Below are 56,743 nucleotides of genomic sequence, written 5' to 3'. Positions count from 1 at the left end.
AGATCGCACAGAGCAAGTGCGCCCACCCGCACGGTGAGTTCGCGCGGGTCTGGCTGCATAACGAGATGTTGCAGGTCGAAGGCAAGAAGATGTCCAAATCTCTGGGCAACTTCTTTACGGTGCACGATCTGCTGGAGCAGGGCGTGCCGGGCGAGGTGATCCGGTTTGTTTTCCTGCAGACCCACTACCGCAAGCCGATGGACTGGACCGAGAAGAAGGCGCGCGAGGCCGAAGCGACGCTACGCAAATGGCGGGCGCTGACAGCGGGCATCGAGCCCGCCGCCAGCGCGGCACCCGCGGTCGTCGCTGCGTTGGGGGACGACCTGAACACAGCGGGCGCCATTGCCGAACTGCACCGTCTGGAGCGACAGATCAGTCGCCAAAAGAACGCATCAAATGAGCCGGTGGATTTGCACGGAGGCTTGCTGTCTAACTTTTTGGCATCGGCACAATTGTTGGGTCTTTTGACGCCTGAAATGGGTGCATGGTCGGACCAAAAGGGAACGATAGATAAATCCTACTTTGCGAAAGAGATTGAGAGTTGGGCCCATCTGCGTTCTCAATTTAAAACGAAAGCTAGAGAGTGGATGAAAAGCGGCGACAAAGAGAAGGGTGGCTTACTGTTTCAGTGGGCAGACAAGATGAGGGACGAAGACTTACCTTACTTTGGGTTCACGTTAAAAGACACAAAGGATGGCTTTGAGTGGGAACTCAGGCCAATGCTGTCGCGAGTTAACGTTATCAGATCCGTTACAGGCGATCTCTCGAATGTGGACGCTGCTAAAGTTCGAAACGATCATTGGGCTGAAACGCTGGAACGCATGAAAAAGCATCGTGAAGGCTATGAAGTTCACTATAAACAGTTGCTTGCGGAAACCTGAACGAGTTTTGCGGATCGCGCCTCATCCTAAGTAAAATTGCCAACAGCCGAATAGCCATAGAGCCAAAACGATGACCAAAGAACGTCTCTACCTCTACGACACCACCCTGCGCGACGGGCAGCAGACGCAGGGGGTGCAGTTTTCGACCTCTGAGAAAGTGCAGATCGCGCAGGCGCTGGACGAGCTGGGCGTGGACTATATCGAAGGCGGCTGGCCCGGTGCAAATCCAACGGACAGTGCATTTTTTGATGCTGCACCAAAAACAAAGGCCCGTCTGACCGCCTTTGGGATGACCAAACGGTCGGGCCGGTCGGCTGAGAATGACGATGTTCTGGCGGCAGTGATGAACGCGGGCACGCAGGCGGTGTGTTTGGTGGGCAAATCGCATGATTATCACGTCACCCATGCGCTTGGCATCCCGCTGGAGGAGAATGTCGAGAACGTGCGCGCCTCGGTCGCGCATATCGTGGCACAGGGGCGCGAGGCGCTGTTTGATGCCGAACATTTCTTTGACGGTTACAAGGACAATCCTGCCTATGCGCTTGAGGTTTGTCGCGCCGCGCTGGATGCCGGCGCACGCTGGGTTGTTTTGTGTGACACCAATGGCGGGGCCTTGCCTGCGGAAGTGTCGCGGATTGTGTCCGAACTAATCGCGGCGGGTATGCCGGGGGACCGACTGGGTATCCATACGCATAACGATACGGAAAATGCGGTGGCCTGTTCTTTGGCTGCTGTCGATGCGGGCGCGCGGCAGGTTCAGGGGACTCTCAACGGGTTGGGTGAGCGGTGCGGTAATGCAAACCTGACCTCGTTGATACCGACTTTGTTGCTGAAAGAACCTTATGCGTCCACATTCGACATTGGGGTCAGTGTCGAGGCCTTGGCCGGGCTGACCCGTGTCAGCCGGATGCTGGATGACATTCTGAATCGGGTGCCCAGCAAGCAGTCGGCCTATGTTGGTGCGTCGGCCTTTGCGCATAAATCAGGTCTGCATGCCAGCGCGATCCTAAAGGATCCGACGACCTATGAACATGTCGAGCCCGAATCGGTTGGGAACACGCGGATCATTCCGATGTCGAACCAGGCGGGGCAGTCGAACCTGCGCAAGCGCCTGACTGAGGCTGGTTTGTCGGTCGAGGTCGGTGATCCGGCCCTTGGTCGTATTCTCGAGCGGATCAAGCTGCGCGAGGCAGAAGGGTACTCCTACGACACGGCGCAGGCCAGTTTTGAGTTGCTGGCGCGGGATGAGCTGGGGCAACTGCCACAGTTCTTTGAGGTCAAGCGATACAAAGTCACCGTCGAGCGGCGCAAGAACAAGTACAACAAGATGGTCAGCCTGTCCGAGGCTGTCGTTGTGGTGAAGGTCGATGGCGAAAAGAAGTTGTCGGTCAGCGAGTCGTTGGACGGATCCGGCGGTGACCGCGGTCCGGTGAACGCGCTGGCCAAGGCGCTTGCCAAGGATCTTGGTCAGTATTCGCGCATTCTGGATGATATGCACCTTGTCGACTTCAAGGTGCGCATCACGCAGGGCGGCACCGAGGCTGTGACCCGCGTCATCATCGATAGCGAAGACGGGCAGGGGCGGCGGTGGTCCACTGTTGGCGTCAGCGCGAACATAGTTGATGCCTCGTTCGAAGCGCTGCTGGACGCGATCCAATGGAAGTTGGTGCGTGATTGTGGTCCGCAAACTGCGGTGGCTGAGTGAGCGCGCCATTTGACGAAGACGTCAAGGCCTGTGCCGCACTATTGCATCGGGCGGATCCTGACCGCTTTATGGCGGCCATGGCGGCTCCGGTTCCGGCGCGGGCGGTGTTGTTTCCGATCTATGCGCTCAACATCGAAGTGGCACGCGCACCTTGGGTGACGCAGGAACCGATGATTGCCGAGATGCGCCTGCAATGGTGGCGTGATGCGTTGCAGGAGATTGCCGAAGGTCCAACCGTGCGTCGGCATGAGGTCGTCACACCGCTGTCGCGTGTCTTGTCTCCGCATCTTGCGTCGATGATGGATGAATATGTGGCCGTAAGGCGTTGGGATATATATCGCGACCCATTCGAGGACGAAGATCATTTCGACGCGTACATAAACCACAGCGCAGGTACACTTATGGTGGTCGCGGCACAGGCGCTGGGGTCGGCGGATGAAGAGGTCGTGCGGGACTTTGGCTATGCCGTTGGGGTCGCTAACTGGCTGCGCGCCATCCCGGACCTGGAAGCGCGCGGGCGAATTCCACTGCTGGATGGGACGCCTGCGGGTGTTCAACGATTGGCTGAAAAGGCATATGAGCGGTTGAAACGGGCGCGGACACGGCGGCGCTCGGTGTCGACTAAAGCAGCTGCTGCGCTGCATGCCGGGTGGCAAACCGAATTGGTTCTGAAGCAGGCTATTGTGCGCCCGAACCGGGTTGCTGCTGGAACACTTGGTCCGGGCGAAATCCGTCGCCGCCTGTCATTGATGGCGCAGGCGGCAACGGGACGCTGGTAGTTATTCCCAACCCCCGGCGCTCATTTCGGCAGAGATCTTCAGATCGACCATGTCTGATGTTCCAGGCGCGAACATTCCGACGCCATAGTCACTACGCTAAAGCTGGCCAGCGGCTTCAACGGCCACCCAGTCACCTTTGTAATAGTCAAAGAAACCGGCCAGAGGGTGTGCGCCCATAAAGGTCAGATCGATTTCAAGCGCTGCGGGCTTGGTTTGATCCTTGATCGTCAGGTCGCCGATCATTCGCAGCGTGTTTGCGCCGATTTGCACGGCTGAGGTTGATACGAAACAGATTTCCGGAAAGGTCTCGATGTCAAAGAAGTCACTGCTTTTGAGGTGGTCGTCAAGCGGCCCCCACCCAGTTCCGACATTTGAGGCGTCGATTGTGATATCCGCGCTGGTCGCTGTGCATTTTCCGGATCAAACTCGACAGTGCCGGAAACGCCGGTCCATTCGCCCGATTGTTCGGTGAGTCCCGCATGGTTTTAGTAAAACCGAACTTCCGTGTGGCCGGGATCAAAATGATAGGTTTCTGCAAATGCAGGCGTGGCAAGTGCCAAAGATAGTGCGGTTGCGTGAAGCAGTTTCATGGTGTTTTCCTGATTTGCCAGGTTGATAAATAAACATGCAAATGCATCTAAAGCGGTGAGAAAAGAAAAAGCACAATCCTCGTGGAGGCGTGATGAGCGGATTTGAAGAACGAGAGGCGGCCTGGATCACCCTGAACCAGACACGCACCCGGATCTTTTCCCGGGCAGAGCGTGCCCTGGTGGCTGCCGGATATCCCAGATTGCACTGGTACGATGTGCTGTGGGAGTTGGAGCGTGCCCCCGACGGATTGCGGCCCAAGCAGCTCGAGCAGCAGTTTCTGTTCGATCAGTCCAGCTTTTCCCGGCAAGTTGCGCGAATGGCGGAAGACGGTTTGCTTACGCGGCATTCGGCGGCAGGGGACGGGCGGGGGAAGACGCTGCGGATCACCGACAAAGGACGCAGTCTGAGACGACAAATGTGGGGCATTTATCGCAAGCACATCGACGAAGGTATTGCCGAGGCGCAAAAATCTGGTGCCTTTGCCCCGATAACGCGTCTCGACGACTAGGCGGTCCGGGGTCGCATCGTGAGCCACAAAAGCGCGCCACCTGCTAGTGTCAGCAGTGGCACCATTGCGACGTTTACCGCGGTCCAGCCCTCAACCGGGGAACCGCCCGAGCAGTTCATCAGCCCGCCCGAAGCCAGTGAGGCAAAGGTCACGCCGCCAAACACCAGCAGGTCGTTAAGCCCCTGCATACGTCCACGTTCGCTGACGTCGTGGGATTCAGCCAGCATGGTTGTCGCGCCAATGAAGCCAAAGTTCCAACCGATCCCCAACAAGATCAGCGCAACAAAGAAGTTGCCCAGTTCAACCCCCTGCAATGCGACCGTTCCGGCAGCGGCAAGAATAAGCAGGCCCAATGCCACGATCTTTTCGACGCCAAAGCGGGCGATCAGCTGACCGGTGAAAAAGCTGGGGATGTACATTGCCAACACGTGGCTGGTGACGACATCAGCGGCGTCATTGGCGCTGAACCCGCAACCCACGACGGCCAGTGGCGTCGAGGTCATGACAAGGTTCATCAGCGCATAGGATACCATGGCGCAGATGATCGCAACCGCTATGCGCGGCGTCTTCAACAACTCGATCCGGGACCGGCCCTTTGGCGCGTCAGCCGCGGGTTTGGGTGGGGTCGGGATGTCGAGGAAGAAGAACAGGGCCGAACCAATGATGTTCACCGCGATCACAGAAATGTATGTGCCGAGGAACGGGATGACATAAGCCGTAGACGTCAGCTTGACGATCTGCGGGCCGATAATGGCTGCTGCCAGCCCGCCTGCCATGACATAGGAAATCGCCTTGGGACGGAAGGCGTCAGAGGCGGTATCCGCGGCGGCAAAGCGGTAGAAACCATGCGCGCTCATGTAGATGCCAGTCAGTAGGCTGCCAGCCAGAAACACCGGGAATGACCCCAGAAACAAGCCGTATGCGCCGACAAGCCCACCGCAAGCCCCGGCGGTTGCCCCAACCAGAAACCCTGCGCGGCGTCCCCAGCGTTGCATGATGGCCGAGATCGGTGTGGCGGCCAGCATCGATCCAAGGACGATCAGGGATATGGGCAGCGTCGCGAGGCAGGCGTTGGTTGCCAGCGACTGCCCGGCCAGTCCCCCAACGATGAAAATCATCGGCATCTGTGCGCCAAGCAAGGCCTGCGCGGCCACCAAAACCGCGACATTGCGTTTGGCCTGACTGTTGTCCGGGGTTGTGGCGGTCATCGTCATGCGCACATGCGTATCGGCGAAAACGATTGTGCACAAGCGGGTTGCATCTGCGGCAAAGCGGCCTAACGTGCACTCGAACAGTGAGGCCGGAGGGCACATGTCCGTTGGACGGATCATCGAAACACCCGACTGCGTGACGGAAGGGGCAGCCTGGCTGGCCGAAAGCTGCCCGCGGATGGCTTATGCGATGGATCAGACCGGGCCGTTGCCTCTGCGCAGGCGTCCGGACGGGTTCGCCCAATTGCTGAGCGCGATTGTCAGCCAGCAGGTCAGCGTGGCTTCGGCCAATGCTATCTGGAAACGGCTGAAGGACGCGAAACTGACGGGTCCGCGTAAGATCATGTGGGCTACAGATGACGACTTGCGTGCGGTTGGGTTGAGCCGGCAGAAGATCCGATATGCGCAGGCTCTGGCCGAGGCGCGCATTGATTACAAAGCCTTGCGGGGTGCCTCCAACGACGAGGTGGTGGCGATCCTGACAGAGGTGCCGGGTATCGGTGTCTGGACAGCAGAGATCTATGCCATGTTCTCGCTAGGCCGCGCCGATGTGATCGCACCCGGCGATCTGGCGCTGCAAGAAGCGGCGCGAATCCTCTACGACCTGCCCAACCGACCAACCGATAAGGAATTGCGCCAGATGGCCGAAGCATGGTCGCCCTGGCGGTCGGTTGCGGCCCGCGTGTTGTGGGCCTATTACCGGGTGGCAAAAGAACGAGAGGGTATCAGATGACACGGGTTTTGAATGCGCTCCGGAAAGAGCCGGTTTCGGGCGACACACGCTCGGTCGTGGTGTTCGTGCATGGTTATGGCGCGAATGGGGCCGATTTGCTGGGGCTGGCCGATCCGCTGGGTGAACATCTGCCCGATACACTTTTCGTGGCGCCTGATGCGCCTGAGCAGATCCCTGGAATGCCCAACGGGTTCCAGTGGTTCCCGATCCCGTGGATTGACGGCTCTTCCGAGGAAGAAGCACGTCGCGGCATGGAAATGGCGGTCGAGGATTTCAATGCGTTCCTTGATGCCTTGATGGTGGATGAGGACGTGCTGCCCGAACAGGTGGTTCTGTTTGGCTTTAGCCAGGGCACGATGATGAGCTTGCACGTCGCTCCACGTCGCGAGGATCCGGTGGCCGGGATTGTTGCCTTCTCGGGTCGGTTGCTGGAGCCGGATCTGCTGCCCGACGAAACCGTTAGCCGCATGCCGGTTCTGCTGGTCCACGGAGATATGGACGATGTGGTGCCGCCGCAATCGCTGCCGGAAGCCGCCGAAGCGCTGCAGGCCGCAGATTTCAAAGAAGTTTATGCGCACGTAATGAAGGGCACCGGCCACGGGATCGCTCCCGACGGCCTGAGCGTGGCGCTGGCCTTCATGCGCGACAAACTGAGCCTGTAGAGATGATCGCGGTCCGCCCAATGATGCAAGAAGACGTGGCAGTTGCCTGCCAAATCCTCAATGACATCATCGCAATCGGAGGGACGACCGCGTTTGAAACCCCGTTCTCTGAGGCGTTGTTTGCCCAAGCCTACCTGACCGGCGCAGACCAGATCTGTTGCCACGTTGCCCTGGACGAACAGGGTGAGGTGGCAGGGTTTCAGTGGCTTGGCACCCATGAGGAATTGCCGGATGATTGCGCGGACATCGCCACCTTCTCGCGGCGAGAGCCCGCGCTGAAAGGGGCAGGGCGGGCATTATTCGCTGAAACCTCTACCCGTGCTACCGCACTTGGGTTTCACTCGATCAATGCAACCATACGGGCCGATAACCGCATGGGGTTGAGTTACTACGACAAGATGGGTTTCCGGGATTACTCGGTCGCCTATGGGGTTCCTTTGCGCGACGGCACTCCGGTCGACAGGATTTCCAAGCGGTATGAACTGAAAAAGGACACGGCATGCTGATAGTCACTGGAACGGTCGAAGTGTCGACGAATGGCACCCAGAAAGCCATTGAAGCAGCACAGAAAATGGTTGCTGAAACCGTGAAGGAATCCGGCTGCCTGGTCTACGAATTCAGCCAGATACTCGGACAGTCCAACCGGTTTCGCGTCTATGAAGAATGGCAGGACCAGGCGGCGTTGGAGGCGCATTTCGCAGCCCCGCACATGGCAGAGTTTCAAGCGGTTCTGGGCGAGGTGGGAGTTATCTCAAGCGATATCTACCGGGTCGTCGGTGGTGAGAAGCAGCCCCTGCGCTGAAGGGTCAGGTCCAAAGGTGGCTTTCGGCGAATTCGACGGAATTGCCCGCCGGGTCACGAAGATACAGTGATCGTGCGCCGTTTGGCCAATCAAACTCTGCCTCTATAGGGACGTTCCATTCCAGCAGATGCTTGCGCATTTCGTTGATCTGCACTCGGGTCAATGTCATGCATACGTGACCAGGTCCGCGGGCGCCATGTGGAGGGACGGGCAGGTCCGGATTACCCGGTGGTTTTTCTGTCTCATCTGCGTTGAATAACAGTAGAACCGATCCGCCCACGCGGAAAAACACGTGTCGGTTCGCGACGCGTTGAACGCGCTCCAACGCTAGAATTTCACCATAGAACCGTTCGGCCGCGTCCAGATCATCGACGTAAAGCGCGGCCTCAAGAATACCCTCTGGCGGCGGAGTGCTTCGGGTGACTTTCATGCCTTAAGCCTATCACAAAAGGACGTTTTTGTCACCTGCGCGGGCGGCGGTCCCGTTTGCGTTGTGGTGCAGTTTCCAAGGCAGGGGCCGGAAGGCTGTCCCAGTGGCCGGGCTCTAGCCCGTCCAGCGTCCAGTCCCCGATCCGGGCGCGGATCAGGCGTAAGGTGGGATAACCGATAGCTGCAGTCATGCGCCTGACCTGCCGGTTACGGCCTTCGCGCAGGGTCAATTCGATCCAGCAATCCGGGACGGTTTGACGGACCCGGATCGGAGGGTTTCGTGGCCACAGGCCCTCAGGCTCGTCCATCAACCGGGCCTTGGCCGGCCGTGTTTTCCCATCCTTCAGATCGACCCCGTCGCGCAGCGCTTTCAGGGCGGCCGCATCGGGCAGACCTTCGACCTGAACCCAATAGGTTTTGGGCATCTTGTGCTTTGGGTCTGATATTTGGGCCTGCAACCGGCCATTGTCGGTCAGCAACATCAGGCCTTCGCTGTCGCGATCCAATCGGCCCGCCGGATAGACACCGGGCAGATCAATGAAATCCGACAAAGTGCTGCGCGGCGAATCGGCGTTTGCACGGTCGGTAAACTGCGGCAACACGTCGAACGGCTTATTGAATCGTATGAACCAGCTCATGATCTCGCCATAGCCTGCCGGACACAGCGAACGCAACCTGTGGATAAGTGTCACGTCTCTGTTACTGACACGGCGTAACCAATCCCCGAGATATTGTGGAAACTCAGGGCTTGTCAGAGTTTTAACACGATATATAGTTAAGTTAAGGCCGGGGCGGGTGTTCCCCGCTCTGATGTCAAAAACGGGCAGAGCAGAGCGAGGAGCGATTCCGATATGGATGGAGATTTCAGGACCGACTTTGTCAGGGAACCCGGTGCGCTAAAGCATCATCCGGCATTGGTTTTGAACGCCGACTATCGCCCCTTGTCTTATTATCCGTTGTCCCTGTGGCCCTGGCAAGAAGCGATCAAGGCGGCTTGGCTGGACAGGGTGGACATCGTGGCCGAGTATGACGAGGTCGTCCGAAGCCCGAGTACCGAGATCCGAATACCGTCGGTCGTTGTCCTTAAAGACTATGTAAAACCTAGAAAGCGCGTGGCCTTCACGCGCTTTAATTTATTTCTGAGGGACGAATTCCGCTGCCAGTACTGCGGCAGTCGCGGCGAGCTGACCTTTGATCATGTTGTCCCACGCGCGGCAGGTGGTGTGACCAGTTGGCAGAACGTGGTGGCGGCCTGTAGCCCCTGCAATCTGCGCAAGGGATCGAAATCGTTGCGACAGGCAGGCATGACATTGCGCAAGCCACCGCGCCAGCCCGATGCCGAGGCTTTGCGGAACATCGGCCGTAAGTTTCCGCCAAACCACCTGCACGATAGCTGGATCGACTTTCTGTATTGGGATGCAGAACTGGACGAGCTGTAACGCTTATTTTGCACGAAACGCGGCCAGCCAGATCAGAACCAGTCCCGCCGAGAGCAGAGCGTTCCAGCCCGCCATCGACAGGCCGAACATTTCCCATGGAATGTCATCGCAGCGCACAAGAGGCGCGGACATGATCTGATCCATCAATTCCTGCGTCGAAAGCCCGCCTATGTCGCCAGACGTGCAACTGCTGGGACCTTCCCACCATGCCTGCTCGACACCTGCGTGATAAATGCCAATTCCCGCGGTCACCATTGCAGCAACCGCACCCAAAAGCGGAAAGGGTCGAATTCCAGGAAACGCGAAGGCCAAAACGCCAATCAAAATGGCTGCGCCATGTGGATAGCGTTGCCAGATGCACATCTTGCACGGGGCCATTCCGCCCAGATACTGAAACGCCCAAGCACCCAGCAAAAGTGCTGCAGAGCCGCCAGCGGCAACCAGGATCAATAGTCTTTTGCGCGTCATAGGTATCTCACCGCCAGAAAACCGCCGAACAGAAGGACAACGAACAGGGTGAACATAAGACCCAATCGCTTTTCGATGAAGTTGCGAATGGGTTCTCCGAACCCCCACAGCAGGCCAGCGACCACAAAGAACCTGAGCGCGCGTGCCAGTATCGACGTAGCGATGAATGTGCCCAGCGGCATGCCGGTCCAACCGGACATGATGGTGATGACCTTATAGGGAAAGGGCGTAATGCCTGCGCCCAACACGGCCCAGAATCCGAAGTCATTGAACCGGGTGTTGAACTCTTCCATCGCGTGCGCCTTGCCCATCGATTCAAGGATGGGTTGACCGATGCTTTCATAGAAGAACGCGCCGATGGCATATCCCAGCATGCCCCCCAGCACAGACGCCACCAGGGCGACCGTTGCGATCAACCATGCGCGTGACGGGCGCGCAAGGATCATGGGAATCATCAGCACATCCGGGGGAATCGGAAAGAATGAGCTTTCAACGAACGCCACAACAGCCAACGCCCAAAGGGCGTGCGGATGTTCGGCCAGACGAATGGTCCAGTCATAAAGCGATCGCAACATAAGGTACTAATATCCCGTTCTCTTGTTGGCCAAGCCAAACCATGCGCCTGATGGGGCGTCAACCGTACCCGGAGAAAACAAACTGAATATCGGTTGTTTTTTGCCTCTGGACCTTCCCGATTTTGAACGCTAATCCAGTGTTCGTGGCCCAAGTGGCGGAATGGTAGACGCAGGGGATTCAAAATCCCCCGGTAGTGATACCGTGCCGGTTCGAGTCCGGCCTTGGGTACCAAGGTAAAAACAGAGGGTTAGGGGAACCTGCTCTCTGTTTTTTCTTTTTGGGCGATTTGATTGCTTACAACTTTGTTGTGCAGGGCAGGAAACCGCGTGTTTGGAAAGCGGGACAGCTGATTTTTCGGTCGGCGGATGTCGATCTGGACAATTCCGCCCTGTTGAAGGGGGAAACTTTCGGAAATCTCCTCACATCTGCGGATCGGGGCCATCAGGCCCGTTGCAGGGGTTGACAAGCGGAGTGTCTGAATGAAACGTCGAACATGTTGGGAGACTTCTAAATTTCAGATGCTTGACCCGTTGCAAGACGGGTGCGCTTGCCGTACCGGCAAGGTCCCTGGATGGGACCGCTGATCTGTCTCTCATCCACAATAAGAGTTGGGAGTTCTCAAAAATGAAAAACAGCAGCAAGCTTAGCCTGGGCGCGGTCGTAACCGCTGCTCTTATGGCTCCGGCCGCTTATGCAGAAGAGTTTATCACCATCGGCACCGGCGGTGTGACCGGCGTGTACTATCCGACCGGTGGCGCAATCTGCCGTCTGGTGAACAAAGGCCGCAAAGAGCACGGCGTTCGTTGCTCGGTCGAGTCGACAGGTGGTTCGGTTTACAACATCAACACCATCCGCGAAGGCGAGCTGGAGTTCGGTGTCGCTCAGTCCGACTGGCAGTACCACGCGTTTAACGGCAGCTCGAAATTCGAAGAGGCCGGCCCCTTCGAAGGTCTGCGCGCTGTATTCTCTGTCCACCCCGAGCCGTTCACTGTTGTGGCCCGTGCCGATTCCGGCATCGCCAACTTCGAGGACCTGAAAGGTAAGCGTGTCAACATCGGCAACCCCGGTTCCGGTCAGCGCGGCACCATGGAAGTTCTGCTGGGCGAGATGGGCTGGACCACCGACGATTTCGAACTGGCGACTGAGCTGAAAGCGGCGGAACAGTCCGCAGCCCTGTGCGACAACCAGATCGACGCGATGGTTTACACCGTTGGTCACCCGTCGGGTTCGATCCAGGAAGCGACCACTGCATGTGACTCGGTTCTGGTGAATGTCAGTGGCGATGCGGTTGACAAGCTGGTTGGCGACAACTCGTTCTACCGTACCGCAACCATCCCCGGTGGCATGTACCGTGGTTCGGATGGCGACACCTCGACCTTTGGTGTTGGCGCGACCTTCGTGACCTCGGCGGACGTGTCGGAAGACGCGGTTTATGCGGTTGTAAGCTCGGTCTTCGAAAACTTCGATGACTTCAAAAAGCTGCACCCGGCATTTGCCAACCTCAAGCCCGAAGAGATGATCGCGGACGGCCTGTCGGCTCCTCTGCATCCGGGCGCAGAGAAGTACTACAAAGAAAAAGGCTGGATTCAGTAAACCAGACCTGATGCAGGGTGCCTAACGGCGCCCTGCAACCCAAACCCGAACAAATCGGGTGGTTCAGAAGGCCAAAAAGGCCGCGACGGGGAGACATATTTATGAGTTCCGACACACAATCCAATCGTCCGCTATCCGAAGAAGAGCTACAGGATCTTGTAGCCTCATCCGATGCGGGTGGGCGCAATCCGGTCGGTAATGTCGGAGTTTTTCTGGCCGTTGTGGCCGCGATCTGGTCGATCTTTCAGGTCGTACTGGCTTCGCCTCTGGCAAACTATGTGCTGCCAGGCAGCGTTGTGAACAACGCGCGGCAGTTTCATTTGGCCTTCGCGATGTTTCTGGCCTTCGCAGCCTATCCAGCGCTGAAATCCAGCCCGCGCGACTATATCCCGGTGCAGGATTGGATCATGGGACTGCTGGGCGCGTTTGTCGCGCTCTATGGCTATTTCTTTTACAACAAGATCGTCGATGCGGGCGGTCTTGCGGATGACACGGACAAATGGGTCGCTCTGGTTGGTTTGCTGCTGCTGTTTGAAGCCGCGCGCCGTGCGCTCGGCCCAGCAATGGCGATCATTGCGACGATCTTTTTGGCCTATGTCTTCTTCGGCTCGTCCGACTGGGTGCCAGAGGTTATCCGGTGGAAGGGCGCAAGCCTGAAGAAGGCGATGAGCCACATGTGGATCACCTCTGAGGGCGTGTTCGGCATCGCTTTGGGCGTTTCCACCAAATTCGTGTTCCTGTTCGTCCTGTTCGGCGCGTTGCTCGATAAGGCCGGGGCAGGGAACTACTTCATCAAGATGGCGTTTGGCGCCCTTGGTCATCTGCGTGGTGGACCGGCCAAAGCGGCCGTTGTTGGTTCAGCTGCCACCGGTCTGATCTCGGGCTCGTCCATCGCGAACGTGGTCACCACCGGCACATTCACCATCCCGCTGATGAAGCGTGTTGGGTTCAGCAGTGAACAGGCGGGCTCGGTCGAGGTTGCCTCATCGGTAAACGGCCAGATCATGCCGCCGGTGATGGGCGCTGCGGCCTTCCTGATGGTGGAATATGTGGGCATTTCTTACGTCGAAGTGATCACCCACGCCTTCCTGCCTGCGGCGATTTCTTACATCGCGCTGGTCTATATCGTGCACCTTGAAGCCGTGAAGCGGAACATGCCCACGCTGGGTGATCGCGACGTGCATCTGGCGCGGACCGTCATCGGGATGTTGTCCTTCTTCGTTATGTTTGCCGGGCTCTGCTATGGCTCGCAATTCCCGGTCGAAGCGGTGACAAATTGGGTGCCGTCGATGGCGGGTCTTGTCCTTAGCTTGATTGTCTGCGCGGTCTATGTGGTACTGCTGAAACTGGCGGCCACCGTGCCGGACCTTGAACCGGACGATCCGAACGCCAAAGAAGTCACTTTGCCGGTCATTGCGGACATCTACAAAGCCGGTCTGCACTATCTGTTGCCGATCATCGTTCTGGTCTACTTCCTGATGATCGAACAGAAGTCGCCCGGTCTGTCGGCTTTCTGGGCTACGGCGCTGCTGTTCGTGATCCTGCTGACGCAGAAACCGCTTAAGGCGATCTTCCGTGGGCAGAGCAATGTGTACAACACATTCATCGATGGTGTCGCTGATCTGTGGCAGGGCATGATCGACGGGGCGCGGAACATGATCGGTATCGCACTTGCCACGGCAACTGCAGGCGTGATCGTGGGCACCGTGACATTGACTGGTGTTGGACAGGTGATGGCCGATCTGGTCGAGTTCCTGTCGGGCGGCAACCTGATCCTGATGCTGGTTATGGTTGGCCTTCTCAGCCTGATACTGGGCATGGGCCTGCCGACGACGGCGAACTATATCGTCGTTAGCTCGCTGATGGCCGGTGTGGTTGTGGAACTGGGCGCGCAAAGCGGCCTGATCGTTCCGTTGATCGCGGTCCACCTGTTTGTGTTCTACTTCGGCATCATGGCGGACGTCACACCGCCTGTGGGTCTGGCGAGTTTTGCGGCGGCCGCTGTGTCGGGGGGCGACGCGATCAAGACGGGGTTCACAGCCTTCTTCTACTCGCTGCGCACCGTAGCGCTTCCTTTCGTGTTCATCTTCAACACCGACCTGCTGCTGATCGATGTTACGTGGATCGAGGGGATAACGGTGGCGATATTCGCAACGATAGCCATCCTTGTCTTCACCGCAGGTACTATGGGGTACTTCCTGACCCGCAGCCGCATCTATGAAAGCATTGCACTGATCCTGGTGGCCTTCGCGCTGTTCAGGCCTGACTTCTTCATGAACCGCATCTCTCCACCGTTTACCTCGGTCGAGCCGGCGGCGTTCGTGGAAACCATTGGAAACACCCCTCCGGGTACCGAAGTGCGGATGGTCATAAGCGGGCCGGACTTTGACACGCTTGAAATGACGGACACGACCGTTGTCGTACCCGTCGGCAGCGAAGAGGGTGGCGAGGCACGTGTAGACGCGATGGGCCTTCTGCTGATTGAAGAAGACGGTCTTGTAAAACTGGAAGAGCCATTGTTTGGGACACCGGTCGCGGATGACCTGGATATCTTCGACTACTACGGAGATGAGGCCGTGCGCCTGACTTCGGTCAGCTTGCCATCCAGCCAGCCGCCAAAACAGCTGATCTATATTCCGGCAATGCTCTTGCTGGGCCTGATCGCTTTCCTTCAGCGCGGCCGTGCCGCCAGACAAGAGGTGACCGCATGACAAACGCTGTTCTCTGTGCCGTCGATATCAGCAACGGCGATCTTGATACGCATGTCCTGAAGAAAGCGGCCGCTCTGGCCGATCAGGAAGGCGCGCAGCTGGATGTCGTCACCGTCCTGCCGGACTTCGGAGAAAGCTGGGTCTCTGGCTTTTTCGAAAGCGATTTTCACGACAAGGCATTGGAAAAAGCGCATTCTCAATTGGCCGAGATGTGCGTCTCGGCTCTTGGGGCGGATCGGAACGAAAAGATTCGTCATGTGGTTGCGACTGGCACGGCTTATCAAGAGATATTGAAAACCGCAGAAGGCGCCGACAGCGATCTGATTGTGATCGGCGCGCACAAACCGGACTTCAAAGACTATCTGCTGGGGCCGAATGCGGCACGGGTCGTGCGGCATTCGAACGTCTCTGTTTACGTGGTCCGCTAGGGCGAACGAACGGATCAGTACCCGGTCATTTCAAGATATCCCCGTCCGGAATGGCTGCCGCTGATCTGGACGGGACCTTCCCAGTATTCAAACCGGGTGGCCATCCAGGCGTCGGCTGTCAGCGCCGATACTTCGACGTCCAAATCCCGGTCGGGCAATGTGACGCGCCATCGGACAGGTACTTCACGGCCAGCGACGGGCGTGGTCGTCAGCGGCTCGAATGCTACAGAGCCGTCGGGGATTGCGGTTGTCGTACCGTCGGCGGCGATCCAGGTGGCAGCAGTGAAATCACTACGTTCACCGCGCAGGCGAAAGGCCATCATCTTGTCGCCATCGTTAAAGCTGAGTGAAAACCAGTCCCAGCCGCTTTGATCTGCGGCCAAGGGCTGGGACGACCATTCACGATCCAGCCACCCTTGTCCGGTGACGGCGACCTTTCCACCCGGCAGGCGCAAGTCGCCTTCGACTTCGTAAAATGGCTGGGAATAGTAGTAACTGGCCTGTCCGTCTGCGGATTTGACCGAATACCCGTTCTGGCCATGAAATACGAGCGGTCCCTTGGCCGTGAGTTTGAGGTCGTAGCCGAACTCCGCGCCGTTTGCTGAAAGGCTGACCGTGTTCAGGTCGGGGCCGCGTATGTGCCATTCGTCGATCCAGGCCTCGAATGGCTTAGCCGTAACCCCAGCCTGACCAATGCCACCGCGCGAAAGGCGTTCCGCGAAATAGTGTTTTTTGGGAGTGGTCACTGCAGCATGGCCCATCCAGATCTGCGGGCTTTGCCACCCTTCGGCCTCATGTGGTTTCAGCGCTGATCGGAACAGGGTCCACTGGATGCCATAGTCGCGCCCATCCTCACCTTTGAGGTTGGCCGTCAGATACCACCACTCGATTCGGTAGTCCGAGTGGGGGCCGTGATCCTGCGGGAATTGAAACGTGTAACCGGGCTGCGGCACAGTGAACCCTTCCGCCGAGCCGCCCAAGCCTGCGTAACCCTGCGCCCGGCCAAAGCCCGGCAAGGCCAGCAACAAAACGATCAGCCAGATCCTAACGTTCATTGGCAAACACCCTCAGTAAATCCGCCGGCGGCAGGCGCAGCAGACGGGCGGCCGGCAGTGCTGCTGCTATGAAAGCTGCAAGCAGGGTCAGACCAAACAGATAAGCCCAATCCGCCGGGAACAGGTACATCGGCAGCCGCCAGCCGAATGCTTCGACATTGATGACGGCCAACAACGCCCAGGCCAAGGCCAACCCCAGCGGCAATGCAAGCAGAGCTGTTAGTACGGCCAGCAATACGCTGCGCAGAACCTCCAGCCGCGCCAGCTCCGCACGGGTCAACCCAAGTGCCCAGACTGGCGCAATCTGTGGCAGGCGCTGCGTCCACAGCGTCAGCAAGCTGGTCAGAATGGCGAACCCCGCAACCCCCAGCGTGAGGATGTTCAAGGCCGAGGTCACAACGAATGTCTTTTCGAACACTTGCATGGATTGCGCTTTCATTGCGGCCTGCTGAACAACTGCACGGCGAGGCAGGTCGAACTGATCACGCAGGGCCTGGGCCAGATCCGTTGCGCGATCGGGCGCAACCCGAACGCCGAACCGGCGCGTCTCAGCCCCGGGCGCAATCTGATCCAGTTGGGCCATGGAAACGATGGCCTGACCGGTTGGATTACCATAATCGGAATAGACTCCCGCTATGGTCAACGTGTCAGTGGGTGTGATCGCCAGAGAATCTCCGGGCCATAGATTTTCCCGACGGGCGAGCTGTTCGTTGATCAGCACAGCGGTGCCGTCGTGGACCCGGTCCCAGACCCGGTCCGAAGAACTGATCAACGGCCATTTCTCACGATAGGTCTGATCGTCAATGATGCCATAAAGGAACAAAGGCCCCGACGAATGCGCCAACTCTACACTCCGGATCGGCAGGATGGCATCCACCTTGGGGGCCAACCACTTCGCGATTTCCTGGCCTTGCTGATCGTAGGCGGCCGTGATGTAGACCTCGGATGTCAGGCGCTGGTCCAGCCAACCGGTAAAGGTTAGCCGAAAACTGGAAACCATTGTGCCCACGCCAATATTCGCTGCAAGCGCCAGCAAGAGGGCCATCAACGCCAATGACAGACCCGGCAGCTGCGCGCGCATGTCAGACCAGACCCATTGGGCAATCGGCCCCTTTGCCGAATGCTGAAACAGGATCAGGACGCGCGACAACGCATAGGGCAACACCAAGGCAGAGCCGACCAGCAACCCGGCGACCATGACGAAGCCGGCCACCAACCCTCCGAACAACAGCAGGGTCAGAATGCCTCCGACAATGGCGGCGACACCGGCAAGGGCAACGACCAAGCTGCCGGATGCAGCGCCCCGCCATGCCTGTAAACCTGCACCGCTGAGCACTGGCATTTTCGACAGGCGATACAAGGCCTGCCCACTGGCCAGAAACGTGCCACCTAGCGCCATCGCCAAACCCGACAGCGCCCATTTCGGTTGCAAGGAAATTTGGCCGCTGACCGGTGCGCCGTATAGCCCGCGCAAGGTCGCTGCCACGTCTGGCAACAAGGCACCTGCAAGGAAATAGCCCAGCAGCAGACCTAGTGTCCCGCCGACAATTGCCAGCACGGATAGCTCGGCCATGATCAGCCAGACCATACGTCGCATCGAAACACCTAATGCCCGCAGGGTTCGGATCATGCTGCGCCGTTGGGCGAAAGCCAGCCCCACGGTTCCGTGCACGATGAACAGGCCGACCGCAAAGGACAGCAGGCCAAATGCGGACAGGTTCAGGTGAAAGCTGTCGGTAAGTTGAGCCGTATCTAATTGCGCCTGCGCCGGAATTCGGTCCAGCTCGGGGGCGATTTCCGTCAGCGGTGGGATCACGCCGGGCTGATCCGGCAAAATGATCAGGTGCGAAACCTCTCCCGGTTTTTTCAGCAGAGTCTCTGCAACGCCGATGTCGGTCAGGATCAGGTCGGGGGGCAAGGCGTCGCTGATCAGGACTGGAGGCAACCCGCTTTGACCCGTCAAAAGTGGCTCCAAAGCAGGCGTTGTCAGCAATCGCCCTGGCGCCGTTAACATATCGGCGGGGTTCGGCGGGGTACCTCTTTGTTCCATTTGCGTGATGGCGGGCAGGGCAGGATAGGCCACCATGTCAACGCCAAGGACCCGAACGGTTTGACCCCCGACCCGGATTGGTCCCTCCAGCACGGCGGCAACCTGCCAGCCTGCGCGCCTGAGTTCGACATAACGTGACAGGGGAATCGGACCAGCAGGATCGTGCAGTTCGTCAAACCGACCCAGTGCCAGCTGATCAGCGGCCCGGTCATAGCTGGCGCGTGCCTCGGCATTGATGGCCTGAACCGCTGACCAAAGCCCGGTCGCTAACGCCAATCCGACGAGAAGGGTCGCCAATTGCAGCCGGTGCGTCCGCCAATGAGAGGCCAGCGCCTGGATAACGGCCGCCGTCATACGAGTCGCCCACCGGCCAGATGAACTCGTCGATCCAACCGGACCGCAATATCGTGTGAATGAGTAACCAAGAGCAGCGCAGCGCCAGTATCCGCGACAAGGGCCAACATCAGGTCAAGAACGGCTGCGCTGGCGGTTTCGTCAAGGTTCCCTGTGGGTTCATCGGCCAGCAGCAATTTTGGCCGCGCGGCCATTGCGCGACCGATCGCTACGCGCTGTTGCTGACCGCCTGACAAATTCTCGGGATATCGATCAAGTAGATCGGAAAGGCCCAGTCGTTCGGCCAGATGCGCGCACCAATCTGGATCATGACATCCGGCCAAACGTGCATGAAACGTCAGGTTCTGACCTGTGGTCAAAGACGGGATCAGGTTGAACTGCTGAAACACCAGAGACAAGGATGTGCGGCGCAGGGCGGCTCGCCCCGGATCATCCAGCTGCGACAGGGCTGCTCCGTCCAGTGTGATTTCCCCGCCATCGACTGTGTCCAGCGCTGCGGCAAGGTTAAGCAATGTGCTTTTACCGCTGCCGCTTTCACCGGTCAGAGCCAGCGTTTGACCACGATCCAACGACAAGGACACGTCGCGCAAAACCGGTCGGCCGCCGGGATAAGATTTCTGAACCCTGTCAAATGTCAGCAGCATGTTCGTCCTCATTTTTACAAGGATTTGCAACAGTTTCGTTAACTGTCCAGCGTTGACACGCCATAGGTTCCTTTCGCCGCACTATGCGTAAGGTCGAGCGGGTTGTCTCATCCCGCTGTGCAGGTCATTGTGAAGCGATCCGTCGTCGGAACAATTCAGGATGCAAAAACATGACCTTGTCGCAGCAAATCCTTTGGGGCAGTACGTTTCTTGGACTTTGCTTTGTGGTCGAAATTATCCTTCTGACAATGTGCACGTTGGCCATCAACAAGCTGGTCGAGCGTTGGGAGAACAGCGGTGCCATGCTGGCAACCGCCGGTCCGATTGCAACCGCGTTGGCCTTTATTGTCGCGACCCACACAATTCAGGTTTGGATCTGGGCAATTGTTTGGGTCGCGTATGATGTACTGCCCGACTGGAACACAGCCCTGTATTTCTCGTTAGTGTCGTTTACCACGCTTGGCTACGGCGACATCGTTTTGGGAGAAAATCTTCGAATTTTCGGAACGTTTGCTGCGGTCACTGGCCTGTTGGCCTTTGGGTTGTCCACAGCCTACATGGTCGCCCTGATGACCCGGGTGTTTCAGGAAAGGTTTATGGCCTAAAGGATCGGTGCGAACAATCGCGCCAGCGGAGCGCCCAGACGTATGTGTATGGGTTGCTGTTCCAGATAGCGCGTCAGCTCATAGCTTTTGGCGAAATCTTCCTGCAGCATCGCGTCGACTGCGGCGGCGGCCTGAGGATCAAACAGCAAGGCCATTGCCTCAAAGTTCAATCGAAATGACCGGTTGTCCAGATTGGTTGTCCCAACAGCGGCCAGCGAGTCGTCCACCACAAAAACCTTTTGATGCATGAAGCCATCCGTGTAGCGCAGAATCTGTGCCCCGCAGGAGCGGATCTCGTCAAAATAGGCAAAGGCGGCCAACCACGGCAGGCGGTGATCAATGCTGTCAGGTACCAGAATGCGCACGTCGACACCGCGCAAAGCCGCGTGTTTTAGCGCGGCCATAATATCAATGTCAGGTACAAAATAGGGCGACGCGATCCAGATCCGTTTCTGCGCCTCAGTAATGGCCGCAAAAAACATCATTGAGCCGGTTTCTGTCTCGTCCCCTGGTCCTGTGGCCACCAGCAGCGCGTTCATGTCCTGATCGGCCTCGGTCCCGGCCCAGTCCAACTGGTCGATCAGGTCTTCTTCATGCGCCCAGTGCCAGTCTTCAATGAAGATCAACTGCAATTGCCGGACAATGTGGCCGGTCAACCTGACATGGGTGTCGCGCCAATGTCCGAAATGTGGGTCCTGACCAAGATACTCGACCCCGACGTTGTGACCCCCAATGAAACCCGTTTCGCCGTCGATAACCACTGTTTTGCGGTGGTTGCGGTAATTCAATTGAAACCTGAATCTCGGCCCGCGCTGTTCACCGGGATCTGAAACGGCGATACCTGCCTCGCGCATCTCTTCGATATATTCTTTTGACAAGCTATAGCTTCCGACGGCATCCATCATGAACCGGACGCTGACACCGCGTTTGGCGGCTTCGATCAGCTTGTCCTTCAGTTTTTGCCCCAGTTCATCTGCGCGCACGATGTAGAATTGGATGAGAACATACGCCTTGGCCGCATCGATAGCATCAAAGATCGCATCAAAGGTGGCTTGACCATCAACCAGCAGCTCTGCCCCGTTGCCCCGCGACACCGGCATATGCGCCAATGCCTCGAACGGTCTGGGGTTGATGAGCATCTTGTCGGCGTTGGGCTTTGAGTAATCGGCGAAAGTTTTGATCCCCTCGACAACGCGCTGGCTTTCCTTCCGCGCGATGCGGTAACCCCGAAATCTATGGTGTCCCAGAAACAGGTAAAGCGGCACACCAAACATCGGGGCCGAGATCAGAAAGACCACCCAGCCGACGGCACCTTGAGGCGTGCGCGCGGTTTGGGCCGCGCGCACCGCGAAGACAACTGCCGTTGTATAGAGCGCAAAGACAAGGGCGGAAAAAAGCAGTGTCCACATTGGGTTGTTGGGCTCCGGGGTGGTTCAGTTCGCCCCAGTGTAGATGCGCGACCAGTCTTGCGCCATATCTACGATCACCCAGCCCATGTCTGGCCCCCTGTCCAATCCATCGACCAGTTTTCCGATCGGGCTTTCCCGGTCATAGGCCCATTCACGCTCGGCATCCGTATGATGAACCAGAACACCCAGCCGCGGCCCATCACCTGCGGTGGTCCATTCCAACATCGCAAAATCGCCATCAGAATTTCCCCCGGCCAGAATGGGGCGCCTGCCGATCGTACGTTCGATATTGATCGGTTTGCCTTCCTTGTCGTCCACGAATGCGATGCCGTCAGCCTTGACAATGACCGGTTCACTTTCCGCGCTGTCGTAGGCGGTTTCCATATATGTTCCCAGAACCTGTTCGGGCGGAATGCCATAGGCTTCCTCGGCGAAGACGCGCATAAAGTGTACGCCGCCGCCAGAGACAATGTACGTCTTGAAGCCTTCATCGCGCAGATACCGCAGCAATTCCGCCATCGGCTGATATGTCATCTGATCATAGGGCAGGTCGGTTTCCGGGTGCCGGGCGATTTCCAGCCAGTCGGCTACGGCGCTTTGGAATTCGTCGACCGAAACGCCCGAGTGCGACGCGTTCAAAACCTCGATCAAGGCGTCATGACCGCCTTCCGCGATTGCCTTCAGATCGCCTTTCGCAGCCGCCTGCAATACAGGCGTGGTCAGGATCGAAGGGTCGTCTTCGGCCATTTGAGCCAGCCGGTCTATTGCAAAGATCAGCTGAAAATACACTGGCTGTTCGGCCCAAAGCGTACCGTCGTTGTCGAAGACTGCGATCCGTTCAGCGGGTGTCACATATTCGGGGCGCTGTGGGTCAGTTACGGCCGTGACAAACTCGATAATTCTGTCTTTGCTGTCGGCCGCGTTCCAACTGGGCAACGGGTCTGCGGACAGAGCGAGCGGCACACAGGACAGCAGGGCGCTTAGAATTATATGTCGCATGAATTTCTCATTCAATTTCAAGATGAAAAGGGCCGCCTTTCATGTGGCGACCCGGTTTGCTTTTACACGCGACTTAGTTGTTTGTCGGTGTCGTTAGCTTCTCCATGACCTGATCCAGGTTGAAGCTCGCCGCTTTCTGGCGCGGTGGGAACTCCTGGAATGTCGCCAGGAAGTCACCAACGTATTGCTGCGCGGGAACCAGAAAATAGGCCCGATCCAACAACCAGTCATAGTATGTGTTGGAGGTGCGATAGGCGCGCTCATACGGATCCCGGCGCAGGTTCACGATCAGCGGAATGCGCAGTTCGGTCCAGGGTTCGATCCAGGCACGCAGGGTTGCCCAAGCTTTCTGCTCAAGGAAGATCAGTTTCCAGTCGTCATAGCGCAACGCGGTCAGATCGCCATCATCCGAGAAATAGAAGATCTCGGAGCGAGGGCTTTCAGTTGTTTCGCCGGTCAGCAAGGGCAGAATGTTGTAGCCATCCAAGTGCACCTTGTAGTCGCGGCCCATACCGGACGAGCTGTAGCCAGCTTTCAGCTTTTCCTTGATGTCCGCGTCGCCGGCAACCGCCAGGTATGTTGGCAGCCAATCCATGTGATGCACGATTTCGTTGGTGACTGATCCGGCCTCGATCTGACCAGGCCAGCGGACCATCGACGGAACGCGCCAGCCACCTTCCCAGTTGGTGTTTTTCTCACCCCAGAATGGCGTAGCAGCAGCATCCGGCCAAGTGTTCATGTGCGGACCATTGTCGGTCGAGTAGTGCACGATGGTGTTGTCTGCGATGTCAAGCTCGTCCAGCAGGTCCAGCAGTTGCCCGACATGCATGTCATGCTCGATCATGCCAGCGGTGTATTCGTCGGCAACGCCACCAAAGATCTCATTGGCCTGTTGGCGCATTTCATCTTTGACGTGGGTGCGGAAGTGCATGCGCGTGCCGTTCCACCAGACATAGAAGGGCTGGCCTTGCTCATGTGCCCGTTTGATGAAGTCGATTGCCGCCGCAACGGTTTCGTCATCAACGGTTTCCATGCGCTTCTTGGTCAACGGACCGGTGTCTTCGATGGTTCCGTCCGCCTTGGACTTGATCACACCCCGCGGGCCATAAGCCTCACGGAAGGTACGACCGTCTGCCAGAACCGCGTCGCCGGGATAGTCTTCGTTCTCTGGTTCTTCTTCAGCATTCAGGTGATAGAGATTGCCGAAAAACTCATCAAAACCATGGTTTGTCGGCAGATGCTCATCTTTGTCGCCGAGGTGGTTCTTGCCAAACTGACCTGTCACGTAACCATGATCTTTCAGCAATCCCGGAATGGTCGGGTCTTCGACCTGCATACCCAGATCAGCACCAGGCAGACCAACTTTGGAAAGACCTGTACGGAAAACCGACTGGCCCATGATGTAGGATGATCGACCAGCGGTACAGGATTGCTCGCCATAATAGTCGGTGAAGATCATGCCTTCTTTCGCGACACGGTCGATGTTTGGCGTTTGGTATCCCATCAGACCCATCGTATAGGCCGAGATGTTGGATTGCCCGATGTCGTCGCCCCAGATCACAAGAATATTGGGCTTTTGGTCCTGGGCCCAGGCGGGCAGGGCCAGCGCAACAGCGACGGATGCGACAGCGAATTTGCGCAATGTGCCGCGCCAGCTTTCTGCAATCGTAAGGGGTGGTGACATAGTGTGCTCCTGAACTGACCGAGTTCCTGTGACCCGGGATTTGAAAGAAATAGTAGGCGATCAGTGGTTTTCGATCTGCCAACAAGGTATTGATTCCCGGCAAGAAAAATTCGAATTACGTCGGGAATCGAATAGCCGTAGCTTAGGCTATGATAATGTCTGGAAACCTATCATATGATGAGATTGAAGAATACTAATGTTTGAAAATCCTCATGACCGACAGCTATTGCTGGCCTCTGGTTGGTTCGGGGCGCGCCGCCCAGATTTTCAATCGGAATTGCTGGCTTGTGGGATCGCAAAATTATTCGATGAGGGCGCGGCCCTGTATCACTATGGGGACATCGCCAACGGGGTTTACGCGGTTCTCGAGGGCGCAGTTCAAATCACCGCACCTGCCGATGACGGCCAGGAATTCGTGGTTCACAGACAGGGTGGTGGGTTCTGGATTGGTGACCTTGCATTGTTCGCCGAGTCCAGCAGGTTGGTGAGCGTTGTTGCGACACAACGCACACGAACACTGTTTTTTCCGTCTCTCCGGCTGGAGCGGCTTGTTCGTGACAAACCCGAATACATTCGTGATTTCTATGCGTTATCGCACGAAAACATGCAAACCGCGTTGCGCATCATGGCGAATCTGGCGGTGACAGGCACGGAAAAACGGTTGGTTCTGCGCCTGCTGCATCTGGATGAGGGGGCCTCGAAATCCGACGGGTGGATTGTCGTCTCGCAAGATGAACTGGCCGAGATGGTGGCCGTATCGCAGCCAACTCTGCACCGAAAACTGCACAGTTTGGCCGCGTTGGGATTGATCGAGCTTGGTTACGGTCGCGTACGCCTGATGGATAGGCGAAAACTGATCGCGTCCTGCCAGTGCTGAACTCAGGGATTAAGCGGTGGTAGCGGCGTCCGCGGGCATTGCGTCGCCTTTTTCATCGCCTTGAGCGCGGACAAAGCTGCAGCCCAGTCGTTGGATTCTGGATCTGTGTGAGATGAATACCTTGCCGCCCCGATCCGCGTTAGTTGCTCTTCCAGGTCGCTAGCCCGGTCCGGGTCGTTGCTGCGCGATTTCCAGATCTCTAACCATGAATAAGATAATGAGATATCATGATCTTGCAGGGCTTTCCTCAACGCCTCCAGTGCGTAGTCGGTGGAAGCGCGGTATCTGCCGCGCCTCGTTTGGTTCCATTCTCTGACACGTGGGCCAAGGAACCGTACTGAGGCCCAAAGAGCAAAGAGCAACCCGACCACCCAGGCAAACATCCTGATCAATGTATCCGTGTCAGGCGGCTGCCATTTCGGCGGTGCAAGCGTCAGTGCAACCGGGTCGATATCAATCGTTTCAACCTGATTGGTGCCCAGATTATACCATCGGATCGTGATGGGCGGCAGTTGAGTCTGGCCGCCGTCTTGCGCAAGATAAACGATCTCATCAACGCGCTCGCCGGATAGAAGACCCCGATCTTCGCTCTCGGTGAATCGCGGTTCTTTTGGGTAAGCGCTCAGCAATGGATCCTGCATATCGGGGATCAATTCTGGCAACAGAAATGGGGTCGTTCCGGTAATTTTGGCAGTCAGTCGGCGCGTTATGGCACCGCCGTTTTCCATTTCGGTTGATCCGTCGATCTGTTGGTCGACTGTGAATCCCGTTGCCAGGATCAACGGGCTCAGGTCACGCGCGCCCTCCGGTACGACGGCACTCAAGGCGACCTGGGGCAGGGGGACAGCGGCCTTCGTCGGTGCGTTCGTTTCGGGATCGGCATAGGTCACAACCACTTTTTGCGCGCCGAATTCGACTGGCCCAACCTGAAGCGGATACAGACGATAGCTGCGCTGGATACCGGACCAGGTCTTTCCATCGACAGTTTCGCTGATTGGCCCCGAGGCTCGCTCGGGCAAGCGAACAAGCAGGTTTTCCCGCTCCAGCGACGGAAACACCGGAGGAGACGGCATGAACGTATGCACAAGGACCTTTATCCGGACGATTGCCGGTTGCCCGACAGTGACCGGATCAGAGGGCGCCTCAATCGTGACCTGCGGCTGAGTATCGGTCTGAGCCACCAAATGTGCCGGGATAAATAGCATGAGGACTGTCAAGTATCTCATTGCTGTTGCTCCTGATTTTCCAACAGAAATCGATTGCGCAGAAAGTCCTGCATGTCCGTGTCAATCGTGCTGATCCATTGGTCGGCAGACATGGCCTGCGCGCCGTCGGACGGGGCCTGAATGGTCGTGTCCTCTCCGCGCCCAGCCTCATTGTCAAAGACTGTGTCGTCAGCTCCGATGCCAGCCTCTTCGCCTGTGTCCGACTGTTCTCGGGTTGTTTCGACGAATTCGAGGATCGCTTTGGAAACCTCGAGGTTGTGTTGTGCTTCGGGCCAATCGGGTCGTCGCTCCAACGCCGTTTCAAATGCCGCTATGGCCGGTCGGTACTCGCGGTTTCGAATTCGCGCCATTCCCTCGGAAAACGCAGCTTCGGGTGTGTCCAGTTCGACCAGGACGGCCGCTGCCTCAGGGTACTGACCAGCTTTCAGCTGTGCGTACCCGTTGTGATAAGGATCTTGAAACAGCTCGGCCGCTTGCGCGTAGCGTTTCTGATTCATGGCGATTTGCCCCTGTTGATCCGGGGTCAAGAACCAATCTTGCCAACCATCGGCGGATGCAGGTCCCGATGGCGATGCAAGGAACGCCGCCAGAAGTGCCAACCGGATAACCCAACCGCGGCGGAACCAAAGCAACGATAAAAGCGCGGCGGGCCAAGCCAGCAACCAGCCTTTGTCCTGCCAATCCAATCGGTCGTCATCGTCCAGTGCTGCCGTGTAAGCCGATTGAATTTGGCGCTCTAAGCGATTGATATCACGTTCGTCATTCGAAAAAGGAACAACAGTTGTATTCCGTAAGCCGTTTAACTGAGCAATAGTTTGACCGTTCGGCAGCATAGTCAGAAAAAACACAGGTGCGGTCGTAGTCTCGAATGCGGATAGTTGAGACGGGTCGAGGTCGTCCAGAACGAACAAGACTGCGCCGGGCGTTTCGCTGTCGTTCAGGATCGTCTCGGCAAGGGCCAATGCGTCAGCCGCGGCGTCCCCCTGTTTTGGCATGACCGCGGGCGCGAGACCCTCCAAAAGCGGGCGCAGAATGTTGGCGTCTTCGGTCAAGGGTGCGACGCGGTGTGGGGTCCCGGCATAAGCGATTAACGCCGTCTGAGCGCCGACGCGCGCGTTGATCAGATCAGTCACCTTGAATTTGGCCCGTTCCAGTCGGGATGGCGGAAGGTCCGGTGCCTCCATGCTGTCCGTGACCTTCAACGCAATGACCAGAGGCGCAGTGTCGGCGACCAATGGGTTTGGCGCTCGTGACCATGTTGGTCCTGCCGCCGCCAGTGTTACGAGGATTGCAGCGATCATCGCGACGTCTATCGGGTACACACGCCTTTTGTCCTCAGCCCCCAGGGTCAGAGCGACAGCAAGGTGCGGCGCGATACCTGCAAGGGACTGGGCGTTTGATTTTGGCTTGGGTCGCATCATCCACCACATGACCGCAATGGGAATGAGGAACAGCAGCCAAGTGGCGCGCAAAAAATGGAAATCTGCCAACGGGCCACTCATGCTATACCTCTGCGCCGCTGGATGATGTGCTGGCTGGTCATGGAGATGAGCATTGTCAGCAACGCCAACACAAGCGGGTAATGAGCTAGGCTTTCGCGTGGCCTGTAGCTTTGCGTTTCCACGACCCGGGGATTGAGTTCGTCAATCCGTGCATATGTATCAGCCAATGCTTCTTCGTCGTCCGCAAAGAAGTATTCGCCGCCCGTACGGTCTGCGATTTCTTGCAAGGCATCCAAATCAACCCGATCCTCGCCCGAGGCGTCTGGGTCACCAACGCCAATCGTATAGATGACGACGCCTTTCTCGGCCGCAATTGCCGCGGCATTTACCGGCGTCATGCGGCTGGACGTATCCGCGCCGTCGCTGAGAACGATCATCAGACGCTGGTCAACTTCGCTGGCGTCAAAGGTGCGTATGCCCAGACCGATTGCGTCCCCCAATGCGGTATTGGGACCAGCCATGCCGACTTGAGTTTGATCCAGGAACCCATTCAAACTGTTCAGATCTTCGGTGAAGGGAGCTTGGACAAAGGCCCGGGTGCCAAAGATGATCAAAGCCATCCGGTCGCCTTGGCGTTCTGTTATGAACTGACGCAAAACATCCTTAACCGCGGCCAGTCGTTGTTTCGGAGCGCCATCTATTGTCGTGAAATCCCGCTGGTCCATCGATCCCGAAATGTCCAGGGCAAGCACCACGTCGCGCGCCGACTTCTCGATAACCAAAGGTTCACCCAGTTTTTCGGGGCGGGCCATGGCCGTCACTAAAAGGAGCCAGATCAATGCGATCGCGGTGGTCTGAATCTTCGCGCGTTTTGGAATGACGGATCCTGACCTGGGTTCAACCCCAACGGCCTGCGCCACACTGCGAAAGAACGGGATACGGATTGAGCTGCTTTTTTCGCGGTGCGGTGGGACAAGCCAATACACCAACAAGGGCAATGGAAGCAGCAGGAAGACCCAAGAAGCAGCAAAGGAGAACATCACGCTGTCCGGTCCCGCTTGTGAGACTTGATCCAGTTTCGCGCGAGGGCGGCAAGATCAGGATTGGCTTTGATCATTCTGTAAGGCGCCTCCGCAAGTTGGCGACCATCGCTATCAGTAAAGCTAACATTGTCAGATGTTTGGTTCAGGAAGTTTGCCCAATCTCCCCCATGTAATGCTGCGACTTTTTTACGTGGGTATGCAGCCAAAGCCGTCCGGCGGAGTATTTCGGCGATCTTTGCGGCATCGTTGTCTGACGCCGCCAATTCGGCCAATGCTTCGCGCCGGTAAGCGTTCGTTTGGCGGTGGCGAAGAAAGGCAAAAATGCCAAGGATGATAAGCCCAGAAAGGACTATGGCCAAAACACCCCATCCCCAGGTTTGAGGCACCATGGAAATAGGTTCGGGCACCGGGGCGGGTTCCAGCATATCCAGCAGGTCCACCAGCGATTTGCCTTCGACATCGACACTCATCTTTGGCCTCCGGAGTGACCAAACAACTTAAGCAACTGGTCCAGCGTGGGTTCCGCTGTGGTCAGCGGTACAACGGGAAAGCCATAGCGGCGCGACCACGTTTGCAGTTGAGCAAGGCGATCTTCCAGCGCTGTTCTTATTCGGCGCGACAAGTCAGGGTCCGAGCTGTCGAGTTCAATCTGCCGGTCGCCATCGGACACTGTAAGCCGGAGGTTCGGGGCAAGTTCACGTGAGCTGGGGTCGGAAATATTGAACAATATCAGATCATTCGACGCGGAAAGTCTGCTCAGTAGCTTCTCTGACACATCATTCAACCCATCGAAATCTGAAAAGACGCACACCAAGCTATTGGTATTCGCAATCTGCGCGGCTTGTTTCAGGACATCATTCAAAGCCACGGTTGGTTCACACCGCAACGTCGCGCGGAGGTTTGAATTCAGCGCGCCCACGGATGACAGAAACCGTGTCAGTGCGGCGGGGTGGCGTTGGGGTCGGTGTTCGGCCAAATCGGAATCGCCAAAGACGATCCCGCCAACACGATCACCTTGAGCCAGCACGCGGTGCGCCGCGATTGCCGCTGCTTCGGCCGCGATGACCGATTTCATGTAGACTTTTGTGCCAAAAAACATCGAAACGCGCTGATCCACCAGCAAAAGGGCCGGACGGTCGCGTTCCTCAGTATAGACCCTAACGTGGGGCTTTCCGGTGCGCGCGGTCACTTTCCAGTCGATGGTACGGATATCATCTCCGGGCAAATAGTTTCGCAGCTCTTCAAAGTTCAGACCGCGTCCCCGCAGGCGCGAGGCATGCCGGCCGTTCAGGATGGATCGGGCTGGTTGGCGGGGCAAAAGGCTGAGCGCGCGCGAGTTTAGACCCAACCGCAACAGGTGGTCCGCATCAACGTGAATGCGAGGGTCATTGGGATATGCGGCGGTCTGGGACACGCGGCGTTCCTTTGGTCTCAGGGCAGCGCAACAAGCTGCAGGAATTCCGAAATCACATCATCTGCCGTTTTGGCGCTACCTTGTGCTTCGAAGCTTAGAGTGATGCGGTGGCGTAACACGTCATGTGCGATGGCACGAATGTCGGCTGGGTCGACATAGTCGCGCTGGTTCATCCAGGCATGCACTCGCCCGCATTTGTCTAACGCCAGCGAGGCGCGTGGGCTGGCGCCGATGTCGATCCAGCTGGCCAGTTCTTCGCTCAGGGCGCCCGGAGTTCGTGTGGCCTGCACCAAATCGGCCATATAGCGATCCATAGCGTCGGACACGTGGATCTGGCCGATTTCGGCCCGCGCAGCGAATACAGCGTCCTGAGGGATTGTCGGCGGCGTTTCTTTTGATCCGCTTTTGCCCGCTGCAATCTCTTCCCCGCGAACCAAACGGATCACTTCAACCTCGTCCTCGACCGGAGGGTAAGTGATCTGAACGTGCATCAGGAACCGGTCCATCTGCGCCTCGGGCAATGGATAGGTTCCTTCTTGTTCGATTGGGTTTTGGGTCGCCATCACAATGAACAGCGGTTCCATTTTATGGGTTGTTCCCGAGACAGTTACCTGCCGTTCTTCCATCGCCTCAAGCAAGGCAGCCTGAACCTTGGCGGGGGCGCGGTTGATCTCGTCGGCCAGAACGATATTGGCAAAGATCGGGCCGGGTTCGAACCGGAACGTGCCGCCGTCATCGGTTTGTTGAAACACCTCAGTGCCCGTGACATCCGAGGGCAGCAGGTCCGGGGTAAACTGGATACGGCTGAAACGCGCGTCCAGATTGCGGGCCATTGCTTTGACCGCGCGGGTCTTGGCCAGACCGGGCAACCCTTCAATCAGCAAGTTGCCGTTGGCCAGAATCCCGATCAGCAATCGGTTGATCACGTCGGTCTGTCCGATGATCGATTGTCCCATGCGGGTTTTAAGATCATTTATCTGATTAAGTGCATTCATTTGGCGGATCCAATCGACATCAGCATTTGAAACTGAATTTGTATTTTGAGTGGTGATTAGAAAATGTCCTGTAACAGCGGTATGTTAGCAGCCTTTGTCTCGCTGATCTACTGTGAAATCCGCGCGCGCAGCTGACGCAAATCTTCCTTCAGTTCCGGCCGGATATGGCCGTGATTTGGAGCGTCGCGCAGGCTTCGAAGCCAATGATTAGGACGGTTCCGGCCAGCACGCCGCTTCCAGTTCAGTGCGCTCAGAATGGATTGGGTGTCCTCTGCCAGTGTCTTGGGAATATCAAATCCGTTTAACGTGGCCCAAACACCGGTCCATAAGCGACCAACCGACCAGGGGTTGTACCCGCCGCCGCCCAGAACCAGAACGCGGGGCGCAAGGCCTTTCAGCGCGGCAACGGCTTTCCAATGAGAGTTGTTGGACAGCGTTAGGCGCGATAGCGGGTCCTCGGCAACCGCGTCAGCACCACATTGCAGGACAAGGGCCTGCGGTTTGAACGCCTCGGTCGCGGGCAGGATCAATTGGTCGAGTATGGCATCAAACTCGTCATCGTTGAGGCCGCGGGCCACCGGCAGGTTAAATGCTGCGCCACCCGCGTCATCTTCGAGCCTTCCGGTAAATGGCCATCGGCGGCATTCGTGAATGGAAATCATCCGGACCTTGTCTGAATCTTGGAAAGCGGCCTCGACCCCATCGCAGTGATGGGCGTCGATATCGATGTAGGCAACCCGATCCAAACCCATCTGCAGCAGTGTAAGGATCGCCAGCACCGGGTCGTTCAGATAGCAAAACCCGTTGGCGCGGTCGGGCAGGCCGTGGTGTGTTCCGCCAGCAGGATTGAACACGATCCCGCCATCGCGGATCAGTTCGGCACCCAACATGGACCCTCCGGCGGCGGTGGCCGGACGCCGATACATCTCGGGGAATACCGGGTTGGACAATGTGCCCAGCGCATAGGTCGCACGGACGTCATCCGATACGCTTTGGGCCTTCTCCGCAGCCTGCAACGCCTCGATGTAGTCCGGCGTGTGAAAGCGGTGCAGCGCACTGGGCTTCGCGCAGGGGCTGACCCTGTAGTTCCCCGAGTTAAGCCAGCCCAATGCGCGGCAAAGGTCCATGACGGTTGAAACACGTGGAATGGCCAGTGGGTGCTTTGAGCCATAGGTCGAGTGGCGATAGATCTCGGACCCTATGAAAATGGGGTTGTGCACAGGTTACTGGGTCCGCGCGGGCACGTTGTCGTCACCAAGGCGGCCATCAAGAGACATCAGAATGGCCACCGGCCTAAGCGCGGGGATATGGCTGAAAATGATCAGAATGCAGACGGTCAATGGAACACTCAGGAACGCTCCGATCAGGCCCCAGACGGTTGTCCAGAAAGTCAGCGCGAGGATCACGAGAAACGTGGACATATTCAGTGACCGGCCCAGCAAGGCGGGGTCCACGAAATTGCCGATCAGGAACTGGATGGTTCCGCAGCCCAATACGATGATCAGAAAGGGGCCGATCGTTTCATATTGAACCAGGGCAATCATGGCCGGAAAAATCACCGCGATAATCGAACCGATGGACGGGATGAAGTTCAGCGCAAAGGTCAAAACGGCCCATGTCTCGGCGTATTCAAGGCCAAGCACCTTGAAGACGCTATAGCTGATGCCCGCCGTGACGAGGCTGATGAAGGTTTTCACCCCGACATAGCGCTGCAGGCTGAACGTGATCGCATCCAGAATGGCTGTGAATTCAGCCCCGGTTTCAGGGTGTCCCGCAGCCAGTTGGATCTTTTTGCGAAAAGCCAGACGTTCGGCCATCAGGAAGGCAACGTAGAGGCTGATCAGGAAAAACTGGTTCAGCAACGATGTTGCGCTGCTCAGTAACACGCGCGCGACATAGGACATGTCGATACTGACCAGATTGTCGCGAATGAACGTGGTGACGTCATTGCCAACCAGCCCGGTGATCCGGTTCACTGCGCCGTCGAACTGATTTTCATATGTGTTGATAGAGCGGGCGAACTGCGTCGCCTGACTGCCGAGGATGTACATGATCACGAACAAACCGGCCAGGACGACCGTGACGGCAGCGATGTTGGCCAGCCAGACGGGCACCCGCGCCATCGCGATAACCCGGTCGCTCAGCGCAATGATCAAAACGTTGATCAATAATGCCATGGTCAGCGGAATCAAAAACGCGGAACCTGCATAAAGTCCCAGCACGATCAGCGTGGCGACAATTGCCGTGTCCCGAACAACCGAAAGTTTCAGTCGCGGGCCGCCCGTATTCTGATCAGGTTCCAAAATCATCGTCTAGCCCGCCTGTGATGCCGCGTAGAACGTTACACCGAAAGGTGGTCAGTCTGGAAGGCGAACCTGCATAGCTGGATAGGATTCTGCAATGTGCCCAGATATTTGTGCGGGATATTTTACGTTATGAAGGGATTTGCCATTTCAGAGGAAAGGCGCGGCGGGTTAGGCTGAGCGCATGAATGCACGTGTGATTCCCTCTATTGGCCGACCGGTTCAGGCGCTGTGGCTGGCCGTTGTTCGGTTCAACAACAAAAACGGGTTCGTCATGAGCAGCCACGTCGCAATGTCGTTGATGCTGGCGCTGTTTCCTTTTGTCCTGTTCACCGTGGCTTTGGCGGGGTCGTTGTCCCAGGGGTATGTCACCGACGAATTGATTGAGCTGGTTTTCGGGGCGTGGCCCAAGGACGTTGCGGGGCCAATCGTGGCTGAATTGCGGGCTGTTCTGCAAGAATCCGGCTCGGGCGTTATTACACTTGGTGGTCTTTTGGCGATTTTCTTCGCCTCGAACGGTGTGATGGCGGTGCGGGCGGCCATGAACCAGGCCTACCACGACAGTGACGTCTGGCCGTTCTGGAAAACCCGGTTACTGTGTCTGGGTCTTGTGATCGTTGGTGGAGTGGCCATCTTGGGCATTGCCGCGGTCGAGGTTGTATTGCCTGCCTATACCCAATTGGTGAGCGAGAAGACCGATGTGAACGTTTCAGACTGGTTGTCGGTGGACCGCTTGCGCTGGACTTTTACCGTTGCGGTTCCGGCCGGGACCGTTCTGCTGGCGCATCTGATTCTGCCGACGCGGCGACACAAGCTGATGCAAATCCTTCCAGGTGTTATGCTGACGTTGGCCTTGTGGGCCGCAGGCGGGTGGGGGTTCTCGATCTATATCGCTCAATTCGCCACCTATAGCGCCACGTATGCGGGATTGGCCGGGGTCATGGCGGCGCTGATCTTTTTGTACCTGTGTGCGGCCATTCTGATTCTTGGGGCCGAATACAACGGTGCGTTGATGGATCTTGAAGACAATCAGGATCGGAGCTCTCAGTGAAATTTCTGGCACTTTGCGCAGGGTTGCTAGTGCCTGTGGCCGCCTTTGGTCAGTCTCCGACCTATGTCGGGTCGGATCAATGTGCCGAATGTCATAAGGACGAGGCGGCAGCGTGGTCCAAATCTCATCACGCGCTGGCCTGGACCGAAGTCGAAGACGGCGCGGTTGTCGCCGATTTTGATGGAACGCGGTTCGACCATGACGGGATGTCGGTGGAGTTTTCCAGCGCCCAAGATGGTTTGAATGCAAAGGTGACAGAAAAGGACGGGGTGACCACAGAATACGGCGTACACTCCGTCGTTGGTATCGAACCGTTACAGCAGTACCTGTTCGAAACGGAACCCGGCCGGTTGCAAAGTTTCGATGTTGTCTGGGATACCCGGAACAAGCGGTGGTTTCACCTTTATCCCGATCAGGATTTACCCCCTGACGATGGATTGCACTGGACCGGGCCGTATAAGAACTGGAATGCACGCTGTGCTGAATGCCATGCAACCGGTTTTGAAAAGAATTACGAGCCCGAAACGCGCACCTATAACTCGACCCAGGCTGAGATCGGGGTAGGGTGTGAAGCATGCCACGGTCCCGGGTCCACACATATCGACTGGGTCCGCGGGCAAAGCCTGCCCTCAGGGCTTGGCGACACGGGGTTCCCGGTAGATTGGGGAAAGGGCCAGACTGAGGCCGAGATTCAGCAATGTGCGGGTTGTCATTCCCGTCGCGAGGCGCATGGGGACGGCAATCCGTTGCCCGGGACGCCCTACCATGACGCATATAATCTGGCGGTACTTCGACCGGGACTGTACCACCCGGACGGGCAGATTCTGGATGAAGTCTATGTTTATGGCTCGTTTCTGCAGTCCAAAATGTACGATCGCGGCGTGGGCTGCATGGATTGCCACGAGCCGCATAGCGCAACGCTAAAGGCGGATGGAAACGGGGTGTGTACGCAGTGTCATTCGCTGGCCGCGAACCCGAGGTTTCCCACTCTGACGGCCAAAGACTACGACACGCCGGAACATCACTACCACGCAGATGGCAGCGAGGGTGCGCAGTGCAAATCCTGCCACATGATCGAGCGTGTCTATATGGGTGCCGACGGCAGGCGCGATCACAGCTTTCGCGTGCCGCGTCCTGATTTGGGGCTGGGGCAGGATGCCTGTACCGATTGCCACTCGGATCAGGATCAGACATGGGCGGCCCAACAAATCGAACGCTGGTTCCCGGACAGCGCGCATCGAAAGCCGCATTTCGGGTCGGCCTTTCAGGCCGCAACGTTGGGTCGCGCGGAAGGACCTGAGGAACTATTGGACATCGCGACCGACCGTGATCAACCCGGTATCGTGCGCGCCACAGCCGCCTATCTGCTTCAACCTTTTGGGTCCGTTGATGTAGCGGCCAGAATGGCTGGGCTATTGGAAGATGAGGACGCTCTGGTTCGCGCAAACGCGGCACCGCTGCAGCGGCAGGCGAGCTTGTCCGATCAAATTCAACGGCTTGAGCCGCTGCTGTCCGACCCGCTGAAAAATGTTCGCATTTCGGCTGCAAAAGAGTTCCTGAACATTCAACCGCAGGCCCTAACGACCGAACAACGTCAGTTGTCGGGGCAGGGCATGTCTGAGTGGCAGGCTGCGATTTCCAACCGTCTGGATTTTCCCGAAACGCATCTTGTGCTTGGCGGGATGGCCCTGACGTTCCGCAACGCGGCGGCTGCCGAGCAGGCGTTTCAAGAGGTCGTCGCGCTGGACCCGCAACGCGCCGAAGCCTGGCCAATGCTGGTGCAGCTGGCGCAGATCAATCGCGGTCCCCAGGCCGCGCGCGATGTTCTGGAGCGGGGGCTAAAGTTCATCCCCGAGGACCCTAACCTTTTACAGTTAAAGGAACAGCTGGGCCGCTGAAACGGCATGGCTTGGCCCGGTTTCCGTCATTTTCCCGGCAAATTTCAAAGTTACCGATTGGGCTGAGGCGGCGTTTGCCTCAGACCATAGGTGACACATGTTTCTAAAACCGGTCCACACGTCGGCGCTGAAAAAGCCATTGGCTTTGCTGCAACGGATAGAGGAATTGCGGGCAAGACCGCCCGAATACATCAATCACGGCGAAGCACTGTTGATCCAAGGTATTGCCGCGGCTTCATTGCGCGAACAGGTGCTGACCGAGGATCGGATTTCTTTGGACGACTGATCTAGCCGCGGAAACCGGTTGCGACAACAAACTTCTCGGAACTGTCCGAGCGTGATGCGGGCGGCTTCACATTCGCAACCTTGTCGAACTTCTGTTTCAAAAGCTTCTGCAGATCGCCTTCGGCGCCGCCAGCCAGAACCTTGGCGACAAACGTGCCGCCTTCTTCCAATACGTCAAAGGCGAAATAGGCCGCTGTTTCACACAGCGCCATGATCCGCAGGTGGTCGGTTTGTTTGTGCCCCGAGGACGACGCTGCCATGTCAGACATCACCACGTCCGCCTTGCCGCCCAGCCACTCTTTGACCTTTTCGTCGGCATCGTCTTCCATGAAGTCCAGCACATGTGCCTCTGCACCAGCCACGGGTTCAACCTCTTGCAGATCAACGCCCAGAACTGTGCCGATCCGTTTGCCGGACTTTTCGCCCAGCGCGTTCACACGTTTGACGGCCACTTGCAGCCAGCCACCGGGGGCGCAGCCCAGATCGACGACACGTGCTCCGGGAACGAGAAAGCGGAATTTATCATCCAACTCGAGGATTTTGAACGCAGCCCGCCCACGATACCCTTCGACCTGCGCACGCTTCACATAAGGGTCGTTCAACTGCCGCTCGAGCCAACGGGTCGAGCTGAGCTTGCGCCCACGTGCAGTCTTAACCTTGACCTTCAGGTCACGCTGTCCGCGACCCGAGGTGTTTTTGCCACTTGGTGTCTTCGCCATCAGAACGGTCCGTCTTCCAATACACCGTCCGCACTCATCTGCGCATAAAGCAAGCCTTCGCGCAGCCCCCGGTCCGCCACGGAAAGGCGGTCGGTGGGCCAGCATCTTAACAGCGCCTGCAAAATGGCCGAGCCGGACATGATCAGGGCCTGCCGGTCATCGCCGATACGCGGATCCCGGCGCCGACCCTGAGGGCCGAGTTCTAGATACCCTCGTATCACTTTGTCAATCTGATCGCTGGTCATGCGCAAACCGTCCACCTTGGTGCGGTCATAGCGCTTGAGCCCAAGATGTGAGGCGGCAACGGTTGTAACAGTGCCGCTGGTGCCGACGATCTGGAATCCCAATCGGGCCTGTTCGTCCTTGTAAGGCGCGAAATCAGCTAGGTTCTCTTCGAAAAACCAACTCATCAGGGCAAAGCGGGCCGAGTCATCTTCGACGTCGTTGAACTGATCGCGCAGTGTTGCAACACCCAGGGGCACGCTGATCCAGTCGACGACTTTAGCCGCAGGAAAGGGGCTTTCGGTGGTGTGAAACCCGTGATGCAACCGCATGATCGCAGCGGGACGGTCCCGGCGTGGCACGGATGAGATGTCGATCCACACCAGTTCGGTCGATCCACCACCGATATCGACGACCAACAACTGCTCGGTCTTGGTGGACACAAGTGGGGCGCAAGAGATCACGGCAAGGCGCGCCTCTTCCTCGGGCTGGATGATCTCAAGATTCAGGCCGGTTTCGCGTTTCACCTGTCGAATGAAATCGCGCGAGTTTTTCGCGCGTCGGCATGCCTCGGTCGCAACCAGGCGCATGCGCCTGACCTTGTTGCGTTTCAGCTTTTGCTGACAGATGCGCAGCGCCTGAATGGTGCGCGCCATCGAGGACCGGGACAACCGTCCGGTCCGTTCCAAACCCGCGCCCAATTGCACGGATTTGGAAAAGCTGTCGACCACATGGAACCCGCTGCCCTTGGGCTGGGCTATCAACATGCGGCAGCTATTCGTTCCCAAATCCAGCGCCGCATATAACGCATCTGGATCGGGTCTTGCTGGCGCGGGGCTTTCGACCGCCTTCGGGAACGCGCCCGCACCTTTGGGACGCTTGGGCGCCATCTTAAACGCCCTCCGATTTTCGAGTTACCCCGACCATAGGTCGGGCGATTGCGTCGTGCAAGACGCTCATTAAAGTGATGAGAATTTTGATATGCGCGTTTGGTTCCAAGTTCGTTACAACCCCGATATCCCATCGTGGGCAAAAACGTCGCTGGAAAAGCGCCGTGTGTCGAAAATCGACCGACTTGCCCCCACATAGACGTTTAGAACCGGTCCATCTGGTTAGGAGGAATCAACGGCAATGCCTGACGTCACCATTGTATACTGGCGCGACATTCCCGCCCAAGTCATCGTCGGCAAGGGCCGTCGTGGCGCAAAGCGGCAATTGGAGGAACGGTTCGAACAAGCCATCGACCGCGCGGCCATGAAGGTGAACGCCAAGGACAGCGATGCCTACCTGGCCGAATGGCGCAAGGCCGAACCTTTTGCAGTGGATGGCGATCCGTCTGAAATTGCCGAGACCGAGGCCGTGCGTTTGGAAACAGAATACGATCAGGACCGCATCAAAGCCCTGATCGCCAATGACGGTTGGGCATGAGCCCGAGACATCTATGGGAGGCCGCAATGGCTTTGCTGAACTTCAAGAAACGTGATGCGGTCGAAAACGGACCGGTGAATCCGACCGTCGAAGCCTTTTTGCAAGGCTATTCGATCGAGGTGATGCCGCGCACCGCCGAAAAGGTCGAAGACTTCCGCGCGCTGCTGCCCGAAGGCACCCGTGTTTACATCGCCCATATCGAAGGCACGCCGATCGAGGATATGGTCAAGACCGCCAAGCGGATCGCTGACGAAGGTTATCCGGTGATGCCGCACTTCCCGGCGCGGATCATCAAGGACGCTGCGACGCTCGAGAACTGGATTTCCATGTATCAGGGCGAAGCCGGTGTTGAGCAGGCTCTGCTGCTCGCCGGTGGTGTGGACAAGCCGCATGGCGATTTCGACAGCTCGATGCAACTGCTGGAAAGTGGTCTGTTCGACAAAGCGGGCTTCAAGCGCTTGCACGTGGCTGGCCACCCCGAGGGCAACAAGGATATCGATCCTGACGGTTCGAATAAGAACGTTGATGACGCGCTGCGTTGGAAACAAAGGTTCAACGAAACAACCGATGCGGAAATGGCGCTGGCTACTCAGTTCGCATTCGACGCCAAGCCGATCATCGCGTGGGCCGACAGCCTGAAAGAAGCGGGTATCGATCTGCCGATCCATATCGGGATCGCTGGTCCGGCCAAACTGCAGACGCTGATCAAGTTTGCCATCGCTTGCGGCGTTGGCCCGTCCTTGAAGGTTCTGCAAAAGCGCGCGATGGATGTCTCCAAGCTGTTGCTGCCTTACGAGCCGACAGATGTGATCACCGAACTGGCCAACCACAAAGCGGCCAACCCGGACTTCAACATCACCAACGTACACTTCTTCCCGCTTGGCGGCATAAAGACCAACGCCAACTGGGCAATCAACAACGGCGGCGCTTCGGCAAAGCCTGTAAACTCCTAAGGAACGGACATGACCCGTACAGTCGTCGAATCAAAAACAAAAACAGCCATTCTGGGCTTTGACGAACCGTTCTGCGTGATCGGTGAGCGGATCAACCCCACGGGCCGCAAGAAACTGGCGGCTGAGCTGGAAGCAGGCGATTTCTCGACCGTCGAGAAAGACGCGCTGGCGCAGGTTCTGGCAGGCGCAACCGTTCTGGATATCAATGCGGGCGTTGTCTACAACTCGAACCCAAACCCGAATGAGACTGAACCGCCGCTGATGCGCAAGATCGTTGAGCTGGTGCAGGGATTGGTTGACGTGCCGCTGTGCATCGACTCGTCCGTTCCCGGTGCGCTTGAGGCCGGCCTTGAGGCCGCCGAGGGCCGGCCGCTGTTGAACTCGGTTACCGGGGAAGAAGAGCGTCTGGAGCTGGTTCTGCCGCTGGTAAAGAAATACAACGTTCCTGTGGTTGCGATCTCGAACGACGACACCGGTATCTCGGAAGACCCCGATGTGCGGTTCGAAGTGGCCAAAAAAATCGTTGAGCGCGCAGCTGATTTTGGCATCCCGGCGCATGACATCGTTGTTGACCCGCTGGTTATGCCCATCGGTGCGATGGCAACCGCCGGTCAGCAGGTATTCGCTCTGGTCCGTCGTCTGCGTGAAGAGCTGGGCGTGAACACGACATGCGGTGCGTCGAACGTTTCGTTCGGCTTGCCAAACCGCCACGGCATCAACAACGCGTTCCTTCCGATGGCGATGGGTGCAGGCATGACTTCGGCCATTATGAATCCCGTTGCGCTGCCTGTCGGGCCTAAGAAGCTGGCCGAGAAAAAAGCAGAGATCGAGGCAAAGGGCATCATCCTGCCAGCAGACATGGATGATGAGACCTTCTGCCAACTGTTCGGTCTCGGTTCGACCAAGCCACGCGCAGGTAAAGAGATGGAGGCCATTCGCGCCGCTAACTTGCTGACCAACAACGATCCGCACGGTGGTGAGTGGATCAAATTCAACAAAGCCCCGGAAGAAGCCGGAGCAGCCGGTGCTGCAGGTGGCCGTCGCGGTGGTGGCCGTCGCCGCCGGGCCTGATCTCTGATCTGATTAAAATGTAAAGGCCGGGCAAATCGCCCGGCCTTTTTCCTTGATGCCGATCAATGCCGAGATCTGACCGGGGCATGATAGTGATAGCGATGTCGCAACAATGCTCAGGTGCAAAAATGGTCAGACACTATCCGTCCAAACTCGCAGATGCAGATCTTTCCAAGCGTCTGGGCAAAAAGGAATACTTCAAAGAACTGATTGAGTTACAGGCCCAGTTGTCACTGATACAGCAAGCCTTCCTGTTCCACGGAACCAAGGGCGTTATCGTTTTCGAAGGCTGGGATGCGGCCGGGAAAGGCGGGACGATCCGCAGGATCAGCCAGGCACTGGACCCGCGCAGTTTCAAAGTTTGGCCGATTGGTGCCCCGCGCAACTATTACCTGAACCGCCATTACCTGCTGCGGTTTTGGGAACGCTTGCCCCCCGCGGGTGCGATCTCGGCCTTTGACCGCAGTTGGTATGGGCGAGTTCTGGTTGAACGCCTGGAAAACCTGACACCGGAAAAACGCTGGCGCGCAGCCTACCAGGAAATCAACGATTTTGAGCGGATGTTGGTGGATGACGGAACCCGGCTCGTAAAGCTGTTCTTTCACATATCACCGGACGAGCAGATGGCGCGTTTCACCGAACGCCTGAATAATCCACTGAAACGATGGAAGCTGACTTACGAGGATTTTCGAAACCGCGAAAAATGGGACGAGGCCGAGGTGGCCGTGGATGAAATGCTGGCCCGCACCTCGACCGAGGTAGCGCCCTGGCATGTTATTCCTTCGAACAACAAGAAATATGCGCGCATCAATGCGATGCGGATCATTGTTGAAGCATTTTCAATGGATATTGACCTGAATCCTCAGCACCTCGACCAACGAACCCTTGAGGCCGCACAGCAGGTGCTGGAGGTCGATCAGGATTTGATCGACAGTCTGCGCGCCAGGACGGAATAAGGCAGTGGCTTTTTCCGATGATGGGCGCTTGAAAGCGGTAAGTATCGGGTGATATCCGTGACTGGCGCGGCGGGTATGATGTAATGGTAGCCTGTCAGCTTCCCAAGCTGAACGCGCGGGTTCGATTCCCGCTACCCGCTCCAAAATCAAATTCTTCCCGGAAAATGCTTGGAAACCAGCGCGATAGTGTGCGGCGTTCAAGTTGGCTCAATCCGGGCGGCATGCCTGAAACAGATTGATTTCCGCCGGGATGTGTACCGAACCCTCGGTAGCAAAAGGGAGAAACGCGTCAGCGACCGCGTGTTGGATCGCGGCCACGTCCTCGGGTTTGCCATCGAAATGGGTGATGACGCGGGCGGCGGGGCCAACGCGGGTGCATAGAGCAGCGCAATCCAGCAAAGGGCCCTCAAAATGCAGCATCAGGTCAACAGCTTCGACGCGAACATCACTCAGACCAGCCTGCTCGAGCAACCCGGTGACCCGTTCACGATCATGAAACGCCATAGGGCCTGGTGCATTTCGGTCGACCTTAGGAGGTGTGCCCAACCGATCTGTAGCTGCGATATGCGGTATTTTGAACCATGGGTTCCCGGGCAACGGACCCCAGGCGGCAAAGGTCATCGTGCCGCCCGGTTTAAGTGCGCGGGCCATATTGGCAAAGGCCGCGACCGTGTCTTCAAAAAACATGACCCCGAAACGCGAGATCATGGCGTCCCGGTCTGCTTCGTCAAAAGCGTGCGTCTGGGCATCAGCGAATTGGAAGGCGATGTTTTGCGCTCCGGCTTCGGATGCCCGTGCCGATGCACGATCGAGAAATGGCTCCGAGACATCTGCCGCCAGAACATGGCCGTCCGGTCCCACGGCGCGTGCGGCTGCGATCGCGCTTGCGCCCGTACCGCAGCCGATGTCCAGAACACGCAGGCCGGGCTTCAGATCGGCACGCTCCAACACCAGATCAAGGACCGGCGCCATCAGCTGATCCAGTTGATCCTCGTAGGTCAGCCATTTGGCCCCGGACGGAGATTTTCCCCAGTATTCAGCCTGTTCCTCGTTTGCGATCTGCATGCCGCCCCCTTGTGTCGGGGGTGACTATGACCGCCTGCGCCGCCTGCGGCCAGAGCTTTCTTCTCCACCACCGGCATTGAAGGACGGCGTGGGCAATGTGACCACCTGGGCCAGTTCCGGGAACGGGTCGGTCTTGTGCGGAATGGCGTTTGCGGCGACGAAATGATCCTGAAATTTCGGCTCGATGGCTGTCTCGACCTTAGTGATCTCGCGGACAACGCGTTCGATCTCGGCCCGAGCCGCGATGTTACACAGCGCTATCCGTGCCCCAGTACCGGCGGCGTTGCCCGCGCTTGAGACCTTGTCCAGCGGCGCGTCCGGAATCATGCCCAGAACCATCGCGTGTTTGGTCGAGATATGCGCACCAAACGCTCCTGCAAGAACCACCCGATCCACTTTGTCGACCTCCATTTCGTCCATCAACAGACGTGCACCGGCGTAAAGCGCCGATTTGGCCAACTGGATTGCGCGGATGTCGCCTTGGGTGACGGTGATACGCGGACCACCTTCGGCGCTGGCGTCGTGGATCATATAGGCGTGGGTGCGGCCCTCGGGCACACAACGGGGCGTGCCGGTTTGTGCGGCCGAACCGATCAGGCCACCTTCGTCCAGCAGCCCGGCGATACGCATTTCGGCCACGGCCTCGATGATGCCCGAGCCGCAGATTCCGGTGATCCCGGTCGTGGCGATGTCCTGATCAAAACCTTCCTCGTCGGACCATTTTTCGGACCCGATGACGCGGAATCGGGGTTCCTTGGTGACGGGGTCGATTTCGATGCGCTCAATCGCTCCGGGTGCTGCGCGTTGGCCGGAGCTGATCTGGGCGCCTTCGAACGCTGGACCTGTGGGCGAAGAACAGGCCAGAACGCGGCTGGTGTTGCCCAGCAGGATTTCTGCGTTTGTGCCCACGTCGACGATCAGCACGAGGTCTTCGGATTTGCCCGGTTCCTCGGACAAGGCGACCGCGGCGCAGTCAGCGCCGACGTGACCTGCAATGCACGGCAAGATGTAAACCTGTGCGCGGGGGTTCATCTTGGTCAAATCCATCTCACGCGCGGGCAGGGACATGCTTTCCGATGTTGCCAGGGCAAAGGGCGCCTGACCCAGTTCGACCGGGTCGAGACCCAGCAGCAGGTGGTGCATGACCGGGTTACACACAAAGACCGTTTCCACGATCAACGCGGCGTCGATTCCGGCCTCGTCAGCAATCGACGTTGTCAGGTCATTGATCGCCTCACGCACGGCTTTGGTCATTTCCCGATCGCCGCCGGGGTTCATCATGGAATAGGACACGCGGCTCATGAGGTCTTCGCCAAAGCGGATCTGCGGGTTCATCAGGCCCGAGGACGCCTTGACTTCACCCGTTTCCAGATCGGTCAGGTGGGCCGCAATGGTGGTTGAGCCGAGATCGATGGCCAGACCGTAAAGGCCGCTTTCGTGCAGGCCCGGCCAGATTTCGACCACACGCGCCACCTCATCCTTGTGACCTTTGTGAACGGCCACGGTGACCTCCCATTTGCCTTTGCGCAGAACCGTTTGCAGCTTGGACATCAGCGACAAATCCGCAGTGACCGTGTCTATGTTCCACTGCTCGCGCAGGGCACGCTCCAGCCGCTCAAGGTCACCGGTGGGTGAGTGCATATCGGGTTCTTCGACCACAACAAAATACAGCCGAGTCGCCGGGTCCATCGTGATGGCGCGCGCTGCGGCGGCTTTGCGGACAACCTGACGGTGGACCTGGCTTTCGGGTGGGACGTCGATCACAACATCGCCCTGGACTGTCGCCTGACATCCCAGGCGACGGCCCGGCTTTAAACCACGTTTGTCGTCATAGCGCTGCTCGACCGCGTTCCATTCGCTAAGCGCTTCTTCGGATACGGTCACACCGTGCTTGGGGAACTCGCCATAGCTGGGCGTGATCTGACATTTTGAACAAATCCCGCGGCCGCCGCAGACAGAATCCAGATCTACCCCCAGCTGCCGCGCAGCGGTCAGAACCGGAGTACCCACGGGGAAGTGCCCGCGTTTGCCCGACGGGGTAAAGACGACAAGGGGGTCGGTGGTCATGTTTGGCCTGCCTTTTGTATTCGCGCGTATGCCGGGCAAGATATGGGTTTGTGCGCAAAGGGAAAGCCATTCAGCGGCACGTTTTGCACGTCTTGCGTCGTTTTTTGCAGCGGTATCGGGCCGTAGGGGGGAACTAGTTTGGGTCAGGGGCTTTTCCTTACCTCAAATCCATGCAATAGGGTCACCGCCAAACGGGCTTTTGCATGGGGTTAGCAGATGCAGATTCGTGAGGCACTTACCTTTGACGACGTACTCTTGGTTCCGGGCGCATCCACAGTGCTGCCTGCGACGGCGGATACGACAACGCGCGTGACGCGCGAAATCACCATGAACATCCCGCTGCTGAGCTCGGCCATGGACACGGTGACCGAGGCGCGCATGGCCATTGCAATGGCGCAGGCGGGTGGAATCGGGGTCATTCACAAGAACCTGACCGTGGACGAACAGGCGCGCGAAGTGCGGCGGGTCAAGCGGTTTGAATCCGGGATCGTATACAACCCGGTGACCTTGCGCGCGGATCAGACGCTGGCGGATGCGCAAGCACTTGTTCGGCGCTATAACTTCACCGGTTTCCCGGTTGTCGACGATGAGGGCCGCGTGGTTGGCATCGTAACCAACCGCGACATGCGCTTTGCGACTTCGGACGATACCCCGATCAAGGCGATGATGACCGCTGACAATCTGGCGATGCTGCAGGAACCTGCCGATCTGGAAGAAGCCAAGAGCCTTATGCGCGCCCGCCGCATCGAAAAGCTGCTGGTGGTCGATGGCGCGGGCAAGCTGACCGGCTTGTTGACTCTGAAAGACACGGAACAAGCGGTGCTGAACCCGACCGCTTGCAAGGACCGTCTGGGCCGTTTGCGCGTTGCTGCGGCGACATCCGTTGGCGATGCCGGATTCGAACGGTCCGAACAGTTGGTGGATTCGGGCGTTGATATCATCGTGGTGGATACGGCCCACGGGCATTCGCAAGGCGTTCTGGACGCGGTGAAGCGGGTGAAATCCCTGTCGAACGAGGTTCAAATCATCGCGGGTAACGTGGCAACTGGTGACGCGACCAAGGCGCTGATCGATGCGGGCGCGGATGCGATCAAGGTGGGAATCGGGCCGGGCTCGATCTGTACAACTCGGATGGTTGCCGGTGTCGGCGTGCCGCAGCTGACAGCCATCATGGATTGTGCGACCGCGGCCGGGGACGTTCCGGTGATCGCAGATGGCGGTATCAAGTTCTCGGGCGATTTCGCCAAGGCCATCGCGGCGGGTGCGTCCTGTGCAATGGTTGGCTCGATGATCGCAGGCACCGATGAAAGCCCGGGCGAGGTGATCCTGTATCAGGGGCGTTCGTTCAAATCATATCGCGGTATGGGCAGCCTGGGCGCTATGGCGCGTGGCTCGGCTGATCGCTATTTCCAGAAGGATGCTGCGAACGACAAGCTGGTGCCCGAAGGTATTGAAGGGCAAGTGCCCTACAAAGGATCGGCAAGCGCCGTGGTTCATCAACTGGTTGGCGGGCTCCGCGCGGCAATGGGTTATACCGGCTGCGCGACGGTCGAAGAAATGCGCAAGAACTGCAACTTCGTCAAAATCACTGGTGCTGGCCTGAAAGAAAGCCACGTGCATGATGTGCAGATCACGCGCGAAAGCCCGAACTATCGGGTAATGTGACGCAACCGAGTTTGCAGCGCGGCGCCCCGACACGGGCGCCGTTTTGCATTTTTTGGGCTTAGCAACGAAATCGGAAAACTCCATGATCCCAGCAGCGCGTGTTCAGGCTTCGATTGAAATCCTTGATGACATCCTTGCTGGCGCACCGGTCGAAAAGGCTTTGACAGGGTGGGCGCGGCGCAGCCGGTTTGCCGGTTCGAAAGACCGCGCAGCCGTGCGTGATCACGTGTTCGAAGCGCTGCGTTGCAAACGGTCTTTCTCGGCTTTGGGCGGGTCTGCTACCGGACGCGGTTTGATGATCGGTTCGATCCGGGCAACCGGTGGCGAGCCTGAGGCTTTGTTCACCGGCGAACGTTTTGCGCCGGATCCGATAACCCTCGCCGATGCCCTGCGCGCGTTCAGCTCAGATGCCGAGCGGTTCGACATCCCCGAATGGCTCTGGCCGCGTTTTCAATCCTCGCTTGGTGATCAGGCGGTGGCAGCGGCACAAGTTTTGCAAAGCCGTGCACCTGTTCATTTGCGGGCCAACCTTGCCAAGACCGATCGGGCGGGTGCGATTGCCGCTTTGAGCGCTGAGGGGATCAACGCCCAGGCACATGCAGCCTGCAATACCGCCATGGAGGTCGCTGAAGGCGCACGAAAAATCGCCCAAAGTCGGGCCTACGCCGAAGGTCTGGTCGAGCTGCAGGATGCAGCCAGTCAGGCGGTCGTTGCAGCGTTGGAACTGCGGCCGGGATTGCGTGTTCTAGACTATTGCGCAGGCGGTGGAGGCAAAGCTCTGGCATTAGCGGCCCATTCGGGTGTTGAGGTCTTTGCGCATGATGTGAACACAGGGCGTATGCGTGATCTGCCGGCGCGGGCAAAACGGGCCGGGGTACACATCACCTGCCTACAGCCGGAGGAGGTGGGCCAACACGCCTCCTTCGATATTGTCCTTACGGATGCGCCATGCTCTGGCAGCGGGTCGTGGCGACGCGCTCCGGCAGGGAAGTGGGCGCTGACCGAGGAGGGGTTGCAGGCGCTGAACGCGCTTCAGTCCGACATCCTGAATTCCGCCACACCTTTGGTTCGACCGGGTGGGATTTTGGCCTACGCGACCTGTTCGATGTTGGATGATGAAAATGGCGATATCGTCGACGCATATCTAAAGGCGCACCCCGAATGGACCGAAACGTTGCGCAAGTCGTGGCTTGTGACACACGGTGCAGACGGGTTCTTTGCAGCGCACTTGACGCGGTAGCGCGTCATTGAATAACAACCTCAGGTAGAAGTTCCCAATTTCTTTAAGGGAGCGTTAACTAAATTAGGGCTGAGTGTGGCAAAGCCTTTTGACTTGAGTTGTTGATGTCTGACACTGCAGAAATCTTTTCTGAGCCGACTTATCGAAAAACGCCAGCCATCACGCGGCTCGTTCCGTTGGCTATTCTTGGTGTATTGCTCAGCTTAACGCCGCTGACAGATATTTTTCCGACCGCATGGGATACGGGACTTATTGTCGCCGGTGTTTCGCTGTTATCCGCCGGGCTTTTGGTTGTTCTGCAAGGGGTCGCGGCCGATCGGTTAACTCGCAGTTCTGCCAAAGTGATGGCCACCTTCGCCGAGCAGGACTTGTGTCCGACCGTGATCGCCAACGCAAATGGGGACATTCTGAGCGCGAACACACGGGCAAGGTCGCAGATACATGCGTTTCCGGGCGCACAATTGCAGCACTGTCTGAAGTCCATGTTTGCAAATCCCGCTGCAATCCTGCTGCGCTTGCAATCTATCGCGGAAATCCATGAGCGCGCACGAGAAGACATCGTGACCGTTGGCTCGACTGTCCCGATCTCGGTGTTCAGCGTCGGGCACGATGTGTTCTGCTGGCGGTTCCACGTGGAAGACGGTGGGCAATGGGACGATGCCCCTGTTCCGGTTCTGACAGAGGGGCGCAACGGGGCTGTTTTACGTGTAAACGGCGTGGCGGAGGCCATGCTCGGGCATAAACCCGACGTCGTGAGCAAGGTGTTCGCTAATGACGTTCCGCAGCCGGGTGAAATCGCGTTGGTCGAAACCTCGGATGGGCAGGTGCCTGTGACGGTGTCTGAACTGTCCCGTTCGGGCACTGTGCGCGATCTGCTTCTGATGCCCGTGAATTCCGTTGATCCATCCGGGGGCGTTGCTCCGTTCGCCGATCTGCCCGTGCCGGTGATGTGTCTGTCACCCGCTGGCGAAATTCTGGATGCGAACCGGATGGCGGTCAGTCTGATCGGAGAGATCCATCCGGGCAAGTCGAACGTCGCCGAAATCATGCACGGGCTTGGCTATCCCATTCTTGATTGGCTGACACGCACCGCGACCGAAGAAAATATCGGTCCCCGGTCGGAATTTTTGCGTCTGACGCGCAAAGACAAAGAGGTTTTCGTGCAGGTCACGCTGAACCGTGTGACAAGCATGGGGCAAACTTGTCTGATTGCCGTCCTGAACGATGCGACTGAGTTGAAGACGCTGGAAGCTCAGTTCGTACAGGGTCAAAAGATGCAGGCTGTCGGCCAGTTGGCGGGGGGCGTGGCACATGATTTCAACAATCTACTGACGGCGATCTCAGGTCATTGCGATCTGTTACTGTTGAGGCACGATCAGAATGATCCGAACTATGGCGACCTTGTTCAGATCAACCAGAACGCCAACCGGGCTGCGGCCTTGGTTAGCCAACTTCTTGCCTTCTCGCGCAAGCAGACCTTGCAGCCCGAGGTTCTGGACCTAAGGGATACGATTTCCGATCTGATCCATCTTTTGAACCGTCTGGTGGGAGAAAAGATCCGCCTGACGTTAAGCCATGATCCTGTGCTCAAACCCGTGCGAGCCGACAAGAGACAGCTGGAACAGGTCTTTATGAATCTGGTCGTGAATGCGCGCGATGCGATGCCCGAAGGCGGTGAAGTACGCATCGAGACCGAGGTTGTGTCACTGACCGAACCGTTCAGGCGGGATCGAGCAACGGTTCAACCCGGCGAATACGTCACCGTAAAAGTGATAGACAGCGGCATGGGTATCCCTGCGGACAAACTGCAAAAAGTGTTCGAGCCGTTTTATACGACCAAGCGCACTGGCGAAGGGACAGGCCTTGGGCTGTCGACGGTCTATGGCATCGTTAAGCAGACCGGCGGGTTTATCTTTGTCGACAGCGTACAAGGCACGGGAACTGAGTTTACCGTGTTTTTACCGGTTTCAACCGCACCCCAGAAAATCGCACAGGATCCTGCCAGCCATCCTGAAAGCTCTACATCTCGGCAGGGGGAAGGCGTGGTGTTGCTTGTCGAGGACGAAGCCCCGGTCCGGGCCTTTGCTACGCGCGCATTGCGGCTGAAGGGCTATACCGTGCTCGAGGCTGGATCAGCTGAAGAAGCACTGCACTTGCTGGAGGATGGATCCGTGCATGTGGATGCCATTGTGACAGACGTGGTCATGCCCGGCATGGATGGGCCAACCTGGGTACGCAAAGCGATGGAAACGCGCCCGGATGTCCGGGTGATCTTTATGTCGGGTTATACCGAAGGGGCCTTTGGGGATTCAGGCCCCGAGATTGAACATTCTACCTTTTTGCCCAAGCCGTTTTCTCTGACGCAATTGACCGAGGCCGTATTCCAGCAATTGAACTGATTAAAGTGCCGCATCATGGCAGGAAAACTCGGCAGCGTGGTGTTTTCGGAACTTCTTTTCCGTCTCTGGCGTTAAGAAAAGGTCGCGCAGAGGAGAAACGTTTTCGCGCTGTAGTGTGATGTCCATGTTCAGACGGTCTTGCAAGAAGTTCAGGATTTTGTCCTGGTTTTCGTATTTGAAGACATGTGTCGCTCCGAACCCGTTGTTCCGCGTGCGAAAAAACTGGCTCTGACTGCCAACATCCGCAAATTCCGGGCGTGGGTTTTGCATATACGCCCGAACGAAGTCATCAAAGCTCAGGTCGCGGGTGGAATGCGTATGCCCGATACGGTCGTCGCGGCTGCGGTACTTGTACCAACTGCCCAGCCAATCGATCGGTTCACGAACCACCGCCATGATCTCCATCTCGGCGTCGTACATTTTCCGAAAAATGTTTTGAAAAAATCTGTCGTAACGGCGGACCGGCGCGTGTTTCAGCTCGGGCGGACCTGTGACAACAAAGTCGGCGCGCGCGCTAAGGGCGGTGTGATAAGCCGTGCTGCCTGTTTTGGGAACAGCCAGAAACGCAAGGCGTTCCTTATAGAAAACAAGCATTTAATCGCCCTTCGTGGAGTTATTTGACAGGCGCAGATTGGCGTAAACGACTCTTTAACACAATTGCAGAACAGTAAGTATTGTAAGTTTTAGTTGAAATGTTCTCTTTTTGGTCCCATAAGGAACAAGAGGCGAACAAAGCAGCGATTGCCGCCCGACCAAGGGTGTGACAAAAGAGAAGGCGACAGGACAATGGCGGATCTTCTGACAATGAGCGACAAGAAAAACGCAGACAAGCAAAAGGCGCTCGACAGCGCGCTGGCACAGATCGAACGGCAGTTCGGCAAGGGCTCGATCATGAAGCTGGGCGAGGATGCCAAGCAGGATATCGATGCCAGCTCGACCGGGTCTTTGGGCCTGGATATCGCGCTGGGGATCGGCGGTCTGCCGATGGGGCGGATTGTCGAGATTTACGGCCCGGAAAGCTCGGGCAAGACCACGCTGACGCTGCATTGTATTGCAGAACAGCAGAAACGTGGCGGTGTATGCGCGTTCGTGGACGCGGAACATGCGCTGGACCCGCAATACGCACGCAAGCTGGGCGTCGATCTGGACGAACTTCTGATCTCGCAGCCCGATACCGGTGAGCAAGCGCTAGAAATTACCGATACGCTGGTGCGCTCGGGTGCCGTGAATATGGTCGTGGTTGACTCGGTGGCGGCACTGACGCCGAAATCCGAACTTGAGGGCGACATGGGCGACAGTAATGTCGGTGTTCAAGCCCGTCTGATGAGCCAGGCGATGCGCAAGCTGACCGGATCGATCAGCCGCTCGAACTGCATGGTGATCTTTATCAACCAGATCCGGATGAAGATCGGTGTGATGTTCGGCAGCCCGGAAACGACGACCGGTGGCAATGCGCTGAAATTCTACAGCTCAGTCCGTCTGGACATCCGCCGCATCGGCGCGATTAAGGATCGCGACGAGGTGGTCGGCAACCAGACTCGTGTCAAGGTCGTTAAGAACAAGGTGGCGCCGCCGTTCAAACAAGTTGAATTCGACATCATGTATGGCGAAGGCATCAGCAAGATGGGTGAGCTGCTGGATCTGGGCGTGAAGGCCGGTGTGGTAGAGAAGTCGGGCTCGTGGTTCAGCTATGGCGACGAACGGATCGGGCAGGGGCGTGAGAATGCCAAGCAATACCTGCGCGACAACAGCCGCATTGCACTGGAGATCGAAGACAAAATTCGAGCCGCGCATGGTTTGGAGTTCGACATGCCGCCCGGTGCTGCCGAGGAAGACGACATCCTCGAAGCATAAGAGACACCGACGCCGGGCCGTCAGTGTCCCGGCGAATTACATCTGATCAAGGCGGTCCGTCGGGGCCGCCTTGTTTCGTCCGAGGGGACCAACGCTGTGGACACTCTGAAGGCGCGGATATAAACCCGTTTCATAACAAGATGATTGCGCGCTGAGAGAGCCTTATGCCCACGCTGAACGATATCCGCTCAACCTTTCTGAATTACTTTGCCAAACAGGGGCATGAAGTGGTTGCGTCCAGCCCGCTGGTCCCGCGCAATGACCCGACGTTGATGTTCGTGAATTCGGGCATGGTGCAATTTAAGAACCTCTTCACCGGAGTTGAAACCCGCGATTACCAGCGTGCGACCACATCGCAAAAATGTGTGCGCGCAGGCGGCAAGCACAACGATCTGGACAATGTAGGTTACACCGCGCGCCACCATACGTTCTTTGAAATGCTGGGCAACTTCTCGTTCGGTGACTACTTCAAGCACGAGGCAATCCCGTTTGCCTGGGAACTGATCACCAAGGAATTTGGTATCGACAAAAATCGCCTTTTGACAACGGTCTATCACACCGATGACGAGGCGTTTGAGATCTGGAAAAAAGTTGGCGTTCCCGAGGACAGGATCATCCGCATCGCCACCAGTGATAACTTCTGGCAGATGGGTCCGACTGGCCCGTGCGGACCGTGTACCGAGATTTTCTATGATCACGGCGATCACATCTGGGGTGGCCCTCCGGGATCACCTGAAGAAGACGGCGACCGGTTCATCGAGATCTGGAACATCGTTTTCATGCAGAATGAGCAGTTCGAAGATGGCTCGATGGTCGAGCTCGACATGCAGTCGATCGATACCGGCATGGGATTGGAGCGGATTGGCGCGTTGCTGCAGGGCAGCCATGACAATTATGACACCGATTTGTTCAAGACGCTGATCGAGGCGTCGGCGGACGCGACAGGCGTTGATCCATATGGCGAACAGAACGTGCACCACCGGGTAATCGCGGACCACTTGCGCTCGACTTCGTTCTTGATCGCGGATGGCGTGATGCCATCAAATGACGGGCGCGGCTATGTTCTGCGTCGGATCATGCGGCGCGCTATGCGTCACGCGCATCTGCTGGGAGCGAAAGATCCGGTCATGCACCGACTGGTGCCAAGCCTGGTGCAGCTGATGGGCGCGCAATATACCGAGCTTGGTCAGGCCCAGCCGTTGATCGAAGAGACGCTTCTGCTGGAAGAAACGCGGTTCAAGCAGACCCTCGATCGTGGCTTGAAATTGCTGGATGACGAGGTTGCCGGCCTCGCCGAAGGCGCGGCGTTGCCGGGTGATGCGGCCTTCAAGCTATACGACACCTACGGTTTCCCATTGGATCTGACGCAGGATGCCTTGCGTGAAAAAGGCCGCACTGTGGATACGGACGGCTTTGATGCGGCTATGGCAGAACAGAAGGCCAAGGCCCGCGCAGCATGGGCCGGTTCGGGTGAAGCGGCGGATCAGGCGGTATGGTTTGATGTACTGGATACCGCCGGAGCGACTGATTTCCTGGGCTATGATACGGAAATGGCCGAGGGGCAGATTGCGGCTCTGGTCGTAGACGGCGCGCTGGTCGAAAAAATCGAAAAAGGCGGCTCTGGCTGGGTCGTGGTGAACCAGACCCCCTTCTATGGTGAGGCCGGTGGTCAGGTCGGCGACACAGGAGAAATCCGCCGTCTCGAAGAACGCGGAGACACGGCGCGGGTTGAGGACACCAAAAAGTTCGCGGACGGAAAAGTGTACGCACACAAGGTGACTGTAGAACAGGGCACGTTGACCAAGGGTGACGCGGTCGAGTTAGAGGTTGATCACGCACGCCGTACAGGAATTCGCGCCAATCACTCGGCCACACACCTGCTGCATGAGGCGTTGCGCGAAACTCTGGGCGATCATGTTGCGCAGCGTGGATCATTGAACGCGTCGGATCGTTTGCGTTTTGACTTCAGCCATTCCAAGGCTCTGAGCCGGGAGGAGATCCAGAAGGTTGAGCGTGATGTGAATGATTTCATCCGTCAGAACTCGACCGTCGAAACCCGGATCATGACCCCGGATGACGCACGTGAATTGGGCGCTCAGGCGCTGTTTGGCGAGAAATACGGCGACGAAGTGCGCGTTGTGTCGATGGGCAAGGCGCCCACGGGCAAGGGGCAGGATGGCGAAACCTGGTCGATTGAACTGTGCGGTGGGACTCATGTGCGCCAAACAGGTGATATCGGCACCTTTGTTGTGCTCGGAGACAGTGCCAGCAGCGCCGGTGTGCGCCGCATCGAAGCCCTGACCGGTGACGAAGCCCTGCGGCATCTGACCGAACAGGATCAGCGGCTGAGCCAAATAGCGTTGGACCTGAAAGCGCAGCCTGATGACGTGGTCAACCGCGTCAGATCCCTGATGGACGAACGCAAATCTCTGCAAAATGAGGTTGCGCAGTTGCGCCGCGATCTGGCCATGGCCGGTGGAGCCGGGCAGGGCGGAAGCGAGGCACGTGACGTGAACGGGGTCTCTTTCCTTGCGCAGGCGCTGAACGGTGTATCTGGCAAGGATTTACCGGCGCTGATTGATGAGCACAAAAGCCGACTGGGGTCCGGGGCCGTACTACTGATCGCGGATGCGGGCGGTAAAGCCGCTGTGGCTGCTGGTGTGACGGCTGACCTGACGGATAAGGTCTCGGCGGTTGACCTTGTCCGCGCTGCTGTCGCGGAACTGGGCGGCAAGGGCGGCGGTGGTCGCCCCGACATGGCGCAGGGCGGCGGCAAGGATGCATCGAACGCAGAGGCGGCGATCAAAGCCGCGGAACAGGTTTTGGGAGGATAACATGGCCGCACTCTGGATTGCCCACGTCACCGTGACCGACGCAGATGCTTACGCGAAATACGCGGAACTCGCCGGTCCCGCGATTGCCAAGCATGGCGGGGCATTCATTGCCCGCGCGGCGCGCTATGTCCAACTGGAAGGGAAAGAGCGTCCGCGTAACGTGGTCGCCAAATTCCCATCCGTAGAAGCCGCCGTCGAGTGCTATGAATCGCCCGAGTATCAGCAGGCTCTGGACCACGCTCGGGGTGCAAGTGAGCGTGAATTGGTGGTTGTGGAAATCACCGAGTAAAAGTGAATCATGCTTGATCGGCGGTTTTCTTGCCGATCTAACCCATTCATGCGCGGAATTCAGCCGAACAGTTCACAAGTGAAGTGAACTGTATTGTGGCAATTTTGGACGCGCACGGAATCCTTGTGATTCCAGCGCCTTAAATTATTTTAGCGCGAGTTGTCGGGTAAATTCCCGCCCTGATTGTGGCGCTGTTCCCTTAATTCTAGCGCGAAATGGTCATATTGAGTGACGAATTCCCGCCATTTTTCCCCTTCACGTTCGCCCCAGATTGTACAAGCGCTACCGTTTACCGTTAGTTGGTTCTAATCGAATACGGTCCCGTTTGTCGTCAATCGTCGAGCGAACAGGGATCGAGGTACAGGCATGAAATCGGAAGATATCGGACTCAAGGCCGCTCTCGGGCGGTTGCTAACATGTTCAGGTCGGGCAGTGGGGATTGCTGCTTTGGTTTGCGGGGCATCGCTTGTCGCGCCTCAGGTAGATGCGAGTGAGGGCAACTTCATCCGTACTCTCGCTGCGTCCCCTCCGCCTTCGGGTGCACAGCAATTGTGCCGGCAATACGCATGGGCGTGTGCCAGCAAGGCGTCAGCGAGCATGTCCTCTCAACAGGAAATGCGGATCATTCAGCGGATCAACCGACAGGTCAATGCAACGACGCGCGCGGTCACCGATCAATCGCAATACAGCACGACCGAACGCTGGGCCTTGCCGACGTCTCGGGGCGGGGATTGCGAAGACTTTGCTCTGCTGAAGAAAAGAGATTTGATCAGGGCGGGTGTTGATCCAAACAAATTGTTGATCGCGACGGTATTGGATACGCGGCGCAATGCGCATGCCGTACTGGTTTACCGCTCGGCTCAGGGAGACCTCGTGCTGGACAACCTGACCAATCAGATCAAGCCCTGGTCGGCCACGCGGTATTTGTTCCTTCGGATGCAGGACCCGTCGCAGCCCAGAAATTGGGTTGGCGTTTACGGACGAAGCTAACAATTTGAGCTGAAACATCAGCTTGCGCATAGCAAAAGGGGCGACGATGTTGTCGCCCCTTTGTTTTTCAGAACGTATGCCGAGGTGTTTTCGAGTTGGTTGTTTTTCAGTTCTTTGCCTTGCGCTGGCTTCGGTTCCGGC

The 56,743-nt window shown here is 57.7% G+C and carries 52 protein-coding genes, 2 tRNA genes and 1 pseudogene (1 of these 55 cut by a window edge); 30 read left to right on the top strand and 25 right to left on the bottom strand.

Annotated features, from left to right (window positions below):
* The 3 genes from cysS to GOW16_RS09070 all read left to right on the top strand — a co-directional run.
* Positions 1–881, top strand: partial view of a cysteine--tRNA ligase gene (gene cysS / locus GOW16_RS09080; RefSeq protein ID WP_170413547.1) — the 3' portion only. The gene continues 751 nt to the left of window position 1, outside the view; 881 of the gene's 1,632 nt are visible here — the last part of the coding sequence; the start codon falls outside the window, past its left edge; its stop codon occupies positions 879–881.
* A 70-nt stretch (positions 882–951) separates the two neighbouring features.
* Positions 952–2,586: a citramalate synthase gene (gene cimA / locus GOW16_RS09075; protein ID WP_170413544.1), complete on the top strand. Its 1,635-nt coding sequence runs from the start codon at positions 952–954 to the stop codon at positions 2,584–2,586.
* Positions 2,583–3,365: a squalene/phytoene synthase family protein gene (locus tag GOW16_RS09070; protein WP_170413542.1), complete on the top strand. Its 783-nt coding sequence runs from the start codon at positions 2,583–2,585 to the stop codon at positions 3,363–3,365. Before cimA ends, GOW16_RS09070 begins: the two co-directional genes overlap by 4 nt.
* Positions 3,366–3,461: 96 nt before the next feature.
* Here the strand turns inward: GOW16_RS09070 and GOW16_RS22665 are convergent.
* A pseudogene (locus tag GOW16_RS22665) lies at positions 3,462–3,761 on the bottom strand (YceI family protein); the annotation flags it as partial.
* Between the two features lie 286 nt (positions 3,762–4,047).
* Between GOW16_RS22665 and GOW16_RS09060 the strand changes: the two are divergent.
* Positions 4,048–4,464 (top strand): MarR family winged helix-turn-helix transcriptional regulator, encoded by a 417-nt coding sequence (locus tag GOW16_RS09060; RefSeq protein WP_170413539.1) that lies wholly within the window; start codon positions 4,048–4,050, stop codon positions 4,462–4,464.
* Here GOW16_RS09060 and GOW16_RS09055 read toward each other — a convergent pair.
* Positions 4,461–5,678 (bottom strand): MFS transporter, encoded by a 1,218-nt coding sequence (locus GOW16_RS09055; protein WP_170414631.1) that lies wholly within the window; start codon positions 5,676–5,678, stop codon positions 4,461–4,463. The genes GOW16_RS09060 and GOW16_RS09055 overlap by 4 nt on opposite strands.
* 97 nt (positions 5,679–5,775) lie before the next feature.
* Between GOW16_RS09055 and GOW16_RS09050 the strand changes: the two genes are divergently transcribed.
* From GOW16_RS09050 to GOW16_RS09035, 4 genes are read left to right on the top strand one after another with little or no spacing between them, the layout of a single operon-like run.
* Entirely contained in the window at positions 5,776–6,408 is a 633-nt protein-coding gene (locus GOW16_RS09050; RefSeq protein ID WP_170413536.1) for a DNA-3-methyladenine glycosylase family protein, read from the top strand.
* Positions 6,405–7,070 (top strand): alpha/beta hydrolase, encoded by a 666-nt coding sequence (locus GOW16_RS09045; protein ID WP_170413534.1) that lies wholly within the window; start codon positions 6,405–6,407, stop codon positions 7,068–7,070. The genes GOW16_RS09050 and GOW16_RS09045 overlap by 4 nt, the downstream gene beginning before the upstream one ends.
* Before the next feature lie 20 nt (positions 7,071–7,090).
* Positions 7,091–7,576, top strand: a complete 486-nt coding sequence (locus GOW16_RS09040; protein WP_254429729.1) for a GNAT family N-acetyltransferase — start codon at positions 7,091–7,093, stop codon at positions 7,574–7,576.
* A complete protein-coding gene (locus tag GOW16_RS09035) occupies positions 7,570–7,872 on the top strand; it encodes a putative quinol monooxygenase (RefSeq protein ID WP_170413530.1) in 303 nt (100 codons plus the stop codon). The genes GOW16_RS09040 and GOW16_RS09035 overlap by 7 nt, the downstream gene beginning before the upstream one ends.
* Positions 7,873–7,876: 4 nt before the next feature.
* Here the strand turns inward: GOW16_RS09035 and GOW16_RS09030 are convergent, their stop codons facing one another.
* Together GOW16_RS09030 and GOW16_RS09025 are read right to left on the bottom strand one after the other, a co-directional pair.
* Positions 7,877–8,302 (bottom strand): VOC family protein, encoded by a 426-nt coding sequence (locus GOW16_RS09030; protein ID WP_170413527.1) that lies wholly within the window; start codon positions 8,300–8,302, stop codon positions 7,877–7,879.
* Between the two features lie 31 nt (positions 8,303–8,333).
* Positions 8,334–8,939: an rRNA large subunit pseudouridine synthase E gene (locus GOW16_RS09025; RefSeq protein WP_170413524.1), complete on the bottom strand. Its 606-nt coding sequence runs from the start codon at positions 8,937–8,939 to the stop codon at positions 8,334–8,336.
* 213 nt (positions 8,940–9,152) lie between these two features.
* Between GOW16_RS09025 and GOW16_RS09020 the strand changes: the two genes are divergently transcribed.
* A complete protein-coding gene (locus GOW16_RS09020; protein ID WP_170413521.1) occupies positions 9,153–9,740 on the top strand; it encodes an HNH endonuclease in 588 nt (195 codons plus the stop codon).
* A 3-nt stretch (positions 9,741–9,743) separates the two neighbouring features.
* On the opposite strand, the gene GOW16_RS09015 is transcribed toward GOW16_RS09020, so the two are convergent.
* Positions 9,744–10,208, bottom strand: a complete 465-nt coding sequence (locus tag GOW16_RS09015) for a disulfide bond formation protein B (RefSeq protein WP_170413518.1) — start codon at positions 10,206–10,208, stop codon at positions 9,744–9,746.
* Complete coding sequence (locus tag GOW16_RS09010; RefSeq protein WP_170413515.1) at positions 10,205–10,783, bottom strand: YqaA family protein; 579 nt, start codon at positions 10,781–10,783, stop codon at positions 10,205–10,207. Before GOW16_RS09010 ends, GOW16_RS09015 begins: the two co-directional genes overlap by 4 nt.
* 146 nt (positions 10,784–10,929) lie before the next feature.
* Between GOW16_RS09010 and GOW16_RS09005 the strand changes: the two genes are divergently transcribed.
* The 4 genes from GOW16_RS09005 to GOW16_RS08990 all read left to right on the top strand — a co-directional run bounded on the left by GOW16_RS09005 (position 10,930) and on the right by GOW16_RS08990 (position 15,516).
* Positions 10,930–11,015, top strand: a tRNA-Leu gene (locus GOW16_RS09005).
* A 393-nt stretch (positions 11,016–11,408) separates the two neighbouring features.
* Positions 11,409–12,377: a TAXI family TRAP transporter solute-binding subunit gene (locus tag GOW16_RS09000; RefSeq protein WP_170413511.1), complete on the top strand. Its 969-nt coding sequence runs from the start codon at positions 11,409–11,411 to the stop codon at positions 12,375–12,377.
* 101 nt (positions 12,378–12,478) lie between these two features.
* Complete coding sequence (locus tag GOW16_RS08995; RefSeq protein WP_170413508.1) at positions 12,479–15,088, top strand: TRAP transporter permease; 2,610 nt, start codon at positions 12,479–12,481, stop codon at positions 15,086–15,088.
* Positions 15,085–15,516, top strand: coding sequence for a universal stress protein (locus GOW16_RS08990; protein ID WP_170413503.1), 432 nt, complete (start codon positions 15,085–15,087; stop codon positions 15,514–15,516). Before GOW16_RS08995 ends, GOW16_RS08990 begins: the two co-directional genes overlap by 4 nt.
* A gap of 14 nt (positions 15,517–15,530) precedes the next feature.
* Here the strand turns inward: GOW16_RS08990 and GOW16_RS08985 are convergent, their stop codons facing one another.
* From GOW16_RS08985 to GOW16_RS08975, 3 genes are read right to left on the bottom strand one after another with little or no spacing between them, the layout of a single operon-like run.
* Positions 15,531–16,571: a lipocalin-like domain-containing protein gene (locus GOW16_RS08985; RefSeq protein WP_170413500.1), complete on the bottom strand. Its 1,041-nt coding sequence runs from the start codon at positions 16,569–16,571 to the stop codon at positions 15,531–15,533.
* Positions 16,561–18,975 carry an FtsX-like permease family protein gene (locus GOW16_RS08980; RefSeq protein WP_170413497.1) on the bottom strand — a complete coding sequence of 805 codons (2,415 nt, stop codon included), beginning with the start codon at positions 18,973–18,975 and terminating at the stop codon, positions 16,561–16,563. Before GOW16_RS08980 ends, GOW16_RS08985 begins: the two co-directional genes overlap by 11 nt.
* The gene (locus GOW16_RS08975) at positions 18,972–19,619 is read right to left on the bottom strand and encodes an ABC transporter ATP-binding protein (RefSeq protein ID WP_170413494.1); all 648 of its coding nucleotides are present in this window, start codon (positions 19,617–19,619) and stop codon (positions 18,972–18,974) included. The genes GOW16_RS08980 and GOW16_RS08975 overlap by 4 nt, the downstream gene beginning before the upstream one ends.
* Before the next feature lie 170 nt (positions 19,620–19,789).
* On the opposite strand from GOW16_RS08975, the gene GOW16_RS08970 reads away from it, so the two are divergent.
* Positions 19,790–20,224, top strand: coding sequence for an ion channel (locus GOW16_RS08970; protein ID WP_170413490.1), 435 nt, complete (start codon positions 19,790–19,792; stop codon positions 20,222–20,224).
* On the opposite strand, the gene cls is transcribed toward GOW16_RS08970, so the two are convergent.
* From cls to GOW16_RS08955, 3 genes are all read right to left on the bottom strand, one after another.
* Entirely contained in the window at positions 20,221–21,633 is a 1,413-nt protein-coding gene (gene cls / locus GOW16_RS08965; RefSeq protein ID WP_170413486.1) for a cardiolipin synthase, read from the bottom strand. The two genes, GOW16_RS08970 and cls, sit on opposite strands and share 4 nt — an antisense overlap.
* A 24-nt stretch (positions 21,634–21,657) precedes the next feature.
* Entirely contained in the window at positions 21,658–22,632 is a 975-nt protein-coding gene (locus tag GOW16_RS08960) for an HAD family hydrolase (protein WP_170413484.1), read from the bottom strand.
* Positions 22,633–22,705: 73 nt separating this feature from the next.
* Positions 22,706–24,316 (bottom strand): arylsulfatase, encoded by a 1,611-nt coding sequence (locus GOW16_RS08955; protein WP_170413481.1) that lies wholly within the window; start codon positions 24,314–24,316, stop codon positions 22,706–22,708.
* A gap of 196 nt (positions 24,317–24,512) precedes the next feature.
* Here GOW16_RS08955 and GOW16_RS08950 point away from each other — a divergent pair, with 196 nt between their 5' ends.
* Positions 24,513–25,193: a Crp/Fnr family transcriptional regulator gene (locus GOW16_RS08950; protein WP_170413479.1), complete on the top strand. Its 681-nt coding sequence runs from the start codon at positions 24,513–24,515 to the stop codon at positions 25,191–25,193.
* 2 nt (positions 25,194–25,195) lie between these two features.
* On the opposite strand, the gene GOW16_RS08945 is transcribed toward GOW16_RS08950, so the two are convergent.
* The 8 genes from GOW16_RS08945 to GOW16_RS08910 all read right to left on the bottom strand — a co-directional run bounded on the left by GOW16_RS08945 (position 25,196) and on the right by GOW16_RS08910 (position 33,622).
* The gene (locus tag GOW16_RS08945) at positions 25,196–26,419 is read right to left on the bottom strand and encodes a BatD family protein (protein WP_170413476.1); all 1,224 of its coding nucleotides are present in this window, start codon (positions 26,417–26,419) and stop codon (positions 25,196–25,198) included.
* Complete coding sequence (locus GOW16_RS08940) at positions 26,416–27,921, bottom strand: VWA domain-containing protein (RefSeq protein ID WP_170413474.1); 1,506 nt, start codon at positions 27,919–27,921, stop codon at positions 26,416–26,418. Before GOW16_RS08940 ends, GOW16_RS08945 begins: the two co-directional genes overlap by 4 nt.
* Positions 27,918–28,901: a VWA domain-containing protein gene (locus GOW16_RS08935; RefSeq protein ID WP_170413472.1), complete on the bottom strand. Its 984-nt coding sequence runs from the start codon at positions 28,899–28,901 to the stop codon at positions 27,918–27,920. Before GOW16_RS08935 ends, GOW16_RS08940 begins: the two co-directional genes overlap by 4 nt.
* Complete coding sequence (locus GOW16_RS08930) at positions 28,901–29,374, bottom strand: DUF4381 domain-containing protein (RefSeq protein ID WP_170413470.1); 474 nt, start codon at positions 29,372–29,374, stop codon at positions 28,901–28,903. Before GOW16_RS08930 ends, GOW16_RS08935 begins: the two co-directional genes overlap by 1 nt.
* Entirely contained in the window at positions 29,371–30,318 is a 948-nt protein-coding gene (locus GOW16_RS08925) for a DUF58 domain-containing protein (protein ID WP_170413468.1), read from the bottom strand. Before GOW16_RS08925 ends, GOW16_RS08930 begins: the two co-directional genes overlap by 4 nt.
* Before the next feature lie 17 nt (positions 30,319–30,335).
* Entirely contained in the window at positions 30,336–31,313 is a 978-nt protein-coding gene (locus GOW16_RS08920; RefSeq protein ID WP_170413466.1) for an AAA family ATPase, read from the bottom strand.
* Positions 31,314–31,420: 107 nt separating this feature from the next.
* The gene (locus GOW16_RS08915; RefSeq protein WP_368039879.1) at positions 31,421–32,533 is read right to left on the bottom strand and encodes an acetoin utilization protein AcuC; all 1,113 of its coding nucleotides are present in this window, start codon (positions 32,531–32,533) and stop codon (positions 31,421–31,423) included.
* A gap of 3 nt (positions 32,534–32,536) precedes the next feature.
* Positions 32,537–33,622 (bottom strand): AI-2E family transporter, encoded by a 1,086-nt coding sequence (locus GOW16_RS08910; RefSeq protein ID WP_170413464.1) that lies wholly within the window; start codon positions 33,620–33,622, stop codon positions 32,537–32,539.
* A 178-nt stretch (positions 33,623–33,800) separates the two neighbouring features.
* Here GOW16_RS08910 and GOW16_RS08905 point away from each other — a divergent pair, with 178 nt between their 5' ends.
* From GOW16_RS08905 to GOW16_RS08895, 3 genes are all read left to right on the top strand, one after another.
* Positions 33,801–34,667 (top strand): YihY/virulence factor BrkB family protein, encoded by an 867-nt coding sequence (locus tag GOW16_RS08905; protein WP_170413462.1) that lies wholly within the window; start codon positions 33,801–33,803, stop codon positions 34,665–34,667.
* Positions 34,664–36,565: a cytochrome c3 family protein gene (locus tag GOW16_RS08900; protein WP_170413459.1), complete on the top strand. Its 1,902-nt coding sequence runs from the start codon at positions 34,664–34,666 to the stop codon at positions 36,563–36,565. The genes GOW16_RS08905 and GOW16_RS08900 overlap by 4 nt, the downstream gene beginning before the upstream one ends.
* Before the next feature lie 97 nt (positions 36,566–36,662).
* On the top strand, positions 36,663–36,851 hold the full coding sequence (locus GOW16_RS08895; RefSeq protein ID WP_170413454.1) for a hypothetical protein: 189 nt from the start codon (positions 36,663–36,665) through the stop codon (positions 36,849–36,851).
* 1 nt (position 36,852) lies between these two features.
* Here GOW16_RS08895 and GOW16_RS08890 read toward each other — a convergent pair whose 3' ends face one another.
* On the bottom strand, positions 36,853–37,569 hold the full coding sequence (locus GOW16_RS08890) for an RlmE family RNA methyltransferase (protein ID WP_170413452.1): 717 nt from the start codon (positions 37,567–37,569) through the stop codon (positions 36,853–36,855).
* The gene (locus tag GOW16_RS08885) at positions 37,569–38,681 is read right to left on the bottom strand and encodes a Ppx/GppA phosphatase family protein (RefSeq protein ID WP_170413449.1); all 1,113 of its coding nucleotides are present in this window, start codon (positions 38,679–38,681) and stop codon (positions 37,569–37,571) included. Before GOW16_RS08885 ends, GOW16_RS08890 begins: the two co-directional genes overlap by 1 nt.
* 241 nt (positions 38,682–38,922) lie before the next feature.
* Between GOW16_RS08885 and GOW16_RS08880 the strand changes: the two genes are divergently transcribed.
* The 5 genes from GOW16_RS08880 to GOW16_RS08860 all read left to right on the top strand — a co-directional run bounded on the left by GOW16_RS08880 (position 38,923) and on the right by GOW16_RS08860 (position 42,342).
* Positions 38,923–39,219, top strand: coding sequence for a virulence factor (locus GOW16_RS08880; protein WP_170413446.1), 297 nt, complete (start codon positions 38,923–38,925; stop codon positions 39,217–39,219).
* Between the two features lie 26 nt (positions 39,220–39,245).
* Positions 39,246–40,172 (top strand): methylenetetrahydrofolate reductase, encoded by a 927-nt coding sequence (locus GOW16_RS08875; RefSeq protein ID WP_170413443.1) that lies wholly within the window; start codon positions 39,246–39,248, stop codon positions 40,170–40,172.
* A 9-nt stretch (positions 40,173–40,181) separates the two neighbouring features.
* Complete coding sequence (locus tag GOW16_RS08870; protein ID WP_170413440.1) at positions 40,182–41,243, top strand: methyltetrahydrofolate cobalamin methyltransferase; 1,062 nt, start codon at positions 40,182–40,184, stop codon at positions 41,241–41,243.
* Positions 41,244–41,371: 128 nt separating this feature from the next.
* Positions 41,372–42,199, top strand: coding sequence for a polyphosphate kinase 2 family protein (locus GOW16_RS08865; RefSeq protein WP_217354568.1), 828 nt, complete (start codon positions 41,372–41,374; stop codon positions 42,197–42,199).
* A gap of 69 nt (positions 42,200–42,268) precedes the next feature.
* Positions 42,269–42,342: transfer RNA gene (locus tag GOW16_RS08860), tRNA-Gly, on the top strand.
* 64 nt (positions 42,343–42,406) lie between these two features.
* On the opposite strand, the gene GOW16_RS08855 is transcribed toward GOW16_RS08860, so the two are convergent.
* Together GOW16_RS08855 and GOW16_RS08850 are read right to left on the bottom strand one after the other, a co-directional pair.
* Positions 42,407–43,264 (bottom strand): class I SAM-dependent methyltransferase, encoded by an 858-nt coding sequence (locus tag GOW16_RS08855; protein ID WP_170413433.1) that lies wholly within the window; start codon positions 43,262–43,264, stop codon positions 42,407–42,409.
* A 24-nt stretch (positions 43,265–43,288) separates the two neighbouring features.
* The gene (locus GOW16_RS08850; protein WP_170413430.1) at positions 43,289–45,331 is read right to left on the bottom strand and encodes an ASKHA domain-containing protein; all 2,043 of its coding nucleotides are present in this window, start codon (positions 45,329–45,331) and stop codon (positions 43,289–43,291) included.
* Between the two features lie 216 nt (positions 45,332–45,547).
* On the opposite strand from GOW16_RS08850, the gene guaB reads away from it, so the two are divergent.
* The 3 genes from guaB to GOW16_RS08835 all read left to right on the top strand — a co-directional run bounded on the left by guaB (position 45,548) and on the right by GOW16_RS08835 (position 50,635).
* Positions 45,548–46,996 (top strand): IMP dehydrogenase, encoded by a 1,449-nt coding sequence (guaB, locus tag GOW16_RS08845; protein ID WP_170413425.1) that lies wholly within the window; start codon positions 45,548–45,550, stop codon positions 46,994–46,996.
* Between the two features lie 82 nt (positions 46,997–47,078).
* On the top strand, positions 47,079–48,236 hold the full coding sequence (locus GOW16_RS08840) for an RsmB/NOP family class I SAM-dependent RNA methyltransferase (protein WP_170413422.1): 1,158 nt from the start codon (positions 47,079–47,081) through the stop codon (positions 48,234–48,236).
* Positions 48,237–48,340: 104 nt separating this feature from the next.
* Positions 48,341–50,635 carry an ATP-binding protein gene (locus GOW16_RS08835; protein WP_170413420.1) on the top strand — a complete coding sequence of 765 codons (2,295 nt, stop codon included), beginning with the start codon at positions 48,341–48,343 and terminating at the stop codon, positions 50,633–50,635.
* On the opposite strand, the gene GOW16_RS08830 is transcribed toward GOW16_RS08835, so the two are convergent.
* Positions 50,636–51,229 (bottom strand): sulfotransferase family 2 domain-containing protein, encoded by a 594-nt coding sequence (locus tag GOW16_RS08830; protein ID WP_170413415.1) that lies wholly within the window; start codon positions 51,227–51,229, stop codon positions 50,636–50,638.
* A gap of 192 nt (positions 51,230–51,421) precedes the next feature.
* Here GOW16_RS08830 and recA point away from each other — a divergent pair, with 192 nt between their 5' ends.
* From recA to GOW16_RS08810, 4 genes are all read left to right on the top strand, one after another.
* Entirely contained in the window at positions 51,422–52,489 is a 1,068-nt protein-coding gene (gene recA / locus GOW16_RS08825; RefSeq protein WP_170413412.1) for a recombinase RecA, read from the top strand.
* 164 nt (positions 52,490–52,653) lie between these two features.
* On the top strand, positions 52,654–55,323 hold the full coding sequence (gene alaS / locus GOW16_RS08820; protein WP_170413410.1) for an alanine--tRNA ligase: 2,670 nt from the start codon (positions 52,654–52,656) through the stop codon (positions 55,321–55,323).
* Position 55,324: 1 nt separating this feature from the next.
* On the top strand, positions 55,325–55,612 hold the full coding sequence (locus tag GOW16_RS08815; RefSeq protein WP_170413406.1) for a DUF1330 domain-containing protein: 288 nt from the start codon (positions 55,325–55,327) through the stop codon (positions 55,610–55,612).
* A 366-nt stretch (positions 55,613–55,978) separates the two neighbouring features.
* A complete protein-coding gene (locus tag GOW16_RS08810) occupies positions 55,979–56,602 on the top strand; it encodes a transglutaminase-like cysteine peptidase (RefSeq protein WP_170413403.1) in 624 nt (207 codons plus the stop codon).
* Positions 56,603–56,743: the final 141 nt, after the last annotated feature.

Source organism: Ruegeria atlantica, assembly GCF_013033965.1.
Classification (GTDB): Bacteria; Pseudomonadota; Alphaproteobacteria; order Rhodobacterales; family Rhodobacteraceae; genus Ruegeria; species Ruegeria atlantica_D.
Note: the sequence above shows the minus strand (reverse complement) of the source record. Positions and strands in the feature narration are given on the sequence as shown.

What these genes read in the sequence shown, in the direction of transcription:
- GOW16_RS08875 (WP_170413443.1), top strand. Translation starts at nt 39,246, where the DNA reads ATGGCTTTGCTGAACTTCAAGAAACGTGATGCGGTCGAAAACGGACCG.
- recA (WP_170413412.1), top strand. Translation starts at nt 51,422, where the DNA reads ATGGCGGATCTTCTGACAATGAGCGACAAGAAAAACGCAGACAAGCAA.
- GOW16_RS08960 (WP_170413484.1), bottom strand. Translation starts at nt 22,632, where the DNA reads ATGCGACATATAATTCTAAGCGCCCTGCTGTCCTGTGTGCCGCTCGCT.
- GOW16_RS08810 (WP_170413403.1), top strand. Translation starts at nt 55,979, where the DNA reads ATGAAATCGGAAGATATCGGACTCAAGGCCGCTCTCGGGCGGTTGCTA.
- GOW16_RS09055 (WP_170414631.1), bottom strand. Translation starts at nt 5,678, where the DNA reads ATGACGATGACCGCCACAACCCCGGACAACAGTCAGGCCAAACGCAAT.
- GOW16_RS08975 (WP_170413494.1), bottom strand. Translation starts at nt 19,619, where the DNA reads ATGCTGCTGACATTTGACAGGGTTCAGAAATCTTATCCCGGCGGCCGA.
- GOW16_RS08980 (WP_170413497.1), bottom strand. Translation starts at nt 18,975, where the DNA reads ATGACGGCGGCCGTTATCCAGGCGCTGGCCTCTCATTGGCGGACGCAC.
- GOW16_RS09010 (WP_170413515.1), bottom strand. Translation starts at nt 10,783, where the DNA reads ATGTTGCGATCGCTTTATGACTGGACCATTCGTCTGGCCGAACATCCG.
- GOW16_RS09020 (WP_170413521.1), top strand. Translation starts at nt 9,153, where the DNA reads ATGGATGGAGATTTCAGGACCGACTTTGTCAGGGAACCCGGTGCGCTA.
- cls (WP_170413486.1), bottom strand. Translation starts at nt 21,633, where the DNA reads ATGTGGACACTGCTTTTTTCCGCCCTTGTCTTTGCGCTCTATACAACG.
- GOW16_RS08945 (WP_170413476.1), bottom strand. Translation starts at nt 26,419, where the DNA reads ATGAGATACTTGACAGTCCTCATGCTATTTATCCCGGCACATTTGGTG.
- GOW16_RS08920 (WP_170413466.1), bottom strand. Translation starts at nt 31,313, where the DNA reads ATGAATGCACTTAATCAGATAAATGATCTTAAAACCCGCATGGGACAA.
- GOW16_RS08950 (WP_170413479.1), top strand. Translation starts at nt 24,513, where the DNA reads ATGTTTGAAAATCCTCATGACCGACAGCTATTGCTGGCCTCTGGTTGG.
- GOW16_RS08910 (WP_170413464.1), bottom strand. Translation starts at nt 33,622, where the DNA reads ATGATTTTGGAACCTGATCAGAATACGGGCGGCCCGCGACTGAAACTT.
- GOW16_RS09035 (WP_170413530.1), top strand. Translation starts at nt 7,570, where the DNA reads ATGCTGATAGTCACTGGAACGGTCGAAGTGTCGACGAATGGCACCCAG.
- GOW16_RS08850 (WP_170413430.1), bottom strand. Translation starts at nt 45,331, where the DNA reads ATGACCACCGACCCCCTTGTCGTCTTTACCCCGTCGGGCAAACGCGGG.
- alaS (WP_170413410.1), top strand. Translation starts at nt 52,654, where the DNA reads ATGCCCACGCTGAACGATATCCGCTCAACCTTTCTGAATTACTTTGCC.
- GOW16_RS08880 (WP_170413446.1), top strand. Translation starts at nt 38,923, where the DNA reads ATGCCTGACGTCACCATTGTATACTGGCGCGACATTCCCGCCCAAGTC.
- GOW16_RS08940 (WP_170413474.1), bottom strand. Translation starts at nt 27,921, where the DNA reads ATGAGTGGCCCGTTGGCAGATTTCCATTTTTTGCGCGCCACTTGGCTG.
- GOW16_RS08815 (WP_170413406.1), top strand. Translation starts at nt 55,325, where the DNA reads ATGGCCGCACTCTGGATTGCCCACGTCACCGTGACCGACGCAGATGCT.
- GOW16_RS09045 (WP_170413534.1), top strand. Translation starts at nt 6,405, where the DNA reads ATGACACGGGTTTTGAATGCGCTCCGGAAAGAGCCGGTTTCGGGCGAC.
- GOW16_RS08895 (WP_170413454.1), top strand. Translation starts at nt 36,663, where the DNA reads ATGTTTCTAAAACCGGTCCACACGTCGGCGCTGAAAAAGCCATTGGCT.
- GOW16_RS08885 (WP_170413449.1), bottom strand. Translation starts at nt 38,681, where the DNA reads ATGGCGCCCAAGCGTCCCAAAGGTGCGGGCGCGTTCCCGAAGGCGGTC.
- GOW16_RS09000 (WP_170413511.1), top strand. Translation starts at nt 11,409, where the DNA reads ATGAAAAACAGCAGCAAGCTTAGCCTGGGCGCGGTCGTAACCGCTGCT.
- GOW16_RS08990 (WP_170413503.1), top strand. Translation starts at nt 15,085, where the DNA reads ATGACAAACGCTGTTCTCTGTGCCGTCGATATCAGCAACGGCGATCTT.
- GOW16_RS08865 (WP_217354568.1), top strand. Translation starts at nt 41,372, where the DNA reads ATGGTCAGACACTATCCGTCCAAACTCGCAGATGCAGATCTTTCCAAG.
- GOW16_RS09015 (WP_170413518.1), bottom strand. Translation starts at nt 10,208, where the DNA reads ATGACGCGCAAAAGACTATTGATCCTGGTTGCCGCTGGCGGCTCTGCA.
- GOW16_RS08985 (WP_170413500.1), bottom strand. Translation starts at nt 16,571, where the DNA reads ATGAACGTTAGGATCTGGCTGATCGTTTTGTTGCTGGCCTTGCCGGGC.
- GOW16_RS08970 (WP_170413490.1), top strand. Translation starts at nt 19,790, where the DNA reads ATGACCTTGTCGCAGCAAATCCTTTGGGGCAGTACGTTTCTTGGACTT.
- GOW16_RS08890 (WP_170413452.1), bottom strand. Translation starts at nt 37,569, where the DNA reads ATGGCGAAGACACCAAGTGGCAAAAACACCTCGGGTCGCGGACAGCGT.
- GOW16_RS08870 (WP_170413440.1), top strand. Translation starts at nt 40,182, where the DNA reads ATGACCCGTACAGTCGTCGAATCAAAAACAAAAACAGCCATTCTGGGC.
- GOW16_RS08935 (WP_170413472.1), bottom strand. Translation starts at nt 28,901, where the DNA reads ATGTTCTCCTTTGCTGCTTCTTGGGTCTTCCTGCTGCTTCCATTGCCC.
- GOW16_RS08995 (WP_170413508.1), top strand. Translation starts at nt 12,479, where the DNA reads ATGAGTTCCGACACACAATCCAATCGTCCGCTATCCGAAGAAGAGCTA.
- GOW16_RS08905 (WP_170413462.1), top strand. Translation starts at nt 33,801, where the DNA reads ATGAATGCACGTGTGATTCCCTCTATTGGCCGACCGGTTCAGGCGCTG.
- GOW16_RS09030 (WP_170413527.1), bottom strand. Translation starts at nt 8,302, where the DNA reads ATGAAAGTCACCCGAAGCACTCCGCCGCCAGAGGGTATTCTTGAGGCC.
- GOW16_RS08830 (WP_170413415.1), bottom strand. Translation starts at nt 51,229, where the DNA reads ATGCTTGTTTTCTATAAGGAACGCCTTGCGTTTCTGGCTGTTCCCAAA.
- GOW16_RS08840 (WP_170413422.1), top strand. Translation starts at nt 47,079, where the DNA reads ATGATCCCAGCAGCGCGTGTTCAGGCTTCGATTGAAATCCTTGATGAC.
- GOW16_RS08835 (WP_170413420.1), top strand. Translation starts at nt 48,341, where the DNA reads ATGTCTGACACTGCAGAAATCTTTTCTGAGCCGACTTATCGAAAAACG.
- GOW16_RS08930 (WP_170413470.1), bottom strand. Translation starts at nt 29,374, where the DNA reads ATGAGTGTCGATGTCGAAGGCAAATCGCTGGTGGACCTGCTGGATATG.
- GOW16_RS08855 (WP_170413433.1), bottom strand. Translation starts at nt 43,264, where the DNA reads ATGCAGATCGCAAACGAGGAACAGGCTGAATACTGGGGAAAATCTCCG.
- GOW16_RS08955 (WP_170413481.1), bottom strand. Translation starts at nt 24,316, where the DNA reads ATGTCACCACCCCTTACGATTGCAGAAAGCTGGCGCGGCACATTGCGC.
- cimA (WP_170413544.1), top strand. Translation starts at nt 952, where the DNA reads ATGACCAAAGAACGTCTCTACCTCTACGACACCACCCTGCGCGACGGG.
- GOW16_RS09040 (WP_254429729.1), top strand. Translation starts at nt 7,091, where the DNA reads ATGATGCAAGAAGACGTGGCAGTTGCCTGCCAAATCCTCAATGACATC.
- GOW16_RS09060 (WP_170413539.1), top strand. Translation starts at nt 4,048, where the DNA reads ATGAGCGGATTTGAAGAACGAGAGGCGGCCTGGATCACCCTGAACCAG.
- GOW16_RS09050 (WP_170413536.1), top strand. Translation starts at nt 5,776, where the DNA reads ATGTCCGTTGGACGGATCATCGAAACACCCGACTGCGTGACGGAAGGG.
- GOW16_RS09025 (WP_170413524.1), bottom strand. Translation starts at nt 8,939, where the DNA reads ATGAGCTGGTTCATACGATTCAATAAGCCGTTCGACGTGTTGCCGCAG.
- guaB (WP_170413425.1), top strand. Translation starts at nt 45,548, where the DNA reads ATGCAGATTCGTGAGGCACTTACCTTTGACGACGTACTCTTGGTTCCG.